A 57,671-nucleotide genomic window follows, 5' to 3' on the forward strand; every position below is an offset into this window, starting at 1 on the left:
GTTTTTGCTCACTACTGAACTCTTTAGTCAGTTTATCGCGAAACAGATCCGCTGCTTTACTGCTCAGCAACGCCTGCTGCACACTCAGAACCGCCACTTTTTCTGCCATGGCATTAAAACTGAGCAATACACCTAGGATAATTATCAGTGGTCGAAACATTTTCTTCTCCATTTAGAATGTTTTGCCAAGTGCAAATTCAAAGAACCGCTCTTCATCATCGTCATCAGCATTCAAAGCTTTCGCGAGTGCAACCGAAATGGGTCCAATCGGGGTTAACCAACTAAAGCCAAAACCTGCCGAATAACGCAGATCATCTAGCCTAATACCACTGTCACAGTTGGTACTACCTTCTAAACAATCGGTCTGGAAGACATTACCGGCATCAACGAACAGCAATGTACGCATTGAATTAGAATCTTTGACAAAGGGTACAGGGAAGATCAGTTCCGCGCTCATATCGATGGCAACATTACCACCCAAAGGATCTTCATCATCGCTAGAGTCTCGAGGACCTAAAGAATTAGAGTCATAACCCCTGACTGAACTCAAACCACCGCTGTAGTAGTTCTTAAAGAACGGATATTCGTTATCCGCTACTTTACCCGCAAAAGCCAAACGTCCACGCAACGAGCCGACCAACCCCTCTCCATCTTCGGTCAATGGGAAGTAGATACGCCCCTTATACTGCTCCTTATGATACGACAGATCGCTACCAGGAATTCCAATTTCAATAGACGCACTTTGTGAATACCCTTGTGTTGGAAAGATCTTCCGGTTCAGGTGATTATCACTCCAACCAAGACTCACGTTGAAGATATTGTATTGATCACCTTCATTTTCGATGAAAGTTATTACTTCAGGCGCTGTATCATCAACCGTGTTTATCTTCACGCCTTCATAGTTCAAACCAAAGTTAAGGCGCTGATAGTCATCCATAGGATAACCAAAATTTATCCCTGCACCCAAGGTATCGGTTGAATAATTACTGACATCTTCCTCGTCGTAATCGGTCTCACGAGAGTAAATATTATAACCACGGCTCACACCATCAACGGTGTAGTAAGGCTCTACATAGCTAAATTTATACTCAGTTACTGTGTCACTTTGAGTAATACCAAAGCCAACACTGTTACCCGACCCTAGAAAGTTTTCCTGCTCAACACTCAGGTTAAAAATTGCACCACTGGTTTGCGAGAAACCAACACTCGCAACAAAATTACCGGTATTGTCTTCGGTAACACTGTATTCCAGATCAACGAGGTCATCCGTTCCTGGCACTGGCACCGTTTCAACATTAACCTCTCTAAAGTAGCCTGTTTGGTCTATTTTTTGTTTAGAGCGTTCAATAGCCGCAGAAGAAGCCAACCCGCCTTCCACCTGAGTCATCGAGCGTCGAGCGACCTTATCCGCCGTTTTCGTATTTCCCTTAACCGAAACACGGCGCACATACGTTAGCTTACCCGGTGCAATAAAAAACTGCAGATTAACCGTATTATCATCTTGAACTTGCGGGACTGGGCTGACATTGGCAAACAGATAGCCCTTGTCGCCTAATTTACGAATCAACGCATCTTGAGACGCCGTCATTTCACGACGGGAGAACGTAGCGCCTTCAACGACGGTAATGGCGTCCATTAACTCTTGCTCATCAACCACCAAATCACCGGCTACCGACACCCCAGACACAGAGAATTTCTCTCCTTCGGTCACACTCACGGTAATAAACACGTGTTTTTTATCAGGTGATAGTGATACTTGTGACGAATCTATCGTGAAATTAATATAGCCTCGGTCTAAGTAATACGAGCGCAAGCGCTCAAGGTCACCGGACAGTTTCTCCCGAGCATATTTATCCGAATCACTGAAAAAATCCCAAAAACCAGGCAACTTCAGCGAGAAATCCTCTTTTAATTCCTCGTCAGTGAAAACTGTGTTGCCGACAATATTGATATGCTGAATGGTGGCAACCTTGCCCTCTTTAATATCAATATTCAGTGCCACGCGGTTTTCCGTTAGCGGCTCAATCTCTACTTGAATATCGGCACCGTAGCGCCCTTGCCCTGCATACAGTCGCAACAGATCCTGACGGATTTTATCCAAGGTAGCCCGTTTAAAGACATCCCCTTCGCGAAGACCATTCTGCTTCAGACCATCCAGCAGCACCTCATCCTCCAGCACCTTATTACCCTCTAGGCGGATAAGGCTGATGGCAGGACGTTCCTGTACGTTAACGATAAGAACATCGCCTTCACGGGCAATTTCAATATCATCAAAATAACCGGTACGAAACACTCGTCGAGTCGCTTCAGCAATGTCACCCTGATCGACACTCTGGCCTGAATCAATATCAAGGCTGCGAAGCACAAGGCCTGGCTCGACTCGCTCTAGCCCTTTCAGGCGTACGTCGTCTACCGTGAATGATTGTGCCGCAGCTACCGATGTATAAAGGGCCAGGGAAAAAAGAAGTCCGAATCTGATCTTCATGAACTGGTTCTTATATTGTAGTAAATAATTAAAGTCGCATTAGATCATTAAAAATAGCGACGCCCATAAGCGAAAACAAAATAGCCATTCCAAGCCTTAAGCCAACCATCTGTAACTTTTCAGATACCGGCCGCCCCCTTAGCAATTCAACCGCATAATACAGCAGATGACCACCATCCAACATGGGAATAGGCAAAAGGTTAAGAATACCAAGACTAATGCTCAAATAAGCCAAAAATCCAGCAAAGGCCTCAACACCTGATGCAGCAGAAGCCCCCGCCACTTTAGCAATGGTTATCGGTCCACTCAAGTTTTTTACCGACAACACACCTTTGAGCATTTTCCACATAGAATCAAGCGTTAGGCTAATCATCTGCCAACTTTTCGAAGCCGCTTGACCCATTGACTCAAATACACCGTAACGAACCTGCCGCAGCATCTCCGGCGGCCACTTAACCGCCGCCACGCCAGCGCCAACATAGCCAACCACACCACTCTCTTCAGTCTTACTATCAGGAGTCATATTTAATGACAACTGCTGACCGGCACGATCAATATCAACCGCGAGCGATTGCCCTGGATGTTGACGAATAATGGTGACCAATTGACTCCAATCTGACACCGCCTGACCGTCTACCGCTATCACTTTATCACCAGCCGACAAACCGGCCTTACTGGCAGCACCTTCCGGGATTACCTGACCAATCAATGCAGGATAAACGGGACGAAACGGGCGAACACCAATCGCCGACAAAGGACTTTGGGTTTCCGGATTAAAGTGCCAACCCTGCAAGTCCAGTCGATACTCTTGAGGTACACCATTCAAACCTTGACGGGCTTTGAAAGGCACAACAGCAGATTCACCAATATAGGTCGCCAGCGCCATATTAACATCATCCCATGACCGCGTATTTCGACCAGCGACCGACATAATTTCAACACCCGGCTGCAACCCCGCCCGCTCAGCAATACTATCGGCAATAATACTACCGACAACCGGCGCAACTTTCTCAACACCAGAAACAAACATCGCCCAGTAAACAACTACCGCAAAAATAAGATTAACGATAGGCCCGGCAGCCACAATCGCAATACGCTGTAACACCGGCTTACGATTAAAGGTTTGATCTAACAACTGAGGATCAACATCACCCTCACGCTCATCTAGCATTGATACATATCCGCCCAGGGGGATCATGGCGATAACATATTCCGTATCTAGCCGATCACGCCAACGCAGCAGCGGCTTACCAAAGCCAACAGAAAAACGTAATACTTTGACACCACAGCGCCGAGCCACCCAAAAATGGCCATACTCATGAATCGTTACCAATATGCCTAAGGTAACAATCAGCGCCAATACAGTATTAAGAATATCCATCTTTCCCCAAAATCAACTTATCGACAACAGATGCAAGCACAGCACAAATACCGGCGCAGCAGAGGTGATACTATCGATTCGATCTAGAATCCCACCATGCCCAGGCAACAACTGACTACTATCTTTAATGCCACGATGACGCTTCAACATACTTTCAAAGAGATCACCTAAAACCGATGCCAACCCTGCTAGCATCGCTATCAGCAACAGATAGACTCCAGTAAGCAGATCAAGTTCAAGATAGAATACAAAACAGAGCGAGATAAGTGCACATGAAGAAAGCCCGCCCCATAAACCGGCTCGGGTTTTTCCCGGACTAACGTTTGGCGCAAGCTTAGCTCGCCCCCAAGTTTTACCCGCAAAATAAGCACCGATATCCGCCCCCCAAACGAGCAGCAGCAACATCAGCAACAGGACATCACCTTTTGGCTGATGCTGTAACGTCACCAACGCCATCCAAGTGGAGGTTAGCACCAAGACGCCGATCAACGAGCGCTGCCAACCAGCCTGCCAAGCACTCGCAACGGGGTAACGCACCACCCAAAACGCCGCCATTAGCCAAAACAACACGGTAACCCAAAGAAAATCGGAAAACAGAGCCTCAGGAGAGTAGTAATTGAGTGCCGCAATCAAGGCCGCAATTAAGGAGGTATAAGCAAGACGGGCTGTCGCTGGGATCAAACCGGAGAGATTCGCCCATTCCCAAGCACCTAACAAAACGATACCGGCAACAAACAACTTAAAAACGTCGAAGCTGGAGAGAAAAAGCCCCGCTAAAACCACTGGAGCTAACAGGACTGCGGTCCAGATTCTCTCTTTAAGCATTCTCAGCCTCTATCTGTTCACTAGTTTTACCAAAGCGCCGCTCACGAGTAGCGTAACTCTGAATCGCTGCACCCAGCGCATATTTATCAAAATCAGGCCATAGCAGATCGCTAAAAAAGTACTCGCTGTAGGCCATTTGCCAAATCAAAAAGTTACTGATGCGCTGCTCACCTGCGGTACGAATACACAAATCAGGGGCGGGCTGATCACTCAGGCAAACCATCTCCCCCAATAATTCAACATCGAGCTGATCCGGCGTAAAACGCCCATCAACACAACCTTGGGCAAAACGCTGCGCCGCCTGAACAATATCCCACCGCCCGCCATAATTGGCAGCGATATTAATAATCAGCCCAGTATTCGACGCGGTTAGCTGCTCAGCTTTATCGATTTTCTTTTGTAACGAACGACTAAAACCGCTCTTATCACCGATAATCCGCAACTGAATATTATGCTTATGAAGCTTTTTAACTTCACGATCAAGGGCTAGCGCAAACAACTCCATCAACCCCTTAACCTCAAGAGGCGGCCGCTGCCAATTCTCACTACTAAAAGCAAACAGCGTCAACACTTCGACACCCAGCTCCGCGCACCCCTGCACAACACTGCGAACGCTATCCACGCCTGCCCGATGGCCAGCAAGACTTCCCTTGCCATGTTTTTTTGCCCATCGATTATTACCATCCATAATGATTGCAATATGGCGAGGAACAGATCGACCCGAAGGCAAACTGAGCTGTAATTTTTCAGACATATCAATTGTCGGCAACCGAAGCCACCGACTATTCCCTATCAAATTTCCATCAAGTCTGCTTCTTTATCCTGGAGCAATTTATCGACATCGGCGATAAATTTATCGGTCAGCTTTTGAATCTGATCCTCTCCACGACGGGCATCATCTTCGGTAATCTCTTTTTCTTTCAAAAGATCCTTAATATCACCGTTCGCATCGCGACGAATATTCCGAATAGATACACGACCATTTTCAGCTTCATGACGCGCCTGACGAATATAGCCCTTACGGGTTTCTTCTGTCAGTGCAGGCATAGGCACTCGAATCACAGCCCCAGCAGTAGATGGGTTTAAGCCCAGATCAGACTTCATGATCGCCTTCTCAATATCCGGTACTAGGTTAGATTCCCATGGAGAGATAGACAGTGTACGCCCATCTTCAACACTGATATTGGCCACCTGACTTAGAGGCACCGCAGAACCGTAATAACTGATATGCACCGTTTCCAGAATACTGGGATGGGCACGACCCGTACGGATCTTTCTCAGGTTTGTGGCTAAAGCTTCCAGGCTTTTACCCATACGATCTTGGGCATCCTGAGCGATCTCATTCAGCATATATATCTCCTACCGTCGCATTATTATCAATGACGGTTCCTTCGTCGCTGCCAACAATCAGATTGGCCAACGCACCTGGTTTATTCATATTGAAAACCCGAACCGGCATATCATGGTCCCGGGCCAAACAAATTGCAGTCAAATCCATAACACCCAACTGCTTATCCAGCGCTTCATCAAATGTCAGATGCATATAACGCTTGGCAGACGGGTCTTTCATTGGATCCGCGGTGTACACACCATCTACTTTGGTGGCTTTAATCACAACATCTGCATCGATTTCAATGCCTCGTAAACAGGCGGCAGAATCTGTTGTGAAAAACGGGTTACCGGTTCCCGCAGAAAAAATAACAACGTCACCCTGAGCCAGGTAACGGACCGCATTACGGCGATCATAATCATCAACCACGCCGCGCATCGGTATCGCAGACATCACGCGGGTTGCTATATTACAACGTTCGAGGGCATCGCGCATCGCTAAGGCATTCATCACGGTCGCCAGCATCCCCATGTGGTCACCGGTTACCCGGTCAAGACCCGCTGCACTCAAAGCAGCACCACGGAACAAGTTGCCGCCACCAATCACCATGCCTATCTGAACACCTATACCGACCAATTGGCCAATTTCCAGCGCCATGCGGTTCAGCACTTTGGGGTCAATCCCGAAATTGCCTTCGCCCATTAGGGCTTCGCCACTTAATTTAAGAAGTATACGTTTGTATTTGGAATGCTTATTTGAGGCAGGCATCGGTATCGTCTCCACCCAGACTGAGTTCGCACCAGTGTAACAAGAATAAAATAGATTGCGCACCCAGAACAGGCACGCAATCTTCACAGGGTCAGTATTTAACCCTTCAGTTGCTCAGCAACTTCAGCAGCAAAGTCTTTATGCTCAACTTCGATACCTTCACCCACAGCGATGCGGACGAAAGACGCGACAGAAGCACCAGCATCTTTAACTAGCTGACCGACTTTCACATCTGGGTTTTTAACGAATGGCTGTTCAACCAAGCTATTTTCAGCCAGGAATTTGTTGATACGACCAACAACCATTTTTTCAGCGATCTCAGCAGGCTTACTAGCCATATCAGGCTGAGCCAAAATGATCTCTTTTTCTTTAGCAACAACATCAGCAGGCATGTCGTCTTTGCTAACCACTTGAGGGTTAACCGCAGTAACGTGCATCGCAACGTCTTTTGCCAACTCAGCGTTACCGCCAGTCAAAGCAACAATCGCAGCCAGTGTACCGGTACCATGAACATAGGCAGCAACGGTTTCGCCTTCAACCAGCAGAACGCGACGAACGCTAATGTTCTCGCCGATTTTCTGAACCAGCGCATCACGCACGTCAGTCAGCTCACCCGCCATCAGCGCTGCTACATCAGTCTGTTTATCAGCAAACGCTTTTTCCAACACTGTGTTAGCGAAAGTCGTGAAGTTTTCATCACGGGCAGCGAAATCAGTTTCAGAGTTAATCTCGACGGCAATAGCATAGCTATTATCATCAGCAACTTTAGCAACAACGATACCTTCAGCAGCCGTACGACCTGATTTTTTAGCCGCTTTCATGCCAGACGCTTTACGCAGATCTTCAATCGCCTTGTCTACATCGCCATCAGCAGCTGCCAGCGCTTTTTTACACTCCATCATGCCGAGACCGGTACGATCGCGCAGCTCTTTTACCTGCTTAGCGGAGAACTTTGCCATTTGGTTTTACCCCATCAACAATCTATTAATTCAAATTCAAAAAAAGGGGAGCAACTCAGCTCCCCTCCCGCGTGTTTGAATAGTCTATCCAAACCGCTTGACAGCTTGGTTACTCAGCAGCAGCTTCGTCGTTGTTTTCAACTTCAACGAATTCGCTTTTGGCAACAGCATCAATGTCAGTACCGTCAGAACATGCATCAGCAACGGCCTTAACATAGATCTGAATAGCACGTAGTGCATCGTCGTTACCTGGAATAACGTAATCAACGCCATCTGGGTTGCTGTTGGTATCAACGATACCGATAACTGGGATACCCAGCTTGTTAGCTTCGTTGATAGCAATACGTTCATGATCAACGTCAACAACGAACAGTGCGTCCGGTAGGCCGCCCATATCCTTGATTCCGCCGATAGACAGTTCCAATTTCTCCATCTCACGCTGACGCATCAAAGCTTCTTTCTTAGTCAGCTGAGCGAAAGTACCATCCTGGCTCTGTGATTCTAGATCACGGAAACGACGGATAGACTGACGGATAGTCTTGTAGTTAGTCAGCATACCACCCAACCAACGGTGATTAACGTACGGCATATTTGCGCGAGACGCTTCTTCTTTGATGGTTTTGCTGGCAGCACGCTTAGTACCCACGAACAAGATCTTGTTCTTGTTTACAGCCATGCCTTTAACAACATCCAAAGCACCGTTCAGTGCTGGCAGAGTGTGTTCCAGGTTGATGATATGAATCTTGTTACGAGCACCGAAAATGTATTTACCCATTTTCGGATTCCAGTAACGGGTCTGGTGACCGAAGTGAACACCTGCTTTAAGCAGGTCACGCATTGTAACTTGTGCCATTATACTTTCCTAAATTTTCAGGGTTAGACCTCCATGCACCCCATCCCCCAACCGCAAGCGGCACCCAAGGTGATGTGTCGGTAACATGTGTGGATTTATGAAACCTGCGACTTCTGATACAGATTTCGAGCGCGACTTTATACCATAAATTACTTTTTTTTTGAAGCACAATTTACAATCTATTTATCGCAGCCTTTTGTTCTTAGCCGCTAAATTCGCTACAATTGCGCCACCGTCAACAGTCTCCATCACTATTTCTCACGCCCCAAAGGCTTACATATTTAAGGGTTTATATGAGTATCACTATCAAAACGCAGGAAGAGATCGAGAAAATGCGTGTCGCAGGCCGTCTGGCTGCAGAAGTTCTGGAAATGATCGAACCTTTCATTAAACCAGGCGTCACCACCGATGAGATCAATACGATTTGTCACGATTATATGGTCAATGAGCAGGACGTTATTCCCGCACCGCTTAACTACCATGGCTTTCCTAAATCAATCTGCACTTCGGTTAACTACGTTGTGTGTCACGGAATTCCTAACAATAAACCGTTGAAAAATGGCGATATTGTCAATCTCGATATCACCGTTATCAAAGACGGCTATCATGGCGATACCAGCAAAATGTTTTATGTTGGCAACGTAGCCCCGCACGCTCAACGACTGTGCGAAGTGACCCTTGAATGTCTTTACAAAGGTATGGCACTCGTCAAACCCGGCGCTCGTCTAGGCGATATCGGTCATGTTATCCAAAAACATGCCGAAGCCAATCATTACTCTGTGGTACGTGAATACTGCGGCCACGGCATCGGCATCGGCTTTCATGAAGACCCTCAGGTGGTTCACTACGGCACTCCCGGAACCGGCGTTGAACTACAGGAAGGTATGTGTTTTACCATTGAACCGATGATCAATGCGGGCAAACGCCACGTTAAAACATTGAAACGCGATGGCTGGACAGTCGAAACTCTCGACAAACGCCTTTCCGCTCAATGGGAACATACATTACTGGTAACCGCCGACGGCTTTGAAGCGCTAACCAAACGTAAAGACGAAACATTCTAAACTCATCGCTGACGGGGATATCCATGTCGCACACCGCTTTTGCCGCTGATGAAACACTCTTTTCAGCCAGTGACTTTTCAGCCGCTTTGGCGGAGTCAAACTCACCTATACCGGTTTTTAAAAACACCTTAAAAGCCGCACAAGAAACCATGGATACCCGTTTTCGGGCGGGTGAAGATATCCGTAAACTGATCTATGGTCGAGCCTGGCTCGTGGATCAACTGCTACTGCAAGCTTGGCAATTGTTTGACTGGCCTGAGCAGAAAAACTACTGCCTAATGGCCGTTGGCGGCTATGGTCGAGGCGAGCTTCACCCTAAGTCAGACGTTGATATTTTGATACTACTAGACGACATCACCGATGCCGAAGTACAGGACAGCATCAGTGGATTCCTCACCCTGCTTTGGGATATCAACCTTGATGTCGGTTCGAGTGTGCGCACCCTTGACGAATGCTACGATGAAGCGCAAAACGATATCACTATTGCCACTAATTTGATCGAATCCCGCCCCCTCGTGGGCAATGCCGATCTACACGTCCAGATGTATCTACGCGTAACATCCGAGGGCGCTTGGACCGATAAAGAGTTTTTCTTGGCGAAGGTGAACGAGCAAAACAGCCGGCACGACAAAACCAATGACACCGAATATAACCTAGAGCCCAATCTGAAAAACTCTCCCGGAGGGTTACGGGATATGCAGACCATTGGCTGGGTTGCAAAACGTCACTTTGGTGCCACCTATATTCGTGATTTAGTGGATCACGGATTTTTGACTGAACTCGAACTAGATACACTCAACAAGGGCGAACTCTACCTTTGGACGGTGCGCTATGCGCTGCATATGCTCTGTCATCGCCGAGAAGACCGCTTACTGTTTGACCACCAGCGCAGTCTGGCTGAACTGTTTGGCTACACCGATCAAAACGGTGCTTTAGCCGTTGAACAGTTCATGAATAAGTATTATTTGGTCGCCAAAGCAATGTCTGAATTCAACGGCATGTTGCTGCAGTATTTTGATGAAGTCATTCTGCGGCACGAAGAAGAACAGGTGATCGAACCACTCAACAACCGCTTTAACCTACACAACGGTTTTATCCGCGTTGCTTATGAAAGCGTCTTTGAGCATCACCCCTTTGCGATGTTAGAGATGTTTGTCCTGCTAGCCCAAAACCCCGAGATTAAAGGCGTTCGCGCCTCGACCATTCGGTTAATCAGAAACAATCGTCACCGAATTGATGACGAGTTCCGTAACGACATTCGCAATACATCGTTATTTATGGAACTGCTGAGACAAGATAAAGGCGTTTCTACCGAACTAAAACGCATGAATCGCTTTGGTATCCTCGGTCTCTATCTGCCGGAGTTTGGCAAAATTATTGGCCAGATGCAGCACGATCTATTCCACATCTACACCGTTGATGCGCACACCCTGAAAGTCATCCAGAAGATTCGTAAATTTCGCCATCAGGATCAGCGCGAGAAATTCCCCATCGCCTATCGAATTATCAATCAGCTGCCCAAGCTAGAACTGATCTATATCGCTGGCCTCTATCACGATATTGCCAAAGGGCGTGGCGGCGACCATTCCGAGTTAGGCGCTGAAGATGCTATCGCTTTTTGTCTGCGTCATCACTTAGGCAAATGGGACACACACCTAGTGCAATGGCTGGTACGCAACCACCTGTTGATGTCCATGACGGCTCAACGTAAAGATATATCGGACCCCGATGTTATTCTCCACTTCGCTAAGCAAGTTAGGGATATTGTCCATCTAGATTATCTTTACATTCTCACCGTCGCCGATATAAACGCCACCAACCATAGCCTCTGGAATAGCTGGCGAGCCACATTAATGCGCCAACTTTACACCGAGACCAAACGCGCCCTGCGGCGCGGTTTAGAAAATCCGGTGAACAAAGACGACCGTGTCGAACAGATTCAAAATGAATCACTGGCCATTTTGCAGCGCAAGGGTTACGAAGAAGATGACGTGCTGGAATTCTGGAAATTACTGGGGGATGACTACTTCCTACGGGAACAACCCCAACATATCGCTTGGCAAACTCAAGGGGTGCTCGAACACGGCGATTCTGACCAACCGCTGGTGATGATCCGTAAAACCTCCTATCGAGCATTCGAAGGGGCTACCGAGATCTTTATCTACATGCCGGATCTACCTAGTCTATTTGCGGCCGCAGCATCCGCGCTTGATCAACTCAAGCTAAACATCCAAGATGCGCGCATCATGGTGGCGGATAACAATCAGGCACTGAACACCTACACCGTGCTGACAGAAGACAATGAACCGCTGCCTGATGACGATGCCTTCTTAGAGCAGATTCGCCATCATCTCGTGGAAGAGCTCGATGACCCCGATGATTATCCAGATATCATTCAACGTCGTATTCCGCGTCAGATGAAGCTGTTCGCCTACCCAACACAGGTCAACATGAGCACCGACCCTGCCACGCAACTGACGACGCTAGAGATCATTTCACCCGACCGCCCGGGCCTACTGGCACGTTTAGGGGGGATTTTTGTTGATTTTGATATTTCAGTCCGTAAAGCAAAGATTGCCAGCATTGGCGAGCGGGTAGAGGATTTCTTCTTTATCTCCGACAATCATGGCCACCCTATCAGTGATCCGGATATCTGCATCAAACTGCAGCAAGCGATCTGCCAACAACTCGACGAATACAGCTAGCCTAACCAGCCATTCCAAACCCACTAGCGAATAGATAATAGGGAACACCCATGGATAAACAAACTCAGACTGAACTTGAAGCTGCCGCCTTCCGCCGCTTGGTTCAACATCTTGATGAACGTAAAGACGTGCAAAATATCGACCTCATGATCTTGGCCGGATTTTGCCGTAACTGTTTATCAAAGTGGTACAAAGCCGCTGCAGATGAGCAAGGTGTAGAGCTTAGCTACGAAGCCGCCTGTGAACAGGTCTACGGCATGCCTTATAGCGAGTGGAAAACTAACTACCAACAAAATGCCACCCCAGAGCAACTAGCAGCGTACCAAGCGACTCAGAAGCCCGCATAAAGGGTTTTACTGCCAACACCTACTTACCCATCCAAGCTTAAAATAGCCATAAAAAAACGCAGGCGTTTCATCCGCCTGCGTTACTGATAAAACACCATCATCGCTGTCGCGTTAATTACTGGCATCCCAGGCCTGCTGTAACTGATTCAGGTCAACCTCAAGAATCGTGGCATAAACATCGGCCTGTACCGGATAGCTTTTCACCACCCGTGCCCCACGAATAATGCCAGCGACCGCCCCCTGAAATGAATTATCCTGCAGTATCAAATCTCTTACCGACGTAGTACCCGCTATATATTGCCCATGCACCAATGCAGTCAACTCTCGATAGGCATCCAGCTTAGATGCTTTCATCGCCTGCAACACTTTATGCTGCTGACTCTGGCCCGACTGCAAACTAATGGGAGCGTACCCAGTCACCTGAACCCAATTAGGCTCGACCGCCGAGTCATCCACCCGAGGTGGTAGGTCAGGTAGCGCTGAAACAATATCTTTCGTTGATTCAACAAAGGTTTCGCAACCACTTAGCGAGACTGCCAACACCAACGCAAAACAGATCTGCGATAATCGCTTAATATAGCCAGTCAATATCATTGATCACTCTCCGAGATGCGCCGCCGAGTACCGTTCTCAATAATCATCCCTTCATCCATCGCTTTAATCGGGTTATATCCAGGCAGTGCACCTTCCAGTCTCGCGGTGGGGATATTCGTTTGCGAGGAGGCTAAAATCTGTCGCGTCGTGCTATCCAAGACTCGGGCATTAATAATAATGCCGTCCTGATGCTGGCTGTAGGTGCCGGTGAGCACAAAGTGGATGCGGAAACGGTTACGAATGCTCGACAAATTAGCCGTCGATAACGGATCTTTTACGGTAGTATTCAGGCTCACGGCACGAAAATCGACCAAATTATAACCATGCTGCTGCAGCTGAAAGATGAAGTTTTCACTAAGCCGCTCACCCGTAGGCGTACCCGAGGCTTTACTACCGAGCTCAACAAACGGCAAAATAGCGATCGGCAACCGTTTAACCCGGCTCTCCTGCAAGCCCACGTCCAACTGAACGGCCATTTTCGCAACCGCCTCACTTAACGGGTCGACGCCTGAAGGCTGATCATCGATCACGCTAACCTCATATTGAATCAACGCCTGCTGCGCCTCAAGATTTGCCGCATCTGCTTCACGCATCTGCACCAACGCTTCAGGGTCAACATGCTGTACAGTCACAGGAATCGGTTGATTCAGCGCACAGCCTGCCAACAGGATAGGACAAAGCAGTAAAGAATATCTCATCAACACCCGACACTCAGAATTAAATAGGATTTTAAACTAACATAAATCAGGCACTTAAACAGTCCCCGCTGTATTGCAACGGACCAATAATTTGCATACCTTAGTGTATTATCGGTCAGCCACAAAGTATGTTTAATCCTATGATACGTATCGCCGCCGTTTTATTGCTTAGCCTTCTTAGCCTATCCCTTCATGCTGTCACCATGGAAGCCGAAGGTAGCGCCCTAATATTCAATCAGGATATTGATTCAGCCCGCCAAACCGCCATCAAAAATGCCACCCAGCAAGCCTCGTTGCAGGCCAGCGCAATTGTCAGTAGCACTCAACGTATGAATCAAGGCGTACTGAGTATCGATAATATGCAGGTCAGCACCCTTGGCATGCTCAGTAATATCGAAGTACTGGACGAAAAAATACAGGGGCGGATGCTTTGGGTTAAAGTCCGCGCCGATGTCGATTTTGAAAAAGGCTGCCCTGCTGGGATTTCCGGACACGGCTATCAAAAATCGGTTGCGGTAACCGCTTTCCCCCTACTTTATCCACAGCAAGCGAACCTCGGTGATCTCAGCAATATTCAAACAGAGTTGAGTCACATTCTCAGCAATCAGATCAATCAAACCAGTAATCTCAAAGCGCTCAACGCTGGCATGCTCAATGTTCAAGAAAGCGCCGCAACGGCCCCGACTCGTCAACTTAGTGCCGGCGCATTAACCACCGTATTGGGCTACACACGGCAATTGGATGTGCAATATATCGTCTCCGGTGTTATCCGAGATATGACCATGTATGACTTATCCGTCACCGATCCAAAACGTAATTTCCTAGTAGACCTGTACAACAAAATGGATTATCGCAGCAAACGTCACCTGCGCAGCTTAGCCTTAGATCTGTATATTCATGACGGTTTTTCTGGGGCACTCCTCTTTAGTAAACAATACGCTATTGCCGGACGCTGGAACCTTGAACCCGAAGCCCGACCTCGGTTTGCCAGCGCTGAATTCTGGCAGCAGGACTACGGCCAGCAAACTCGAACCCTGATCAACCAGATAGCTAGTGACCTGAATGACGAACTACGCTGCATGCCTTTCTCTGCCCGTATCACTAAAAGCGAAGACAACTTACTCTGGTTTAATGCCGGCGCGCTAGCGGGTATAAAAGTGGGCGATAAACTCACGGTGTATCGCAAATCAAACTTTTTCACCGATAATATGCGCAGCCATGTACAGCTAACCAATACCCGAAAGACCATGACCGTCACTGAAGTACAGCCCATGTTTGCCATCGGCCGACTAGCCGAAGACGGTACTATCGACAATATCCAGCCAGACGATGTGGTTATCGCTTGGTAGCGAATAAAACGCCAAGCCGTCTCGCGGCTACTTAGTTACACAAAATGACACCTTTATTTTAAATCAGCCAAACCGGCTGAAAACAACACCGAGATACCGATACAAACCGGCTGAGACACTATTTAAACACTACAACGACGGTCATATGTGACTATCCAATCACCAAAAACGTTAGCCTTTTCAGTATGCTATTTTAGGTTGAGTTGCCCGTCAGACATTAAATTAACGAGCAAACAGATTTTACCCGCTTGTTAACCAACCAATTAAATAGGCATAATCATTTATTTACTGAGAGATCGTTATGATCAATCAATTACAGGAAAAGTATCAACTGTCGTTATTGTTGCTACTCGCGTCGGTTGCTTCACTGGGAATTTTTCCGTTTGTGGTGATGCGTTATCTTGCGGGCAACATCACTGCAGCCATCATGGATATGATGCTGATACTGGGGATCTCTGCGTTAGTCGTTCATGCGTACTACTTCAAAAAGATCCGCATTGTCAGTGCGATAATAGCCTTCTTTATTAATGCAGGCCTTCTAATTGTCGTTATCGCCAATGGCTTAGATAGTTTTTTGTGGGTTTACCCCGTTTTTGCAAGTACCTTTATTCTTGTGAAGCCCATCGAAGCCCTTGCCATCAACATTGTTGCCAGTATTCTTTTAATCGCCCTGTCTGATATTTTTAACTCCGTTTCTCTGACCTCCTACGTTGTCACAATCACTATGCTATCAATGAGCACCTTTGTTTATGCTAGCCACAGCGCTAAACAGTTTCACTTACTGGAAGCACTTAATACTATCGATCCACTCACTGGTGCACTGAACCGACGAGCGATGAGTTTAGACATAAAAGCGGCCTTAGCTAGTTCAGAGCGTAACGGTATAGAACAATTATTAGCCATCCTCGACTTGGATTATTTCAAAGCCGTCAATGATAAGTATGGTCATGCTGCTGGAGACCAGGTACTAAAAGATTTTGTTACCATTACCACTGCCCATATTCGAAAGTATGATCGTCTTTATCGATTCGGCGGAGAAGAGTTTGTACTCTTAATTCCCGTGACCAAAGAGCAACAACAGCCTTTCATTGCTAATCTTAGAGCAACGATTAAACAAGAATTAAAAACGCCGGATGGTGAAGAAATAACGGTCTCATTAGGCGTTGCGCCCTGGGTAGCAGGTACAACGGTAGAGACTTGGCTTCAACGCGCAGATGATGCACTATATCTAGCCAAGTCAAAAGGTCGCGACCGTGCTGTTTTCAATGACGAATAATGAATATTCATACCAAGCTATCGATACAATCACTTCTGCCCTATTCGATTAGTCACAAGTACGGGCCAATTCGCAAGTGATGCCGAGAACCTTCTCGACATGAGTATCTGATACTGATATTTCCTATCGATGAAGTTCTCCAGCCCTCTCAGGCTGATAAGTGATCTCTCTTATTTTGACTTTCAAAGAGCCACCACCGGGTTTTGGCCATTCAATTTCATCACCCTGAGACAAGCCTAACAAAGCACTACCCACTGGCGCTAAAATAGATATCGTTGTACCACTTGAGTCGACACTTTTGGGGTAAACCAGTGTGAGTTCAAACTCTTCTTGAGTCGACTCTATAATGAATTTCACCGTGGAATTCATCGTCACAATGGTCGGAGGCATTGATTCCGGCTCTACCACATTCGCTCGCGCCAGTTCTGCTTCCAACTCAGCAGCCCCGGCAAAACTACCTTTAGGCAAAGATTCAATGAGGTCATATAATCTATCTGCATCTAGTGACGAGATAGTAATTTCCGGTCTTGTATTCATGTCTTTTCTCAATACATTATCGATAACGTTATATTACAAACAATTAATCTTTCACCTCTCGCTAAACGGAAGTGTGCAAGATCATTTCAAGGTGAATCAGAATATGAGATTTAAGAAGGTGGCGCCTAAATTCCAGCCGTAACAACGGACTCATCAAGGAGTTGTCTCTTTGATAGATAATTATTATTTGAAAACAACCCGATGCTTCTTTTGCTCGAAACGCACGCCAATACTTCGCTTTACAAAAACGACATTAACCTTAAAAGTTAACGCTTTTTTATACTCTGATATTAGTCTCTTCTAAGCGTTATACAAGCCTCAAAAACCACCGATATAAACAGTTAATGATGAAACATAAAAAACCGCCCGAGTGGCGGTTTTTATCAAAATTTTTGACCCAGCTAACGACTCTAATAACTAACGATAGACAAACTTCTCTGTCACGTCTAACAAGCCGCGAATTCAACTCCCAAGTGCCGCTCTCTTATTGACTACCGCGAATACTCACTTCAACTCGACGGTTCATAGCACGTCCACCAACAGTATCATTGCTAGCGACTGGATAACGTTCACCGTAACCCCGGGATTGCAATCGTAACGCAGGCACACCCCCATTCGATAAATACTGAGCGACACTCGCTGCACGCCGTTCCGAGAGCGTCTGGTTAGTTTCAAATGAACCCGTGCTATCGGTAAAACCATCCACACTGACTACCGTTTTATCAAACTTGAGCAGCACCTTAATAACCGAGTTCAATGTGGGATAGAAGCCCTGATCAATATTGTAAGCCCCCGTTGGGAAGGTCACGTTACCAGGCATAATCAAACGAATCGAATCGCCTACTCGCTCCACTCGTACGCCGGTGCCTTCTAGTTCCTGACGCAGCAACATCTCTTGCTGGTCCATGTAGTAGCCAATTCCGCCACCGACAGCACCGCCCAACAAGGCGCCCGCAATGGTGCCCTCAGTCCTTTTGCCATCGCCAGCCACTGCATTACCCAATACAGCACCAGCAACAGCTCCCAAACCGGCACCCGTGGTGGCATTACTGGTTTTAGATTGCTGAGTGTAGGGATCCAACGTCTGACATCCCGCGAGTGCCATAACACCCGCTAACATTATAACTTTCTTCATTATTTCCCCTTTGGGTACCCGTAAAACAGATCAGCCGGTTTCAGATATGCCCGAGTGCTGATAAGATTCATCATCACAACCATTTAAACAGTCTTCTGATTCTAAACGTGTTCAGTCGGCTTTTTAGTCGATCTTAGTCGCCATCTTGCCAACTAAGTTCCGCTTTAGCCAATATCGTGACTTAATTATCGTTTTTTAACCTGAATATCACCTGAGTGATACATTTTTACCGATATAGATCTGGTTTCAGGTTACAACAACTTATAGAATCGGTGTTAACACATAAGCAAGACCCCTGTATTGCGGTCGTATCACCTAGTCCCGAGGATTATCACTTGTCTCAACTACCAGTCATTGTGGGGTTCGGCGGCATCAGCCCAGCCGGACGAAGTTCCTTTCACCATGGCTATCGCCGCCTGTTGCTCGACAAGCTAAATGATACAGACCGCAACGAAACGCTACTCGATCTAGCAACTTTAATGGGCTTAGCGAGCTATAAAGACAACAGTTATATCGATCAACAGGGCAATCCAACCTCGGTTAATGCCCTGTTAGACATTATTAGACCGCAGGTTTGTAACAGCACCCTTATTCGTCGTATCGAAAAAGAGTGTTTCGATGTTCACAAAGTGACCTTCAACAAACCCGCCACACTCAACACCGATGGCGCGATAAGCTTTACCCTACGCGCCCGTCAAATGCCGAAACATATTCCAGCTAACTGGCAGGTCAAAGCCCTCTCTGCGAGCCAAATGGAAGTAACCGTTCAGGGAGATCTCGATGTTATCTTCCCTGACTATAAAGAAGCGCTCGTCCAGTCAGCAGGACAGCTACCCAACGGCTTTCAACCGGGCAAACTGTATCAGTCACGGAACCATCCACGTAATATTCAAATGACGATTTTCGGTGCCTCCGATGCATTGCAATCGGTTGGGATTCCATGGGATAAGATTGCCGCCAGCGTACGCCCCGATCAAATCGGTGTTTATGCCAGCAACTCAATTGGCCAACTGGATGATTTAGGCTTTGGCGGCCTCACCAAATACCCATCAATAGGCAAACGAACCACCTCGAAGCAGATGCCTCTGGGTTATGCTCAGATGCCTGCGGACTTTATTAATGCCTATATTCTAGGCAGTGTCGGCGTCACCGGCGGTTCATTAGGTGCCTGCGCTACTTTCCTTTATAACTTGCGTAACGCCGTTAATGATATTCGCGCTGGCCGTCGTAAAGTGGTGTTAGTCGGCGGCAGTGATGCACCCGTGATCCAAGAAGTCATTGAAGGCTTTCGTTCAATGGGCGCCCTCGCGGAAGATAAAGATCTTCTAGCGCTGGATAACTTGAGCGAACTCGGCCCTGATGACTATCGTAAAGCCTGTCGCCCCTTTGGTAACAACTGCGGTTTCACCATTGCAGAATCATCTCAGTTTACCCTGTTGATGAGCGATGATCTGGCTCTTGAACTCGGTGCAGATATCTATGGCGCAGTACCTGAAGTCTTTGCCAACGCCGATGGCCATAAAAAATCGATCTCCGCCCCCGGTATTGGCAACTATATTACCCTAGGAAAATCAGCGGCACTGGTTGGCCGCATGCTCGGTGAAGAGTCATTGCAACAGCGTAGCTTTGTACAAGCCCACGGCACCAGCACACCACAAAACAGGGTAACCGAATCCCACGTTATTAATGAAACAGCAAAAGCCTTTGGCATCAATAACTGGACCGTCGCCGCACTGAAATGCTATATCGGTCACTCCCAAGGCACTGCGGGAGGTGATCAATTAAACCTATCACTCGGTAGCTGGAAATACGGCTATATCCCAGGCATCGTAACGACCCCCGAGTTTGCTACCGACATCCACGCCAGTAATCTGCACCTGAGCAACCAACATATCGAAGTTGGTCCACAAGGCATGGACTCAGTGATTCTTAACTCTAAAGGGTTTGGCGGTAATAACGCCAGTGCGGTGGTCTTAGCGCCTCACATTACCCAACAGATGCTGCTGAAACGTCATGGACAAGAGGCGATCAATCGCTATCAGGATAAACTCCAAGTGACCCGTGAAGCGGCGTCACAGTATGATCAAGACAGCATCAAAGGGCTAACCCGGCCGATCTATCTTTATGATAACAATGTACTGACTGGGCAGGATCTTGAGATCAACAATAATGAGATCAAACTGCCGGGTTATACCCAAGCGATCAGTCTGGATATCGACAATCCGTTTAAAGATATGAGCTAAACAGATCAGAAGACATATGTTCAGGGCTATCAGTGTACCCACTATAACCCTGACCTAAGTCGATCTTTAGAGACTAAACGGACCGATCTCTGCTTTACACTAGAAATCGACACGATTTGGCAAGTCTTTGAGTATACCAACGCCTTTATAACGACAAAATTTTCGTCGACTGAGCGGATGTTGCTTCGATAATCTTTTGCAGCGGTTGTTGCCTAATCTGGGCAACCGTTTCGGCGATTATCGCTACTCGCTCAGGATAATTCACCTGTCCCTGATACCCAGACAAAGGCATATCAGGACTATCAGTCTCCAGCACAAAGCTTTCCAATGGCAACGTCGCCACCAGACGTCGCAATTTTGTCGCACGCTCATAAGTCACAGCGCCACCAATACCCAGCTTAAAGCCCAATTTAAGATACTCTCCCGCCTGCTGTTCACTGCCGGAAAACGCATGCACCAAACCCGCTCGCGTTAGCTTTAACTGCCGCAACTGTTTTAATACCTGATCATGGGCTTTCCGTACATGAAGTAATACCGGCTTATCAAATTGCTTCGCGAGTATTAACTGAGGCCGCAAAACCGCTAATTGCGCATCAAGATCGGCATCTGGGATAAACAGATCTAAGCCAATTTCTCCTACCGCAACAATCTCACTATGCCGTTTTAACAAATCTTCGAGAGTCTTCAGGGCATCCCGATGATCACCCTGCAGAAAGCAGGGATGCAACCCGAGAGCAGGGTAAAGACCCGAATGCTCAGCACAGAGATTAAGCACCCCTGCCCAGTTATCGACAGCCACACCCGGCACGACAAAACGATCCACCCCCGCATGACGGGCGCGTAGCAGTACCGCCGAAATATCCGCAGATAGTTCAGGAAAATCGAGGTGACAATGGGAATCGATGAGAGTCATAACAGAAAGTATACGGCAGATGATGAGGATAACGTACCGTCAATGACACTCACCGCAAAAATAGCAACGCGCCCGGAAGGCGCGCTTTGTTCTAGTGTTCTCGGGTTGCCCGGAACTGAAGATCAGGCCAACGCTCCTCAGTCAAACTGAGGTTAACCCGAGTCGGTGCTAAGTAAGTCAACAAACCACCACCATCGAGCGCTAAGTTATCGCCACCTTTGCGACGGAACTCTTCTAGTTTACGTTCATCATCACATTCAACCCAGCGAGCCGTAGAGATGGTAACTGGTTCGTACATACACTCAACCTTGTACTCATCTTTCAAACGGTAAACCACCACTTCAAACTGCAACTGACCGACAGCACCCAAAATCAGATCATTTTTATTGATCGGCTGGAATAGCTGTACTGCGCCCTCTTCCGACAACTGCTGCAAACCCTTCTGCAATTGCTTCATTTTAAGTGGATCTTTCGGCCGTACCCGACGAAACATCTCTGGAGCAAAGTGAGGAATACCGGTGAATTTAAGGTCTTCCCCTTCAGTAAAGGTATCCCCTATTTGAATCGTACCGTGGTTATGCAGGCCGATAATATCACCCGACCACGCTTCCTCGACATTCGAGCGATCGCCCGCTAAAAAGGTCACCGCATCGGCGATTTTGACATCTTTCTTGATACGCACATGGCGCATCTTCATACCGCGAGTATAGCTACCCGAACACACCCGCATAAAGGCAATACGGTCACGGTGCTTGGGATCCATATTGGCTTGAATCTTAAACACAAAGCCGGAAAACGCCTCTTCATCCGGTGCCACGGGGCGGGTAAGCGTTTCCCGCGCAATGGGCGATGGGGCGAGTTCAACAAAGCCATCTAGCATTTCCCGCACACCAAAGTTTGAGAGGGCCGTACCAAAATAAACAGGCGTTTGACGACCCGCCAGATACTCGTCCTGATCATACTCATGGCTCGCACCACGCACCAGATCGACCTCGTCAACAAAATCTTCATACAACGCGCCCAACAAGGTTTTGGCTTCATTAGTTGCCAATCCCTTAACCTGGATATCGTCGGGAATAATGCTGCCTTGGCCAGGGGTAAAGACATGAATGGTATCGGTGTAAAGGTTATACACACCACGAAAATCTTTACCCATGCTGATCGGCCAAGTAATTGGCGCCGCCGCGATCTTCAATACCTCTTCAATCTCATCCAGCAGATCAATCGGATCGCGAATATCTCGGTCCATTTTGTTCACAAAGGACAGAATCGGCGTATCTCGCAGACGACACACTTCCATCAGTTTGATGGTGCGATCCTCGACACCTTTTGCGCCATCCACTACCATCAACGCGGAATCGACCGCCGTCAATGTACGATAAGTATCTTCCGAAAAGTCTTCGTGCCCCGGGGTATCCAGCAGGTTAACGATGCGACCATTATGGGGAAACTGCATAACCGATGAGGTCACCGAAATGCCCCGCTCCTGCTCCATACTCATCCAATCGGAGGTCGCGTGACGATCTGATTTCTTACCTTTAACGGTACCGGCTTTCTGAATCAGGTTCCCGAATAACAATAATTTTTCGGTAATCGTCGTTTTACCCGCATCCGGGTGAGAGATGATAGCAAAGGTCCTTCGGTTATTGATTTTATTGAAAATATCTTGGTTTGCCATGTATTAATTCTTTTAGTTTGTACACGGATTTGTACACACTTTTGGAAGTACTCTCTTTTCAGCGCTTCGCTTGTAGAATCCGTCGTGTTAATCGTAATTGGCCGCTATTTTCCCTGATCTTGACTTTATAAACAATCAATGGTTATTTAATTAGTTACCATTTACTCTTAGCCTGCGCCAATTATCAGTAGTGGCTGCTGACAATCGTTGCTTTTTCCGTTCATGAACAACTGTAGCTAAACCACAAACTCCTTCACTAACAAAAGTCGATAATAGCCTGTTTAACAACGCCTATAATTGAACAGTTGTCGTTGATCGGTATTGCTGGATATTGTGGATTGAGAGGTTTCAAATATTTTTGCTCTCCATCCAAGACTAATTGCTTAAAGGTTGCTTCTTTAGAGTCTTCAAGTCGCGCAACAACCAATGAACCAGATGAGTAAGGAGCATCAGGATCTACAACTATAACAGCACCTTCTGGTATTGATTTTTTACCACTTGGATTTTCCATACTGTCGCCTTTTACACGCAATGTGAAACAACCTTCATGTGCTTTCCCAGTGACTTCACGCCACTCCTCTGCATCTTCAAAAGCAAATCCCTCCGCTATTTCAGTCCAATTCCCAGCCTGAACCCAGTTAATAAGAGGTATACACCCTTTGATATCAGGCCCTAATTCAACATTACCGCCTCCTAATCCAATCTCACCATTACCTGTGGCGAGCCAATGGGCATTTACGCGAAGCGCCTCCGCAATTTGCATGGTGTAACGAGATCTAGTCGATTTACCAGAGCAAATCTGACTGATTGATTGCTGTCTTATACTAATGCGACGAGCCAGCTCAGATTGAGTAACCCCTGTAAGCTGCAATGCATGGTTTAGTCGTTCGGATAAAGTTTTCATAAGGCAGCATTCTACAAATATAACTGTCACTCATCAACAGTTTATACTGTTGACTAAATAACAGTTTTAACTGTAACATTTAATCTTGTAACAGCTAGCCTTGTAATAGGAGACAGTATGGAAGTGTTCAACACGACACAAAAGCATCTCCGCCGCGCCATTGATTTAGTTGGCGGACAATCAGCATTAGCGAGAGCCATCAACTCAAAACAGCAAAACGTATGGTTTTGGTTGAATAAATCAGGAAGGGTTCCCGCTGAATTCGTTCTACCCATTGAACAAGCTACGCAGGGACAGGTAACCCGCTCTGAGTTAAGGCCTGACATCTATCCCGAGCGACCTAGCGAGATTAATACCAGTAATCAGTAAGAATAAAGTCAAGTAATGGTCAGCCTTTTACTTCTACACAAAAGCGAGCTATTCCATGCGTGATTATGGCAAGGTCTATACCCGCTTTTGGCTAAAGCAAAATGTTTTGTCTTGGAGTGACTCAGCGAAGTTGCTAGGACTGTATTTGCTTACATGCCCACATTGTAATTTGCTTGGCTGCTTTCGACTGCCGATTGGTTACGTTGCTTCTGACTTGAACTGGGATGAGCAACAAGTTGCCAAGGCTTTAAGTGAGTTAGAACAAGATCAGTTCCTCATTCGTTGCGAGGACTCTGGCTGGACTTTGATTCGGAGCTTTCTGAAGCACAACCCAATCGAAAACCCAAACCAAGGTAAAGCAGCCTTTCGGTTGCTTAAAGATGTACCTGCCGACTTCGTTGGTATGGCACCGCTTTTGAAATCTCTTGCCGCTTTTCAAGCTCGGCTTCCAGAAGAATTTTCATCATTGTTTATGCCTGATGGCAGCCCGGTAAGGGGATCTCAACGGTCGGATGACTCTGAGAGAAGCAATAAGCCAACAGTTAAAACTGTTGGCCAGATACAGTTTGAAGACTTCTGGGATGTACAAATACGCAAAGAAAAAAAAGCGAAAGCCAAAGAAGAATGGCTGCGCATGGGCCTCAATGAAGATCATGAACTCGCCTTGGAAGTCCTAACACGCTGGAAAGAGCAACGAGACAACCGATTGCAGTATCAAGATCGGACTAAGACTCCTATGCCACATAACTGGCTTTTAAACCGGCAATGGGAAGACGAGTACGTTCGCATTGATGAAGTACAGCAAACACCGACGAGCCTAAAGAATAGCAATCACCAATTGAATATTGAAGAAAGCAATCGTCGCATTGCTGAAAGCTGGGCCGGACCAGGTATTCGGGAGGTTCGTTCAAGTGCAGGAGGTTGATAAACGCGAGTTTGCTGATGTTTGGGGAGCCGCTTGGGCCATGTATGGCAAAAGCGTATCACCGCAATTGCTATCCATCGCATTTGAAGCCCTTCGTGCTTACAGCATTGAAGAGGTACGAATCGGTCTGACTCGGCATATTCAATCCCCGGATACTGGGCAATTTTTTCCAAAGCCCGCTGACGTGATCAAGCATATCGACGGCAACTCTGGCTCAAGAGCCATGGTTGCTTGGAACAAAGTTGACAAGGCTGTTCGTCAGGTTGGCGCTTGGACATCCGTGATGTTTGACGATGCGCTTATTCACCGCGTTATTTCAGACATGGGGGGATGGGTTGAACTCTGCAAGGTTGACGACAGGGAATACCCCTTTAAACAAAAAGAATTTTTAACACGCTACTTGGCTTACTTACTGCGTGACGAAGCGGTTGAATACCCAAGGCTCTTACAGGGACTTGCAGACCATCAGAACCAGCAAAAAGGATTTGATATGCAAGCTCCTATTGCCGTGGGTGACTTGTCAAAAGCGGCACAAGTTTACACAAGAGGCATAACCGACTTCAGCCCAGTGCCTTTAAAAAGAATAAGCCCGAAAGCCATTCAAGCGCTTCTCGGAAATCAATTAGAGGAGAAAAATGAAAACGATTAAAGCAAAAACCATTGCCCTAGTAATAGCCATATCCGCAAGCACTTCAGTCTATGCGTTTCCGGGCTATCAGTGGGAAAAAACGGCACAAACAGTTGGTCTTGATCCAGTCATGCTCTACGCCGTTGCCTTGGCTGAATCGGCCTCACATCGAGGTCTCAACATGACCAGCCCATGGCCATACGCAATTCGCAATGGTTCAAATGCAACCTACGCCAAATCTCAGACAGAAGCGGAGCAACTGTTAAACCAGGCACTTCAAGAGAGTGAAAAATACCAGCTCGATATTGGCCTTATGCAAATCAATTTGCATTGGCACGGACATCGGGTGAGCTCAGCGGCGGAACTGCTAGACCCCATCACCAACCTTACCGTCGGCTCCAGTATTTTGGCCGAGGCAATCAAGTCTTCACCAAACGATTTAGAGCTTGGCATAGGCCGCTATCACAGTTGGAACGAGGAGCGTGCACGCTGGTATGGGCAAAGAGTGCTTTCTATTTATCGCAATATTTTACATGAACTGGAGGTCCGTCAATGACAACCAATCAACAAGACTTCTATCAATTAAATTTAGCGTACCTACACGCAGCACGGGAATTGGCGCGCATTGATCCGCAAGAGGCTGTCTTGCGCTTTGGACTTACACGCGATGTGGTTGATGCTCTGATTAATGCTGGTGTTGACGACCTGCAACGAGTGGCGACCTCATCATTCATGCTGTTTCAACCAAGGGGTAATCAAAGCCAACTGATTGAGATGGTTAAGAGCAAAGGCACAGGTATCCCAAGAATCGCTTACCTATTATCAGCCCTAAACAACAAGGGGGATGCATGATTGATAACCTGTCCAAAAGTGAGCTGTTTAGCCGAGCCTCGCTACTTATTAAATACGGATTTCGAACAACCATTATCGCGCTCGATACTGGTTTGCCAATCCACATTATCAGAAGGCTTCACAAAGAAGTGACTGACAAGTCACCTTGTCCTGGTCAATTACCTGAGTCTGATGCCATCGTTAAAAGCAGAAGAGCCTTAGTTGAAGGCTCCCTGCTGATGGCGCTTTATGTCAATATTGGTGGAGACAATGTCTACAAGCAATTAAATATTGATGCTTTGATGAAGGCTTACGATGCGTACTTGGTTGCAAGAGAAGAAGCAGATCTTCCAGCTGAGATCCCCTGGAAAAAACTGACCATCAATGAAGGTTGGGTTCTAGCTCGTGATTTAAGATCACAGCTTGCATCCTTACATCGGTGTCGATGCGGCAGTCTGTATTTGACGGTATCTCAACAGCGCATTCAGCTTAAATGTCCTGTGTGCGAGATTATGGCCGAGCAAACCACTAGAGCACTTTTTGAGAACTAACATGCTGATACATGATTTGATTGTGCGCCGCCCGTGCACTTTGAGAGTACTAAAAGATGACAAACTTACTTAAATCTTTACCAGCACGCTGCTGGGTTATATCACTGGTTTTTTTTCTGGCGACTTTGGCTGCGGCTCATTTTTTTTCTTCAGAAATATTAACAGCATCTGCCAAGTTAGCGGCTTTGCCATTTCTGATTTGCACCATCGTTTTTTTCAGCTACTTGGGATTCAAAGCGACCTGTAACCCCATCGGACTTATAGCCATCATCACTATGTTTTTAGCAATCGCATATTGGCAAGCGAGTTGGACAATTGTTGGTTTGGGACTCTTTTTCTTAGCTATTTGTACTGGAATTAGATTCTTGAGCAGCCAAGTTAAAGATTCGGGTAGAACTTTGAGCATTGAAGAAAAATGGTATTGGTATAAGCTCCATTCGTTTTTTGATGGCTTTTATCCAAGGTATCCCAAAAGGCAAAAAAAATAGCCAGCCCATCACAAGCTGGCTACCTTCTGTTTTTAGCTCCTTCCTGATGCTTGGTTATAGGCCCTAATATCGATCAAGTTGTTCTGAGCATAATCTCCCGCAAGGGATGCATTTGAGATCACTGCAATCTGCTTATCCACAAATGCTTTATCTTCTTCGGACACACTGTCGTGGATGTGAGCGCCACTCTCATCCTTTTGACGATACTCATTTAGCATTTGTTCCCTTAGGCCAAGCATTTCAAGCGACCAACTCGATGAGTCTTCAGAGTTGAATACGCGCCCCGCCAAACCTTCATTGAAAGCTTGAGCGAACACTTGACTTTGAATCGGGGTCAATCCCATTCTCTGCCCTTCGCTGTATGCTTCCTGTTTAAAATCATCGGCATACTGTTCTAAGAACTCACCATATCGATTGTTAACTGCTGCACCAAACGCCCCCGCCAACATGGCTTCAGACTTAGTGCCCCAGTTTACTTCGGAAGCATACTGCGAACTCGATCCACTGTATGCATCATTAAACCACGTCAATGGGTTTTCCAAAGAGGTTCCTGCATCAACGGCGGCCTTTAACCCATCCCATGTTGATTTGCTGGCCACCGTTGCATTGTGCAAGAAACCTCGTGAGCCTGGATCTTCAAGTGCTTGCTCCTTGTAACTCTCATAGTCTTCGCCAAAATGATTCAAGGTATGCAGTGCTGCATCAGTATGCTTACCACTGAAATCACCAATTGCACTGGCGCTGTTGAAAAACATTTCAGCACCAGATACTCCGCTATCATCAGCCATAATGCGAGATCGCCACTGAGAGCCAGCTTCACTGTTTAGTCCAGATTGATAGGTACTTGTGTCAGAAGCTACAGCCTGCTGGGCTTGTTGCTGATGCGCATTTAACTGTCCATCTACACCAGACAGATTGGCTTGGTAAGCTGATTGAGCAGAGTTGAACTGCGTTTGTACTGTTGCAGCATCCTCATAGCCGCCCAATACACCCGATTCAACTTGGCTTTGAATACCACCAAAAGTAGGTGCCGTTGATGACAAGCCTTCATTAGAGCGCGGTTGTATTGAGCGTAAATCGACTCCGGTAGCCATGGCCATAACAGTCATTGCTGCTTGATAATCATTGTCTCGTTCAGCGGGCGTAGACGAGTTGCTATAGGTTAAAGACTCCATAGCTGCGGCCACATACGCCTGATTATCATCAGGTAGCAAGCGCTGATACATTGGAAGGTTTTCACGTAATCGGTTACCTGCTTCAACATGCTGGTTCATATAGCGACCTAAATAATTCATGACTTCAGGATTATCCGCTGCTAATCGAGTTAACGTCGCACCATCCGTGTTCCTTTGTCCTGATAGACTGTAGCTGGCCTGATCAAGCTCACTAAAGCGGTTTGATGCCGTGATAACGTCTTGTGCTGAACTCTGAAGTGACTGATAGTCTTGATTAGACAACGACATCTCAACGCCAGAGCGTCTTGAATCTGAAAGGTCCTTAACCATCGCATCGCGAAACTCAGCACGTCGTGAATCACTCGATGCCAAGCTTTGCATCTCCCCAGTGAGCGTATTTGCGGTCGTAGACCGAGAACTGCCTTCTGACGACTCAACTTGGCCACTAAAGTTACCACCTAGATCCAACCCAGCTCGTACCCTTGATAGTTTTGGTACACGAGATGAATCTGGCTTATCAACTCCAGGCAAATTACCCTGTGGAGAATCATTGCCGCCCGTTCCAAGAAGCCTCCCAAGAAAACCCTTATCGGCAACTTCTTTCTCACCGGGATTAGTAATGGTTCCATCGCCACCAACCCTTAGGCCTCCCGATAACACGCCCGATACCAAGCCACGTACAGCATCTTTTTTATCGTCTCCGAAACCATACCGTGTTTGCAGATCATCAGTAACCTGATTAACAACGGCGCTAGATGCGGAATTAGAAGAACCAATCTGACGTCCAACTAAAGAAAGGTTGTCGTAACTTAGCTTTTCACCAAAGGTTCGACTCATGGTATTGCCAACCTGACGGCTAAAGGCTTGAGTTGCCTGAGTCATGGATTCTTTTGCAGAGCCGACCATTGAACCCACTGCGTTTCCGACAGAGAAACTGCTTAGTAGGTTTGACGCGCCGGTCATAGCAGAACCCGTAAGGGCAGAATTTTGGAACATTGACTGTGATTGCATTACCGGGGCATTTTTCGCGACATCTGGACTTGCCAGCTTTTCATCAATGGCATCGCCGTTTTGAAGACGTCCAGCCAAGTGGGTTGCGGTTATTGCTGAGCCATACACGAGCATGAGCGAAATCGCCGGAACACTCGACGCCAACATGCCGCCAGTAGCTATCCAGGTTTGCAGCACTGAATCCATCTGCATCATCCCGGCAAAAGATGGCACTTCTGTACCTGCAAAAGCATCAAGTGCCGACATTTTCCCTGCAACGGTTAAATGAATATACAGGTTAATGATGGCCATGACAGGCATCCAAAGTTGAATCCAAAGCAGGATTAACAAGTACTTCCCGGCCATTCGCATCCCAATTTGGCCAAGGGCAATCACAAAGGCCATCAATGGGGTGATGGCGTAAATGAAACCCTCAAAAAACGTCATCATCGGACGAACAATACTTTGGAACAGAGTCTGCTCCGCCGCCCATTGGGTATTGCGCTGCTCTATCGCCTGGTTAACCATGACGGCTGCAGTGAAAGCTTGATCATCCATATACTTGCCCGTCACGCTTTGCTCATAAATAGGCAAAAGCAACGACGCGGTCATGTACTCTTGGGTGTTAACCGAAGCCAAACCAAGGTTATTCAATGCATTTCGGATCACGTCATCAGTGTCAGTGGCTGACGAAGTCCCCAATGAGGCTGACAGAACCTGTTTAAGCCTTGGAATGAAGGTTGATTCTGTCATGAGTTTCAGTTGGCTATAGGCTTCGGTGCAGTCCAGATCGCTACTGCTACCACTGAGCATGATTCGAGTGCCATAAATGCGCGAATCAAACCTAATCGCTGTCATCGGGTTAGGATCACTCAGCACCTGATCGAGGTTCTTTTGGCCGATGTCGATACCAATCAAGGTGCACTCTTTGATGTAGTTAAACCACGATTGCTCGATATCCGAGCCGCCGACACGATTTGCATCACCCAACCCAGAGCGATCCATCACCTGTTTTCTCACTTTAATCAGTGACTGTAAACTGGATGCAAAGCCGTATTCCGTCATGGCGGGAGTTGAGAAGGCGGTTTCAAACAATCGCGTGATTTGAAAGCCAACAGTAGAAATCGTACTACCTGCGGCAGCAACACCGATGGGCACATTATCAACCACTCGAACTTGCCCCGTGTACGCATCCTCAATGCTCACTCGGGTACTGGGTCCAAACATGGTTGCAAAGACTAGCCATGAGACTAAAACGTGTTGAAAGTTAATCCCACGACCACCTTGCATCAAGGCCTGAACAGAGACTATCAATACCCCAATGAGCAAGCCAATACGAACCATTGAAGTAAAGTCGCCTGTACCAGTGATCATCGCGACAGCGTTCAAGACCTGCTCTAAAAAAGCCGAATCCCCGATGGAATAGATTTCCCACATTGTCTATTCCCCCAGCGCTGTAGATTTAACTGTGTAATAACGCTGTTTGCGAATGGTCTGAATCACTTGGTTAAAATGCGCCAGCAATTCTTGCTCTGAGCCGTATCTTCGCTGCAACGCAGCGTACTCCTCATTGATTTGGCGACGTGCACGTTCAAGGTCTTCAGTTAACAACTTCGCATAGGCATGATCTTCCACACCGGAGGTACTTCTAGCTGCATTGAGCATGTCTTCAACCAATGCTCGGGCCATCTCAACAGCAATAAATGGCGCAGCTCTTGAAGCAAACGACCTAGCGGCCCCTTCATTTAATGCAGAAAGTGTTCGAATCATGCCGCCAATGCTCGCAGGAGCCGAGGTCATAAAAGCCTTTTCGGTGGTGCTAGCTGCCCCAGTATTTCGAGCAAACTTAAAAATAATGCCGTTACTAGAACCTGTACCAAGAAGTAAATTTTCGACCTGAGTTGATAACCCGGTTAGGGTCACGTTAGTGATTGTCGGATTTAGACAGCCGTCTTGTGTCACTGTGTCACATCGGTACATAGCGACGTTACCGCCATGAATTAGATGCTCAATAGTCACTTTATTGCCATTCAGTCTGGTCAGTTTTGGGGCTTTACCTTGGCCATCAGCCGCATTCGCTAAATCACCAACGATGATCGAGCCAGTCACTGACATAACCGCTTCAAGAAAACGTTCATCCCCCGATGCAAACCAGCTTGATGCCGAATGACGTTTCAGTGCTCGCCAGACCAAATTGCCTTTAATCGTTTTGTTCACATCAGATGCCGCGACACTTGAAGCATTCTCGTAAGGGTTCTTACCGTTGGATTCACTCCAACTGGTAAAAACGTCTCCAGCCCCTTTAAGTGAGCTCAACATGCTGGCTTCTGTTTGCCCCTTTTTACCAAAAGCAGCCAGGGTATCGTTCACGACTCCCTGAGCCATTTGACAGGAATTGCCGAAATACTCGTTCAACTGCTGGATTTTCTTTTGTAGTGTCTCCATGTGCTGGGAGCATTTCTCACACATAGCACTGAGCGCCAATTGGAATGCATACCCCTTGGCGTTTGCAGCAACAGAGCGAAGTAATTGAACAAACTGATCCGCGTTAACAAATGACAAACTTCCAGCGAACATATCAATGCCGCCACAACCGGCTTGGAATGACGGTGGCACCATAGAGACGAGGTTCTCATTCATGATCCTGTTACGAACAACAACACTTCCTCCAGATATAACGCCACGTCGTTGACTCTCGAATACACCAGGCGCAGTGCTGTTGGTCATTGAACCAAACAACTGGTTCATCTCCTGTTGCAAACTTGCTTGGCTCATAGACGAAAAACCAATCGCACAGGCGATTAGCGATACTTGAAATACTTTTTTCATCGTTACAACCCTCCTTGTGCACGCAGATAGCGAACAAGGAACTCAGGGTCCTGTAATATCTTTTCGTTAAGCTCTTGGGCTGACATCGCGAGTGACACGCCCGGTTGAACAGGTCTGGTGGCATAGTAAGTTTGATCGTCAATCCAACCGGCTTGATGGGCTGCAAGAATGATTCGATTATTGAGCTCATCAAGGCTCATTGCGCCCTGGCCAATCGGAGTGATGACATTAGGCGGGTCTACTAAGAAGACCGCTGGAACAGTCGTAACGGACAACGATTGTGCTTGTCCTGAATCGACCTTGTAATTGGGAAACTCTCCACCGGGTAAAGGCAAGCCATCGACAGCAATAGCAAACACCTCGAAACCGTAGTTCAAGGCCATGGATTCGATGATAGGCGCTTGAGCATGGCAATAAGGGCAATCTGAACGATAGAAAAAGAACAAGCCAGCCCGTTTTGCTACCTCACCTAAAGCAACATCCCGTTGAGCGCCAGCTTCTCGATCCATCCGATTGGCAGCGTAGGTCGCCAAGGGCCTGCGACTGATTTCATCCAAAACAGGATCGCCCATGACCACCTGCTGACTAACATCTGCAAACCGTGACCCCTTATCCATCATGACGCGCTGAAGGTAAAGATAGGCTCTGACATTCTCATTCGTCGGCTCATCAATTGCCTTGTCCATGAACGACTGCATGTGCTCACGAAACCAAGCAGCACTGAAAGGCTTTAGCCCGCTCTGACTGGACTCAACGGAACCAGACTCCGGCTTTATAAGCTCTTCAGGCTGTTCAGGCTGTTCAGGCTCAGGAATGACCTGATACCAAAACCAGCCTTCCTGACCACGCTGATAGAATGGACCATCACTGGCAAGGGCGGGCAAGATGAATAGAAAGAAAATAATGATTGGGATGGCCACCCATAGGATGAACCAAGGTAACAAAGGGGTTCTCATTGTCAGCTCCAGAAAATCTCATAGAGCTAACATGCTAAAGATCCCGGTAAGTGTGATTGGCCAGATAGATGAAGGAATTGTGTGTGTTGCTAAGCACCTTTCCGGTTGACTCGACTTTTTGGGGAAATATGGGAAACTAGCCTGAAAATCACAGAGGGTCCATTTTCTGCACCTTCTAGCTAGCTGGGTATAATGGTCTACTCAATATTTTGGCATATCGATGCCGGTTAGGTGAAGAGGAGTTCATCTCATTACTTACGCTCTTTCAGCAGCAGTAGCTGCTTGGCTAAAGTACAAAAAAATCTTCATTTAATTTTTTCCCCCACAGCCTTTCAACAGTGACAATCGTCTTTGGCTGATTTGATGTCACAACAAAAACCAGATCACCTACCCAGTAGTAGTCGACATAATTATAGTTATTACTAATAATGCGCTTTACCGTATATTCGTCTTTAAACTTGATTTTTTTCGCCTTCGAGAAAGCTCGAATAACGGCAACTCTGCCACGGTCAAAATCATCGATGTCAGCTTTAGTTCGTTCAATATAGCGATTAACCGCATGTCGGCTTACTTCAACACCTAACATCATACCTTTGGTATAAGAACGCATCTTATTGGCAGATTGTAGGCAACGTGAACAGATAAAGCCCATCACTTCACCATCAGGTAGACCTCTCTGGGTCACAGGGTAGAAATCGAGCTTAAATCCCGGAATACCGGGCCAACGTTTGAAGTTACTGGTTACCGGTTTTTCGAAACCGCATATCTTGCAATGACAAGGCATTTGCAACATCCTTTAGTTCATCTATCCATTAGCGTTTCAAAAGGGCTTAAGAGTTACGACTTTCGGCACCATATTAAAGCCAATGGCCGAAAATCCGGTACTTTAAATGGGAAGTCAAAACTTTCAATATTAGGTTTAATGATCTCTGATGACTTGTTAACAAAGTCGGCAATTGTTGGCAGCTCTTTTTGTAGATCCACTGGCTCAGCTTTCTCTCTATTCTCTCTCGGAGCCAGCTGATTAAGTGTTTGGATTAACTCCCAGTCCCGTAAAAATCTCCAGTCTGATGTTTCTCTTTGTTGAAGCCCAACCACGGCTTGGCGCATATAACCGGAACGCTCAGTCACGCTATCAAAAACCTGAAAAACGATAATAGGGGCCTCTAATTCACTGATGCAGGCCAACGAAACGGGCTGCTCTAATGCAATTTTTAGGGACTTATCAAAGACTTTATGTCCGACGCCAATAATATTCTCTGCTGTTTTTCCGCCCGGAACATCTCGGTCAAACAACATGTTCTCATATTTTCGCCGAATACCCAGTTCATCCAACCACTCATCAGGGGTTTTAAATGTCAGGCCGGTATCCGTCGTTAATGGCCGCCGTCTATGAATAGTCAGCATGTTTTCAAAGTATTTTTTAAGCTCGGGCAGATCGACATTCGGAACATCTTTTAAGCCGGACAAATCGAAACGTGTCGCGTGGCCTACAAGCGCTTTAGCCGTGTCTATTACAGACCTTCCTCCAAGGGTTTCTGTCGTGTTATCAAACCAGCTATCAAGGCGTTCTGACTTAAGGCTACCGGATTGACTGAAAAGCTCGTTAAAAACAGAGGTGTCTGACATTCCGAGAACCAGCTGCAGAAGATCTTCTGGCTCGTCCATGGCTCCAGACAGTGCAGTGGTAATGCGTGCAAGTTTTTCATTCAACAAGTCCCATATTCGGGATTCGACCGTATCAGGGTTACGCAGAGAGATAACATCAACCGGATGCTGCTGGCCATACCGATTAAGACGCCCAACCCTCTGATGCAGGCGCATCGGGTTCCACGGCAGATCGACATGGATCAGCGAGTAACATTTATCCTGCAGATCAATGCCTTCGCCACCTGCTTCAGTCGAGATCAGGAAGCGAACCTTGCCTTCATTAAAGCGATCTGCCGCATCGCCACGGGGTATGGAAAACCTTGCAGTATCACCGTCTGCAAGTTCAACATGCTCAAGCCGTTCATCACCATTGATAAAGGTGACACAATCATGGCCATATTTAGTCATCAGCGCAGACATCAGCATCGCTTGGGTGGTTTTATATTCTGTAAAAAACAGCACTTGACGGTCTTTGAAGCGTCCATCCAGAATTTCGAGTATTTTTTCGATCTTGGTTTCAGAGGTTACCTGTTCGGCAGCGGCAACCAAGGCTTCTAAATTTGGAATCTCTGACTCCATCAGGGACAAAGACGCCTCAGCAAGTTTAAGGTCAATCTCTTCTTCAAGATCACTCAACAACGGAGATTCGTTGTTTGCCTGAGATAACACAGATTTCAGGTCTACCGATAGGTTAATCTTACTCTGGAGCTGAACCCTTTCCGCACACAGCCTGCCAAGGCGACCTTTTAATGCCCCCCTAATTGCAGCAACAGAGCTTGAAGCAAGCTTTTGCATGGCAATCAACACAAGCATCACCTGACGACCTTCCTGAGCCGCAAGTGAAGTAGCATAGGCTTTACCGGTCTCAATAAAATCAGTCAGCAGTTCATAAAATTCGGCTTCTGCATACCGGTAGCTATAAGTTTCCTGAAAGGTATTGACAGGTTTGAACAGCTTATTACCCTGCATATCGGTTACAAGGCTTTTGTTATTTCTGATCAGAACCTCACTCAAATATTGAATCTGCAAATCATCCTCTTTTTTAGGATCAAATAGATCAGGTCTGAGCAGTTTCAACAGCGACCAGAAACCAAAGGACTTACCCCTATGCGGCGTCCCACTAAAAAAGATACAGGATTCGACTTTATCCTGTTGAATCAGCCGCTCAACAAAGCGATACCCCAGCGTAGAGCCGCTGGTTTCATCGGCATTTAAGTGATGCGCCTCATCAACAATCACCATATCCCAAGGCTCGGCTTCCAACATACGCTCATGACGGCCATGCTTATCGGCTCGCAAAGTGGGCAAAGAGGCCACAACCTGGTTATGCGTATTCCAGAAATCTGATTTTTGCGTGTCTGCTTCGCTTGTATACCGCGCCAGCCTGATATCAAACATCTCTCTCAGCCGTACTTGCCACTGCTCGACTAAGGACGCTGGGCACAGTACCAGAAGTCGCCGCACCAAACCTTTCGAGAGAAGTGGCCAGAGAATAAGCCCCGCTTCAACGGTCTTACCAAGGCCAACATCATCCGCAACCAGGTAGCGAATAGGCCACTGCCGCGAGACCTTATGGCACACCCAAAGCTGATGGGGCAATAGTGATATCCGGGAGCGTGAGAACACCCCCCAAGCATCATTCACAGAATGAATAGCCGCAGCCTGGCACTTTGTAATTACTTTTAGAGGGTCATGCCACTCTCCCTTCGAGACAGCAGCATCCAAGCTTATACTGAGCGATAATGAATCGATACTGCACTCTTCCAAACCATGCTCGAAGCGAACAATGGCAGATTTTTCTTTGGCAAATTCAACAGTACCGGGACCATAGCGCTTATGAATGATGCCGTCACCAGAGTTCAGAGAACGCACTTCAGTAGGCGCAGTCATAGCAATACCTCGTCTTCAGGTAGCTTGCAGCCAATGAGTTCCTCTTGAAGCCATTGATCCTCCGCTACGATTCTTAACGGAATATCATAGTCACCATAAAACGTCGCCTTATCATTGCCGATCTTCTCTTCGATAAACTGAGCAATCATGGGTGAACGCTGGTGACGCAGCACGTCTTCTGATAGATCACAGCCCATCTCAGCCAGCAAAAGGCGTACTTTTTTATAAGGTACATACGCATGTTCACGCAGATAGGGCGTATCGATGACGTTATTACGGATCAGCTCCCTGACAACAAAATTGGCTCCTATACCGAGCGTATTACGAAGTGGAGAGGCTATAATTCCGCCACCCTGCTGATCGGTATCCGCTGAAGGCGTCAGCGCTTTTGCCAGATCAAATGGTTTCTGATAGCGCTCAAAACCCAAAAATAGTTCAGCGTAATCATCTAGCCTGCGCGATAGTTTGTAGATAATTGGGAAACGTGCCATCCAATACTCATAGCTTTGTTCATCGACTTGCTCTCCAATGAACTGATCCAAAACCTTCATCCAGTCTTTAAAGCGTTCCTCTGGATGTGTAGCAGTAAATACTTCCCACCATCCCCGGTGTTGGCAAGTCTCAATAAAGCCCCGGTGTTGAGAAGGCTTCATTCTTCCCATGGTATGAAAGCCACCTAGCAGAAGCAGCGTTAGCCATGAGGAACGATTATAATCACCCAGATCATCATCCAAGTAATTGGTTTTATGGGTATTTGGGAAAGTTTCTCTCTGGTAATCCTTCAAATACTGGTGTCTATGCTCGCCCCACCAGTGATAAATATTGTTGAGGGTTTCAGCGGCATCTATAGGCTTATGAGATTGAGGCTGAATATCATAAAACTCTGGCACTGTACGGAATTGCCATTTAATTTCCTCAGCCGTTTTCAATACCTTATAAATCAAGGTGCTGCGGCTTTCGTCATCCCAGTCTGATAGCAATTCTGAGTCATCACTTATCTCCGCCAGCCAAGTGCCATTAAGCCCTCGATGATGTAAAAGCTCAGTGACTTGACGTGCCAATTCACCCTTGATTAAGTAGTGCAAAGCGGCAACACGGCGGTTGTTACCTTCTGCCTGCAAAACCCAATCTTTAAGTTTTTCTGCCGGAGCATTCATTTTTTCCCGGCATAGCTGGAAAAATGCTCTGGCGTTTGCGCCATAATCATCTGACAGGCGGTAATCTGAGGGTGCAAAGCCCCAACGAAGCGCCTCATCGCCCTCTTGCTTGTGGAGCAGCAGGTTCTGAGCCTTGGTTTTTTGCCCCTTCTGATTGCGGAACATTAACTCGTGAGCTATTTCGGAAAACTTTTCAAAATCTTTTATCTGATCGGCAGGAGCATCAGCCTCTTGCCACGTCTTTAAGGTTGAAGCATTCAGTACGCTGCCCAGCTTTTCTGCGTCAGATGGCGAAATCTCTAAAGCGTCCGTTGAACTGACCAAAGAGGACAAGTTGACCGTCATCCACTGTGTGGAGGTTGACGCAAACTCAGGCACAACTAACTTGAGCCAAGTTGACCGTTCTTCTGTTATTGCCATGTTCGCATCAAGCATACCTTGAAAACAGGGTATATCTGCCACCACCGAAAATAGCGCATTTTGGTTTAGAGCACCTTTTAATACGTATCGGACATCTCCAGAGCGAATGCACCGCCCGTATTCTCCTGCCAGACCATTGGGAACAGCCCGCTGCTGAGTGGCCAGTTTGTGTAAGCCTCCTTTCAGAATCGTTTCCGCAATGATTCTGACACCGGACTCTTTAGACAGTCGTGGCAGCCTGGAAAATATGACTTTCCACAGTGAGTTCCAAAACTGATAGCGCGTAATATCTGAGTTCAGATTGAAAACCGATACCAGTTGCGGCCATTGCTCTTCCACAGCCTGATAAAGATGATCCAGTGATTCAGATAACTGCTGACCAATCAATTCAGCACGCTGTGTGTTTGCAGCAGCATCAGCAGATAATCGGGATCTGCCCGCATCAATCTCGAACATGGCGTTTATGGCAAATCCGAGATAATCCCTCTCTTTTAAAGGCGCTGTCACCCAAAGACTTGGTATTTTTTCCGGTAGTACCTGAAAGCCATCAGGCCCGAATGGGATAATAATATCGCTATCTTTTAACGTAATTTTCAAGGCTGATAGGTGACCTGACGGTAAGTCGATACGCCCGAAAGTTAAACGCTGACAATCCAGTACAGGTTTAGCGTCCCAGACCACTCTTTGCGTCTGTCCTGCGCTATCGCAGAGTTCAAGTGTATTAATCTTTCGGGCAAAAGCGACTAAAAGCCCAGCAACTGCTTTAAACGGTTTGATCAGCTCACAACCCTTGTGATCATCAACCAGTGGAAGATGAAGCCCTGTACCTGGCCATTGATTCTGGCGGTGCAGTTCAGCCATCCGGTACCTTAAGGTCTGGCTTGCCGGATTATTTGTTGGGGTGGGTAATAGCCCTCCGGTTATTTCAGCCTGCAAACGACCGCTGACAATTGTAGGGCGCTCCGATATCAACCAAACGCTCTTAAAGCCCAGGCCAAATTTGCCTGTGACACCCTCTTCTTTATCTGAGGCTGACAAAATCAGCATATTTTCCAGATCACGATCAAAGCCTTTATCTCTTCTGAGATCAGCATTGTTGCCAAACTGATTGATGGCACGCCCCCAGTGGATAAACACCAGTGAGTCCTGAGCAATATCAATCACCAGCTTGCGGATAGGGTCTGCGGAAACTTGTCCCTGACTGTGACGGTCTTCGATAATCAGCTCTAAATCTTGGAGGGCGTCGTCAGCATTCTGGAAAAGCTCGAAGGGAATATTTTCCGGTTGATATTGAAAATCGCCCACTTTTCTGCGAACTGATTCAAGAATAGCCTGCTGAGCTGTTTCGTCAGACTCGATAATCTGCTTTATGTGCTGTAGAACCTGTTCATGCTTGGCTTTATAGATATCAGCTTCAGGCTTATCGGAAAACTCCTGCTCTTTTGTTTCAAAGTCTCGATACTGGGTAAGGTGATCGCTCAGGCTTGGGTGCTTGTGCGTGCCAAGCTGTTTAAGGTAGAAGGGAATATTTTTCAGAATTAACGCTTGAGCGAGCTTAATATCCACTTGGTCGGATTTACTGAGTTCTACCCAAAGCGAGTCTAGCTGCATCTTTTTCTGGTTATAGACTTCACGCAGCAAATATTCACTGGATTTCCGCAGAAGCTCGGATAGCTGTTCGTCTGATAACGTCTCTGATGAAACCTTTCGCAATTCCAGATCTACCTGATAGTCATCAGATTCATTTATTTTGTAGTACTTGGGCTTATCGATAAAGAGATTGGAGGGTTTGTCGTTGAGGGGAACTGTAATGGTCTCCCCCAGAATGGACAGAACTGCCTTCGATTCACCCGAATGCACTGTTACCGACATGCGGAATTTGTCGATAGCCTCTTCAAGCGAGTCACCATATAGCCAGCAATACGCACCATGTTCTATATCCTCCGGTATCGTCCATGGAATCTGCTTGATCAGCCATTCTCTGGAGTGTTGCCCCAAGTGTTCATCGCATAGCTGTTGAACACCATCATCACGCCCCAGTAACAACGTAAACAGTGCAGTAAGTGCAGAGGGTACTCTGCCGGTCCAGGGCTGAAAGTAATTACGCACAATATTGGCAGCAGCAGCCGGATCTCCTCGATTTGAGCTATACGCATTCGTTTTTGAGGCTGTGTGAGTGTCATCAGACTTAATAACTTTGGATAAAATTTGACCCTGTTTATAGTCCAACATACAGCCTGCACTGATGCCTTCAACACCGCTGACCAGATCCTCGCTGTCGCGCCATTGTTTATCCTGGGCAAAAAGCTTCAGGTTCTGCAAGAAATCACTGGCATGTGGTCGTTGGCTAAACGCCTTAAGATAAGCATTAAAGATCTGTAATGTGGTTTTATCGCTGCGCTCAAGGCTGGCCAGCCAGTTCATTATTTCAACCAGCACCTCAATCTCAGTACCTTTGTTTAGCGCGTTAAACAAAGGCATCAGATCGGGCTTTTCGTAGCACTCATTTGCTGACAGTGTGAACAATAGCTGCCAGCCGGGATGGTTATAGGCTGAAAGAGTTTGTGCAGACTGTTGCAGTTCATCGTTATCAGCAATACTGATTCCACCCAGCCAATAGGGCTTAAGCACACCCATAACGCTGGCGAGCTTTGCAACGCCTTCGGAGCCCGTTGCAAAAAACGCATCTCTGGCCCTGCTGTAATATGCATGGGTTTTGAAATTATCGGAAAGCGCTGTTTCAAGTGAAAAGCTTCCGGGTATCTTAGCCTGCACCGATTCCAGTTCAGCAGTTGCTGCCGGTAAATACACAATATCCTTCGGCGCGACCAGATCTCCTTCAGTCGTGGTAATCCATGCCGTCGCCTTGATTTTTTGTTCAACCTCCCATGCTGGCTGTTGCTCAAGTTGATGCAAGCTTTCTAAGATATCCATCACCTTGCGCCAAACACTAATGGTTTGTGTATTGCTGAGTAGGATCTGGATATGGGCATTTTCATCCAGTGGCGGCAATAGATTTTTCTGGCGCTGGGCTAAGGCCGGATCAGCACTAGGAAAGATAAGGTCGATATTTTGCAGTAGCTTCTGATCAACAGATTGAGAGTCATCGGTGAAATAAACGTTCTGAGCATCACCCGGTACCGGCTTATTGTGGTGGCTCCAGTGAAAAGGAGCTTTGATCCAGAGTTGATCATCTTTGATTGCACTAAGTATTTGCTCACATTCTTCACGATCAAACAGATCAGCATCAATCGATGAAAAGCCTTGCTGACAGAGATCTTCGATAACATCCGCTGCCCGAATCTCTTTAATACCAACCTTGCGGGCTTTATCACGGGCAAGGCTATCAGCAACACCACTATCAATAAGGTTCCACGGGTTTTCCTCATCATCAACCAACTGAGACCAAAGCTTTAACCAAACAGGGTGTTGCTCATCGCCTAAGATCCACAGTGAATCGTTAACGGATTCAAAATGCGCCTGACTGGTATGTAGCAGGAAGCGTAGCCCCTGAATCTCAATATCACCTTCGGGCATTCCAAGCTTACTAGCCAAAGATGCACGCACTTTGCTATCACCTAACGTTCTGGACTTGGTGCCAAGAGAGCCCAATACGGCGTTGCTGTTACAGGGCTGCAGCTTTTCCTCAAAGATTAGCTTGGCCTTATCTGCATTAATGATAAGAACGCGATCATCGGGCAATACCTGCTGCAAATCTGTAGCCAAACCTAAACGTTCATTTGGTGTTACACCTGGGCTATAACCAAACAGCAGCGCATTATTTTTGGCTTCAGCCAGTTTGCTAGGTGAAATGGCTAACGAGGCTTTTGCTTTGCAGTCATAGGCTTCCAATATATTCAGGCGGGCGCAACGTTGGATTAAAGCGGGACGATCTTCTGCTTTCACGCCTTTGATGATTTGCTCTGACAGATCCAGAGTGGATTTGTAGCTGTAACCTTTTTCTGAGCTGAAGTGATTCAGTGCATCATCTACTTTGCATAGAAGCTCATAGGCGTCGCCCACCGATAGCTCGCCGCCCTTCCACTCTGAAGGGTAGAAGCGTTTTGGAATCAAGACGGTATCAATGCCTGACTGCATCAACTGCTTAATCAGTAGATCAGGCAAATTGTCATTGATACAAAAACAGTGGTTTTCAACGAAGTGAGAAACGATGTCACAAACAAGCTTCTGGTTCCTGCCAAGACCTGCTTCCCCATAGCGCATCAGACCTTCTTTAAAGATATTTCTAAGCAGGCTATTCACTGACCCCACGTTCAAAAACGGCCCCGCTGATTGCGCCAGGAATTGGGTAAAATAATCCAGAAGTTTCCCATCTGAAAATAGTTCGGGGTTGACGCGCTTAAATAAACGCAGAAGGTCTGCCTCACTCCACTGAGCCTCTTGCTTGTGGTGTATCACATTCGGCGAATCTAATAGGGTAAGATGATAATCTTCAGCAATATCATCGAGGGTTGTAAACAGCCGCCAAGGTCTTTCGCTGTCTTTTTCTGGTGGTGACGGAAGTGATAGGACAGGCTTGTTGCTGGGTCTTAAAACCCACCCAGCACTATTTTTTCGGAGCTCTCTAATCCAGCAGTTTTTCAGCGTGATCTGTTCACGGAAACGTTTAACCCAGGATATCAGCCCTAAACCACGAGAGAGTTCTGTACAAGCTTTATCAGTCAGTCGCTGATCACGGCAGAAAGCATCCAAGGCAGGTAATAGCAGCGGTAGGACGGCATGATTAAGCAGCTCCTGATTCCAGGCCCGACGCAGAGCTTCCTCATTGTCAAGTTCAATTGGAGCATACTGATTCAAACTATCTCGTCCATGGATGCCTTGCCGACCAGCATCAATAAAGAAGTAACCATGCAGCGTCAGTCGAAAATGATAGTCGCCATTAATAGTCACTGTTTCAGCTGCATGTTTTTCATCAAGTGGCAGAAATACAGACCAGTTGGCCGTCAGTCTTCCCCTTCCGGCTATTCGGGAAAAGAATACGGTGCCGTGAGGCTTCGCTTTATCCTTGGCCTCCTGCTCGCGCCCTAAGGTTCCCCGAACATAGCTACTGGGCCAAAATTCATTATTGTGCAGTTCGGTCAGCCTTTGAGACCACCCAAAATGCTCAAACCCCTGAAAAGCCATTGTCTGTTTGTTTTTACCATTGAGAACCTCGACACGTCCCTTGATATTCTGGTGGCGAATAGCCCCGACACTGTCTTCCGAATGAATCATACTTATTAGGGGCGGGCGTGCAGTGTTTTCCCCCAGTGCTACCTCAAATTTGATCTTACAATCCCCGGAATTATCAAACTGCCAAAATGAAATCCTTTCGAGAGTGCGTAGCATTGGAAGTAAAGCTGCAATCTTGACAGGAAGCATTTCGTCATCAAGAAAGTTGAGCAGTGATTTATCGTCGCCGGGGAACTCTGAAACAATCGCTCCAGAATGCTCGCCATTTGGTAATTCAAGGTGTGATTTCTGGCGCAGGGGCAACCATAGTATGAAACAGTGTTCCACCGATTTAGCTATTTTGTCAGTTATACAAGATAGGCTCTGTCGCATGAGTTGAGCGTCATTGTCTGAAAAAATATCCCACTCTCTATGCAGGCTATCCATGTCCTCGGGGCCACTCCAAGGATTCAAGACTTCTGCATAAGACCTGTCACCATCATGGGCTAAAAAGAAAAAGGCTTCACAAAAGTGGAACACGCTTTTCATTCCGAGACCGAACTTACCAATACTCGATTGGTCTGCGGCTTTCGCATTTTGGCCAAAGGACCGAATCCCTCGGGCATCCGTCGCTTTGAACTCACCGTTGTTAATCAGAAATAAACCAGGACCTTGTAACAAAGGATGGGCGGCATTTTTTAAGCCAGGAGACAAGCCGTAGTGCAACTCTGTGGCAGGAGCATCATCCGTGTTCTGAATAAGCTCTTTCAGGACTGGAAATCCTGTTTGGTAACGATCACGTAAGTTGTCAGCAATCAGATTAATAAACTGAATGGGGTCTTGTATGAATCCTGACATGTTATATTCCTTGTATGGTTAATTCCGTTCCATTTCAGGGTAAATTGGAGGCCCACCCTCAACGGCCATTGAGGGTCTTTATGCAGTAGCTCGATTGTGCGCCGGCTCCTCTTGCGAGAGACCGATAACAAGTGGGTAGCGCTGCATAACTCCGAAGCAATAACTCGAACAGTCATTGGGGCCTCGAGCCCGCATAGCAAGGCAGAGTCAGCTTATTATGATGAATACGGAAAGTCACATTGAAATCAACGTCGGTGTTGATGTCGGTAAGTCGAAACTTGATATAGTCCTTCATCCATTAGATCTCCATTTCTCAATACCCAACGATGATGAACATATTCAAAAGATCGTTCAGGTTCTTAAAACTCATCAGGTTAAACGTATCGTAACCGAAGCTACCGGGCGTTACGAGCACGCTTTTGTCTTTGCCTTGTTAGTATGGCCGCTTCAGAGCCAGACGTTATTTTTTGGTATTTGGTTGGGTTCCGAAAAATAACCTTGGCTCGTCAGTAAAAACCAGCAGCGTCATAATCGCAATTACCCGAAATATTAAGAGTAACCAACGTTTTAATTGAGTCACCTGGAACCATAACAAAGTACATTTTGCTCCCCACATGCTGCCAGAACTCGGCCTCTCGTACATATTTTTTGGCTTTTTGGATAGCGACGCTTTCAGGTAATTGGGCTTTAGTTAGTGCAGAACACAGCAGTTTTGAGCACAAAGCCTTCCAAGGATGCTTAGGTACGCCGTCGAAAGCCGTTCCTCGAATCTTTCTAGCGCATGACGCGTCACCACGACAGGTCCAATGTTCGGAACGTTGATGACCTCATCGATTTCTCTCACGGTAGCATTATCGACGCTGTATTCTTCGAAGGAATGTGAGAGCCAATCTTCCCGTTTTTCTACCGAGATCTGTGCTTCCTGGTATCGAGTGAGCAAAAACCTAGTCAGGCTGTAAAGTGAATGCTGAGTTGAGCGTTGCTTCTGTAACTTTTTGATGGCTCCTTTACTGACCCGGATTTGAAGGCCATTGCCGCTTCGGTTACTCCCCATCACCTCTTTCACTGACAGTAGGTGATGAATAGCATAGAGCTCAGCTGCAATTGGCTTTTGCTGCTCAGGTAGCTTGTCGTATTGCTCACCTAAATCGACCTTGAGCTCACCACCTCTTCGAAGGCCGGTCTTCCAGTAAACCGTAAACTCACCATCAGACTGCTTTGTTAACAGGGTTAATACCATCATGTTTGTTTCTCCTATTGGTTATCTTTTTTTCATTCTCCATGTTTTTTCAAATATGCAAGGCGCAAAAAAAGGGGCCGAAGCCCCTTGGATCAGATATGAACTTTAGGAAAGCCCATGGCACCGTAAACATTCAGCACATCATTCCAATCCCAACTTTTCACGCCGAGTGACGTTGGTATCGGAGGGATCAACACTTGTGTCAGAATGCCTTTCTGCCAGGCTTTTTTCTTGAGTTCATTCGCTGCATTCAGGCCGGTCTCAGAGAGATCGTGATCTGCCCAGATGTACAGCATTTTCACATTACTTGGTGGTTCAAACCTAGCCAGTAGGGTTGCATTCACAACCGACCAACATGTTTGCCCCGTAGCTCTGGTAACCGCTAAAGCTGTTTCGATGCCTTCAGACACACCTAGTACCTCACCAGGCTCACCTATAGGAATGGCACCACCTGTGATTGTTCTGTCACTTGGTATCGGCATCATCTTTTTAGGCTTTTCAACCGGCGCTTTGAATCCATCTTCACTTAGGTAGATCCGATGAAACGTGGCCGAACGCCCTTGCTGAGTAACGATTTTACCTAGCAGCGCTGGGTAGCTATCGATAAACAGACCATCTTCATCATGGTAAGGCAAGTTTGGATGAAACCTCAGCACCGAATCCCATTCAGGACGAAGCCGCGTAACAATGCCACGACGATGCAAGTAGTTCCAAACCGGTTGCGCACGAGTATCTGCAAGGGATAACGTTTCTCCCCAGGTTTGATTCAAGCGATGGATAATCGCTTTGTCCTCTTCCCGCTTTTTAGTCTTCCAGTCAACAGCGTTACTCGGTATTGCCCGAGTTGGTACTTGTCCGGGTTGAATACCTAGAACTTGGCCGATTGCTTCAATAGACTGAGCAAAGTTCCATCCATTAATCCAAGACAACAGTTCAAAGCCATCATGAAAGATACCGCAGGTATTACAAACGCCACCACCGGTATATTCAGCATCTTTGAACAGCCTAAAGCCATCACGACCGCCATGAACAGGGCAAGCCACATGACGGCCTTTTCGAGCAATAGCGGCATCAAGTTCTGGCACCAATGCCGCCAAGACTTGAAGCCATTGGCCATTGAGATATGGCCTTACTGTGTCAATTTGTAAAGGTAACGCCATATAACCTCCTTAAGTAAAATGCCGACTCCTACCACAGGAGGTAAAAGTCGGCTTGGGTCCTGCATTAGCCGTTCGGTTAATGCAGGAGCGTTAGTCAAGCTGGATACCATGTCGTCTTAATAGCCACATGATGGAATCACGAAGCACATCAGGATCGACAACCGCAGCCATCGCGCAAACACGAAAGCAAAATGGCGCTATTTCGTCATTTTGAATCCACGACAACACATCCTTGCGCAATCGAGTACTGACACGACCGTCCAGCAATACACGGATTGCATCCAATAGAATGCCTTCGCGTAACTGCCAGATTTCCGTGTCAGACCAAGTGACTGGGGCATCATCAAACTCAAATAGAAATTCGAGCTGTGATGATGTGTGTTGATGGGACTGCTTTTGTGATTTAGGAGAATGGGCAATGCGCCCATTCATTAAAGATAACCGCGTTCAGCAAGCGAAACGCAGCCCTCGGATGCGACCACGACATGGTCAAGCGTTCGAATATCAACAAGTGACAAGGCGTCACGGAGTCGATGAGTGATGCGTTTATCAGCTTCACTAGGCTCAGGATCACCCGATGGATGGTTATGAACCAGTATCACTGCTGCCGCATTAAGCTCTAGCGCACGCTTTGTTACTTCCCTTGGATACACGCTCGCCGCATCTAAAGTGCCTTTGAACAGCTCCTCAAATCGAATAACGCGATGCTTTGTATCAAGAAACAGCACGCCAAAGACTTCGTGCTCATACTCGTGCATCAGTGTTTGCAGGTATGAGAACGCCGACGATGGCTGTTCAATTTTGCGACCTTTACTCAATCGACCACGAGCAAGCTTGAGCGCCATATCTAATATATCCGCTTCGGTCACCTGCTCAGGAACGATGTAAGTACCGGCTTCTTCGCCAGCTAAGAACTTTCTGTTTTTCATAGGAGTCTCCAAAAAAAACGGAGACGAACCCATGCCCTGACGGGGGACGGAATCGTCCCCGCAGGGTGGTAAAGTTGATGTGGTTACTGAACTAACAGTTGTTGTGTTACTTCGAATAACTCACGCTTCAGATCTTTGACGTCGTTAATCACGATGCTTTGAGGAAAGAATTTCTCAACACTGCGTGTTTGAATCCCGATCCCCAGCAGCTCAAAGCCACTTCGTCTGCAACGGTCAACAATGTCATGCGTAGCAGCCCAGTTATCTGGGTCACCATCGGTTAGCACTATCATTAGCTTTCGCTTCTGTTTTTGTGCCAACAAACTGCTTGCCGCAAACCACATAGCTTGTGCCATAGGCGTACAACCTCGTGGTTTTTGGTCAAAACAGGCGGCCCGATGTCGAACCGATTGTTTGGGCAATAACGCGATAGAAACTTCCTGATGAATACCAGGAAAATAACTGACCGCAGGTACAACACCCGGTATACCTTCCAATGCCATGGCCAAAGCCAAAGCGGCTTCATTGGCAACATGAAAGTACTTGCGATTACCTTCGCCAATGGGTTTACCCATTGAACCCGATATATCAACAAGCAAGTGCACAGCAGCATTGGGCGCAATGCGAGGTTGCCTTTGAATAAACAATCTCGACTCACCTGCTTGTGAAGCGGCAAGACGATGGGTTGCAACTCGAAGACCGTGCCTTTTGGCATGATTCCGATTGTCCTGACTGGACTGAACCATGCCCCTAAGTCGGGCTCGAATTTGAGCGGACTCCGACGCTGATAAGGTCAAAATGGCCTCATCACCCAACATAGCTTGCTCTGCTTGGGGCAAACTGAGTGGAGTGACGCCCTGATGTCCTTCAGCTTGTTCCGACAACACTTCTGCCACTTGGGCAAAGGTATCGGGTTCAAACTGAGCGGCTCTGGCCTCTAAGGCTTGTCGTAAATTGTCAGCTTGATCAGAGTTATCTGAATCACCCGTTTCAGCAAAATCCCCCGTTGCAGACGAGTCTGTTTCTGAGGTTTGACTATCACTACTGTTATTGCTGTCATTACTCGCATCTTGTCCAATGTCATTACCGCTATCAGCATCAGACTCATCCTGTGGTGGACGAGATTCTTCTTCCAACATGGCAACGATGGCATCGACAAGTTTTAGCACTTCACCCGTAGACGCCAGGCTAGGCACTGCTGTCAGCATGGCGCTTAACCGGCTCATCGCTGCGGCAGGAAAGAGTTGTCTCACTCTTTCATCGACTGCTTGATACAAAGGCGTCAGCGCTTTCTGGCCCAGAAAATGGCATCTCAAGCGGAACAACAACCATGCTTGCAAGTTAGATGCAGGCTCAGGCTGTTCAGGTACACACATTTGATGTGTGTCCACCATGTACTCAATCACTTGCGAAATACTGCGCCTGGTTCCGGGGTAATCCTTTGCCAATTCGTTTTCAATGCGAACATCCTCAATAATATTGAGAAGTGCCTTACGGATCGGTTTGGACGACGCCTTCTGCACCATGTCAAAATTGGTATGCCGAATATGCGCCGCTTCATGAGCCAGGTAACCCCAAGCTATCTGTTGATAGTGTGGGTCGTCTGGGTTTGCTGTTGGGATCACAATCCGCTCACCATCGGTAAACGCATCTTGTCCTTGAATAAGCACCTTCACACCAAACTTTTCGCCATAAGCGGCGGCAACGATTGGCAGTGCGTTTTTTAATGGATGATTCATGGGAGTCTCCTAATCATTAGGGGGAATACTCCCTCAGCAGGAGCGTTTCCCCGCTGGGAATGTAAGTGTTTAAACCTGTGCTTTTAGCTTATCAAGGTCGTATTTTTGACCTAACCAAGCCACCAATTGAGCTGGACTTTCATGCTGCTCAAATGACGTTTTAAGCTGGTCTAAACTCAGGATGTCATCCAATGTCAGACCGTACTGGTCTTGTAACTGAGTAGACACCTCGTGTTGATATTGCAGCCAAGCTCGCTCATGAGCGGTTTGCTGCAATGCCATGTTTGGAACAAATACCATGGCCGTTACCCAAGCTCCTTGTGCGTCCGCATCTACGATCAGCACTGGGTTCTCGGGGATCACGACACTATGTGTTGAGTAAGACCGTTGTACTAACGTTCGACAACACGCCACTTCTGGTATCGATTCACTTTCAACAGCATCAGTCACACCACGAAAATGCGGTTCAAACTGGTTCAGTTGGCTGGGGTTATGGATGGTTGATTGCATAATTTCCTCTTACTTAGTTCAGAGGACATGCGCCCTTCAGGGCAACATGCCCTCAAGGACGTTAAAAATAAAATGAGTTTGGTACAGTCGAGCCAAGGTTTGGTCTGACGGTTGCTTGGGGTATTGCACGCAAGTTATCTGCCTGAGCAGATACTGGCTGTGCGGGTTTAGGTTCAGGTTTGGGCATCAGTTGCCTGATATCCAATTGACCTTCACCGTGCATTCTCATCTTGTCTGGATCAGACAAAATTAAAATGGTCGCCATCAGTTCGTGATAAAGATTGTCTGTCACAGGGCCGGTCTTCGGCAGACGAACAAATAAATTGTCCATCGCTTCAACCATCGGCTGAACTCGATGATCCAGGAATGACAAACTATCCAACTTGTCTCTTAACCGTTTGAGAGGATTAAGGGCTCGCTGGCTGATTTGATTCTTACCTGCAACGGAACGCTCAAACAGTTCGTTGGCATCACGGGCCACCTCCCTAAAGAGGGTGTGTCCCATGCCATTGACCTTGTCATCTAAGCCACCAGCTTGGTCAGCCGGTTGCATTCGATAGATGGCATAATCGAACTGAAGCCGTTGTTCCACGTCTTCGATGGGTGACAGTGCACGCCGGATTGCATCTGCAAATTCCGGGTGTTTTGCAACCCAGTCAAAAGTCACCTGATCATAGTTGTCCAAGAACAACTGCTTGCACTGCGCAAACTCCTGACCGATCCGGTCAAGCTCTGGAACAATCTGATCAATTCGGTCTTCAGGGACGGCATAGCCACCTAAAAACCGCACACCGACTTGCTCACACAAGCGCTGTGCTTCTTTCTTAAGCCGTTCAAAGTTCGCCAATGCCTCTGGGTCGCAAATTTTTTTACTCCCTAAGCTGGCAACATCCTTCGGTGGAAGTTGGCTTCCATTGGCTAATCTGAAATCTTCAGGCCTTAGTTTTTTTCTACCGCTCCAGATGGAACAGTCGATGTGACAAATCAAAAGTTTGTCGAGGGTTTGAATACTCATAGTGCATCCTCATGCGAGATGGGGACACACCACTCCCAACAGGAGCAATGGCCCCCGCTTGGGTGGTAGTAGTTGACGCGCTAATGGCAATACCGCTATCAGAAATAGTAATTTTGCGAATCAGGCGACGATTGGTTGATATCGATTTTCACAGGCATTAAGTCCAGTGCTTCAGCTATCGGGCGAACCCGCTCTAAATCACTGCCTAGCAACCGCAATACATCTTTTTCCAACTTCAGTTGGTCAGATACTTCTATCCCTTCAGGACTCGCTACTGTGAGCGAACACAGTGGTGGTAATTGACGCTTAAAGGCCAGTAACAGCAACAATGGCCATGGGCCATCATCAGTGTTAACAATGCCAGCGCCTTCACCTGACACCATGCTGATTTGATTGGTACTAGGTAATCCGCTTTTGCAAAACCCTAATGACCATTCTCCAATCCTGACCTGGTTATCATCAATAACAGCCAAGCCATAGGCTTCAAGCAGCTTTGCCATATCGAACAACGCTTTTTGCGCCAGCGAGATTTGGCCATTGACGTCCTTGCGAGTACGAAACTCCCAACTGACGTTATTGGCACACGCGACGCTATCTAGCGCATTTGAGAGTTCAAATGGCCGCCCTTGATGATCAATGCCGACTTGTCCAACCAATCGATAACCCTTGTTGATTTTCTCATTGATTCGTCGGTCTGCCTCAGTGTTAGGATCAGTCGAATCAATCAATCGCTGCTGCGACAATTGACCTGCTTTTCCAAACCGAACTTCAATCTCCTGGTTATCTGATCCAACGTAAATGGCCCATTCTTTGGCTGTCCCATCAGAATGACTGTAACGGTAAAGAGCAAAGCACTTTTCCATCATCAATCCTCCCAATGGTCACCGAAGACATCAGCGGCAATACGGTGAATGGCTTCTCGTTGCTCCAACTCAGCACGAGCCGTCAAAGACCGAACCAGTGCATACTCCACTGCGTTTGGAGCACCTTTAAAAGCAAGTGTTAACTTTGCCCAGCGCACCAAGGTCCTTGTGGACATGGTGATACTAAGCTCTGCACCGCCATCAGCGCCCCCAATAAAAAGACGACGGATGTCACCAGCCACTTTCACCATTTTTTGGCGAAAGACTTCTGGCAAGCCCGGCGCAACGTTCTCCAGAATGGCCTCCTCTACAGATGGCTCTGCATAGGTCGCTTCAATAATTCTAAAGCGATCAAGGAAAGCCAAATTCTGTTGAAGCACACCTTGATACAAGCTCGTCTGGTCACCGCTGCCCGCACTGTTGCCGGTTGCGATAAAACGAAACTTGTTATGTGGCATGATGATCTCACCGCCATTTTGTGCGATGACCAACGGGGCACCTTCCAAAATGTCATTGAGTCCAGCCAGTTCAGCAGGCTCAGCAAGATCCATTTCATTAATGATCAGCAAATGGCCATGCTTTACAGCCAGCGCCAGCGGTCCATATACAAAGGTCATGTTGCCATTAACCAGTGTGTGGTGACCGATAAGATCGGACAACTCCAATCGACCATGCGCAGTAATTTGCTGAACAGGCCAATTCAATCGAGAAGCCACTTGGCAAATTAGCGATGTCTTACCGCATCCAGTAGGGCCTGTAATATACAAACCGTCACCGTCTGGGTTAGACAAGAACGCCAATACGTCACGTAAGTCTTCTTTTCTAAAAAAATACTCGTCCTTGCGAACGGGAATGTTTGGATGGGTAGTGTCGGCACCAAATCCTTCCAGAACGAAAGCATCAGGAGCCGGGACATTAAACGCTTGATTCACTTGAACCAAAAATGGGGATTGTTCAGTCATGGTAAACCTCATCTATTGTAACGAGGCCCCATGCCCCAACAGGGACTGAAGTCCCCGTCGGGTGGTGTGTTGATTGTGGTATGGCTGTGTATGTAAGAGTTCAGCTCGCTCTATCATTCGTACCCAGCATTGGCTACGAGTGAAACTGCTTTCTGATACACTCGATGTAAGCGCATGAGAAAGGAGCCGAAATCGGCTCCAAGTGAACGTTAAAAATAAAATGAGCTCGGCGAGTCACCTGGCAGAACCAAGTTCTCTTGCTCAAGGCTGATTTTGATTGGTGTTTCAACGGGCTGCTCTGGCTTATTGGTGCTGATGCGCAACCGCTCTTGTGGCGCTTTTCGGTAAGCGGCTAAAACCTGTTCGTCCAGCTCGCCTAATTTATCGGTGGCCAATTGCTTGTAGTCCACCGTGCCCGCCATCATGTAGCGGCTGAGTTTGACCCCAGCATAGTCGGCATGAGCGTAGTTACCCATCATAGCGACCAATTTTGACTGAGCGTCTCGCATTTCCTCTTTCAAAGATTTAATGTGATTCTCCAGTCGAACAACTTCGGCATGTGCTGAACAATATTGCCGAGACAGCGATGTCCAGCGGTATTGGGCTTCACCCTTGGGAACAAAACAATCTTGCTCAGGGCATTTTGACGGTTCTTTTTTAGTCTGAACTAACTCCCAAAACTGAAGCGCCGTTTCTTGCAATTCAGTTAAGAACGCCGCGTCTCGTTGTATTTCAAACTCAATCAGTTGATCCTCAAAATAGAATACCAACCAACCACGCGTGCTATTGGCGACCAGTATTTGATGCTGTACTTGCACCCAATACAACTGGTACGCCTCGCTTTGTTCTCGGTGAGCTTGCACATCCTCAAAAACTGACTGGCAAGGACATTTCAGTTCAACGGGTTCGCCCGCATCGTTGATGCCATCAAAGCTGGCTCGAAAAATTGCGTTATGATCGGCTTCTGCACATAACGGCAGAAGAAAGTCATTATGCGCATTCTCAAATGCTCGCCTTGCTTGAGGCTCCAACCGTATACCGCGAAGCACATTAGGATTATTCGACAGGTCTTCTGGTAATACGAATCCGGTTTTTTCTGCCCATAATCGCCAAGGCGTTTTGTAGGGTGAACGCCCCATAATAATCGGGGCTTCAGATGCCGTAACACCTGCAATGCGCCACTGGTGCCATGCAGGAGTACGTTGTGATAGGTCGATAACCTTCATATTGCCTCCTTTGAGGGGAGACTCCCCCTGAAGGAGAGAACTCCCCTTCAGGGTTAGTAAAATGAATGCGTGGTGTTAAGAAGCTAAAGGCTGTGTTAGCGCTTTGGCTGCTTGTTGCTGTGCATTCAATATTTCTTGTTTCGCAAACGTCAGTTCAACACCTTGAAAATGTTCATTGGCGTATTCCAATGCGCTATTCCAAGCGTTTGAAGCTTCTGCCCGTTCGATAAGCTTGTAAACAAGCCCTCGGGTTCGATCATCAACTTGCTCGGGTGGAATCACCGATGGCTCGGCAACATGAGTGGCTTGGCCTTCGATAATTCGCTCCGCTTCGTCTTGATCGAAAATTCCCACAAAGCCAAAAGCAATGCGGGAACACTGGATCATGGATTTATGCCTTAGCATTCGCTTCGTGTGCGTCTGCCATGGACCATCTACACGGTAAGGGCCATTTTTACCATTACCTTCAAAAGGCGGTCGATAGACTTCATCCAGGTACTCAGTGATTTTGACTGGGTGCGAACGGTCGCGCCGGTAGATGATGCATTCCATCCATTCCGGGCATTCTTTCGCGCCATCCAGGGAGACTTTGTTTTCTGAAGTCTTAAACTCCATGCCATCAAACTGGTCATGTTGATTGATGATGCGAGACCATCCATCGACACCTACCACTGGGATAATCCCAGCTTGTTTATCAGGGAACGCAAAAATCTCTTTGGTGAAAGGGTTCAAGCCGTACTGATCTGCAACCACCAAAAGCGCCATCATCTGCTCATTGGTCGGCACACTACCGTCACGTTGCTTGAATGCTGTTGCTTTTAGGGTATCGAACAACTTGTTTGGATCGACACTAAAGCGCTCAGCAAAGCGTTGGATTAGCTTTGGTTTTTCCATTTTGGACTCCGACAATCAAAGTGGGAGTCTGCCCCTGACGGGAAAGTACTCCCCGCTGGGTTAAAGCGTTTTCGCTCGGTTAAAAATCTGGTTCAGGATAAGTTTGTGCCCAATTAGCTTGGGAGCCCGCATCATCCGCCGCTGATGGCTCAGATGCTTTGTTCACACTATCAAGAAGCAGAAACTCGTCCGCGTCCACTTCGGTCAATCGATGCTTAATACCATCTTTCTCCCATGAGCGCGTGCGCTGAGGCCCTTGTACAAAAAGCTTCGCTCCTTTTTGGATTAAATCTTTTGCCCTTAGCCCTAACTTAAATCCACCACGATCTCGAAAAACGACCCGATGCCATTCTGTATGCTCTTTGAGCTCATTGGATTGACGGTCGCGCCATTTTTCAGAAGTGGCCAGTGAAATACTGGTCACTAAATCACCTGATGGATAGGCTCGCATCTCTGGCTCAGAGCCAACGTAGCCTATGAGTGTTACTTGGTTTTTCATGATGTTCTCCTCGTCTTAGTTGAACTCTGTGCACACAGTCGTTTCTGCCCGGCTGGGCAAAGAAGACTGACGGCGCAGATAGGTTGGTATTTCGAGTAAAGCCATGTCGTACTGATTTGGCTCTTTATAAAACGCAGATGTCAAACGGGGCATACCAGGAGCTTTAGGCACTGCCATTGGACGACGTTTTGGTGTTGGTGTGAGCAATCGCTTGATTTGAGTAAGTACAAATCGAAACGGGCGCACGCTTTGACGAGCAACCAATCGCAAAAGCGACCAGCTCAGTTTTGCAAGCAACATAATGCCTGCGATTTGGATAATAAATCCGAAGATATATTCCATTGGTGACTCCTTATGTTGGTTTTGAAGGAGTCACCCCCAACTGGGGAAAACTCCCCTAGTTGGGTGGTGAAAAGGCGAACCGTAAGGAACGCATGGTTGAGCATGTAAGAACATGCAGGCTATTTGTTTAAGGAGGCTAGCTACCTCTTAGTACCACTGAGAATACTCAGCGGCGGGCTTCCTTTGAGCTCATGCTCTCAGGCGCAGATATCACTGAAACAGATCAGCAATATTTGATAGTCAGTGTAACCGTCTTATCCAGACAGGATAGTTAGAAAGATGCTCAATTCTTCCACCTAGCTGAAAGGCCATTACCTCACAGATGATTAGGCTAGGGGCTGATTATTGTCATATCAGGAGCAAACTTATGGCCCAAGCAAAACCCAATTACTCAAAACCCATCTTTGAACAATCATTCACAATTAACAGCTTACAGGCGCAACGTGTCGTTGACCGTGTTTTTAAACGGACGGTCAGTGCGCTTTACGGTATCGATGTCATCCTGCGCATTATTGGCGATGAGGACGAAATTGATGAAGTGGAACAGATCATTAGCCAGTTGATCGAGGATTGCTCCAAAGCGATAAACAGCGAAAAAGCTCGTTTGGACAAACTGATGGAATCCAATGGCATCGATGAGGTCCCCCACTACACCGGCCCAATTACTTTCAATGCCAGAATAAGCTCGCCTCAGGTTGGCCAGTTTGTCGGCTTAGTTCGCAAACTCGATGCGTTGATGATCTCAATGGACACACTCTGGTTATCTAGCGTGCTTAGCAACAAGCAACGTGTTGATGGCAACTACGCATGGCAACAGCGCATTATCAAACTTGCACGACGCATTATTGATATCGAAATTCGAGCACGAAAATCAGCCCAAGCTAAGGGTAAAGAAGCAGAAGTTGAGCAAGCGGTGCCTTCAACCGATGACGATATCACTGAAGAGGAAACAGATACCCCCGCCAACTAGCCAACTGGGCTCCCATCAACCAGCCCCTCTCGAAGGGGCTCTTCATCTTGCTGTATTTTCTATCAAAATCATTAAAATGAATTTAACTGTCATTTTTGGTCAATCTACATGAATAGAACTAATTTTCTCGTTACCTTCTTAATAGCGTTGTTCGCTATTCCTGCATTTGCAGAACATCCAGCATCGTTCAGCCAGGCAAAACGATTTGCCCGAGAAATCTACCAAGACAACCAGAGTACGTTTTACTGTGGATGTAGCTATAACAATGATGGTGCGATTGATGCTGCATCTTGCGGCTATGAACCAAGGAAGCAACCGAAACGAGGAGAACGCTTAGAGTGGGAGCACGTTGTCTCAGTTTGGGAAATTGGCCATCAACGCCAATGCTG

The 57,671-nt window shown here is 47.1% G+C and carries 51 protein-coding genes (2 of these 51 only partly in view); 16 read left to right on the plus strand and 35 right to left on the minus strand.

From position 1 onward, the window contains the following. The 9 genes from KO512_RS05480 to rpsB all read right to left on the minus strand — a co-directional run. Positions 1–160, minus strand: the beginning of a protein-coding gene (locus KO512_RS05480; RefSeq protein WP_215951323.1) for an OmpH family outer membrane protein. 332 nt of this gene lie to the left of the window's left edge; only the first 160 of its 492 coding nucleotides appear in the window; it begins with the start codon at positions 158–160; the stop codon falls past the left edge of the window. A gap of 12 nt (positions 161–172) precedes the next feature. Further along, positions 173–2,485: an outer membrane protein assembly factor BamA gene (gene bamA / locus KO512_RS05485; protein ID WP_215951324.1), complete on the minus strand. Its 2,313-nt coding sequence runs from the start codon at positions 2,483–2,485 to the stop codon at positions 173–175. Positions 2,486–2,513: 28 nt separating this feature from the next. Continuing rightward, entirely contained in the window at positions 2,514–3,866 is a 1,353-nt protein-coding gene (rseP, locus tag KO512_RS05490; protein ID WP_215951325.1) for a sigma E protease regulator RseP, read from the minus strand. 12 nt (positions 3,867–3,878) lie between these two features. Then, a complete protein-coding gene (locus KO512_RS05495) occupies positions 3,879–4,691 on the minus strand; it encodes a phosphatidate cytidylyltransferase (protein ID WP_215951326.1) in 813 nt (270 codons plus the stop codon). Continuing rightward, the gene (gene uppS, locus KO512_RS05500) at positions 4,684–5,445 is read right to left on the minus strand and encodes a polyprenyl diphosphate synthase (RefSeq protein ID WP_215951327.1); all 762 of its coding nucleotides are present in this window, start codon (positions 5,443–5,445) and stop codon (positions 4,684–4,686) included. Before uppS ends, KO512_RS05495 begins: the two co-directional genes overlap by 8 nt. A gap of 38 nt (positions 5,446–5,483) precedes the next feature. After that, entirely contained in the window at positions 5,484–6,041 is a 558-nt protein-coding gene (gene frr, locus KO512_RS05505; protein WP_215951328.1) for a ribosome recycling factor, read from the minus strand. Further along, on the minus strand, positions 6,031–6,789 hold the full coding sequence (gene pyrH, locus KO512_RS05510) for a UMP kinase (RefSeq protein ID WP_215951329.1): 759 nt from the start codon (positions 6,787–6,789) through the stop codon (positions 6,031–6,033). Before pyrH ends, frr begins: the two co-directional genes overlap by 11 nt. 98 nt (positions 6,790–6,887) lie before the next feature. Next, positions 6,888–7,748, minus strand: coding sequence for a translation elongation factor Ts (gene tsf / locus KO512_RS05515; protein WP_215951330.1), 861 nt, complete (start codon positions 7,746–7,748; stop codon positions 6,888–6,890). A 109-nt stretch (positions 7,749–7,857) separates the two neighbouring features. Beyond that, positions 7,858–8,601, minus strand: a complete 744-nt coding sequence (rpsB, locus tag KO512_RS05520) for a 30S ribosomal protein S2 (RefSeq protein WP_215951331.1) — start codon at positions 8,599–8,601, stop codon at positions 7,858–7,860. Between the two features lie 224 nt (positions 8,602–8,825). On the opposite strand from rpsB, the gene map reads away from it, so the two are divergent. The 3 genes from map to KO512_RS05535 are packed head-to-tail and all read left to right on the plus strand — an operon-like array spanning position 8,826 to position 12,717. Then, a complete protein-coding gene (gene map / locus KO512_RS05525; RefSeq protein WP_289847213.1) occupies positions 8,826–9,665 on the plus strand; it encodes a type I methionyl aminopeptidase in 840 nt (279 codons plus the stop codon). Between the two features lie 23 nt (positions 9,666–9,688). Then, complete coding sequence (locus KO512_RS05530) at positions 9,689–12,370, plus strand: [protein-PII] uridylyltransferase (RefSeq protein WP_215951333.1); 2,682 nt, start codon at positions 9,689–9,691, stop codon at positions 12,368–12,370. A 50-nt stretch (positions 12,371–12,420) separates the two neighbouring features. Next, complete coding sequence (locus tag KO512_RS05535; RefSeq protein WP_215951334.1) at positions 12,421–12,717, plus strand: DUF1244 domain-containing protein; 297 nt, start codon at positions 12,421–12,423, stop codon at positions 12,715–12,717. 111 nt (positions 12,718–12,828) lie between these two features. Here the strand turns inward: KO512_RS05535 and KO512_RS05540 are convergent, their stop codons facing one another. Together KO512_RS05540 and KO512_RS05545 are read right to left on the minus strand one after the other, a co-directional pair. Further along, a complete protein-coding gene (locus KO512_RS05540) occupies positions 12,829–13,311 on the minus strand; it encodes an LPP20 family lipoprotein (RefSeq protein ID WP_215951335.1) in 483 nt (160 codons plus the stop codon). Then, positions 13,308–14,009 (minus strand): FlgO family outer membrane protein, encoded by a 702-nt coding sequence (locus tag KO512_RS05545; RefSeq protein ID WP_215951336.1) that lies wholly within the window; start codon positions 14,007–14,009, stop codon positions 13,308–13,310. Before KO512_RS05545 ends, KO512_RS05540 begins: the two co-directional genes overlap by 4 nt. 128 nt (positions 14,010–14,137) lie before the next feature. On the opposite strand from KO512_RS05545, the gene KO512_RS05550 reads away from it, so the two are divergent. Both KO512_RS05550 and KO512_RS05555 read left to right on the plus strand, forming a co-directional pair. Then, on the plus strand, positions 14,138–15,358 hold the full coding sequence (locus KO512_RS05550; RefSeq protein ID WP_215951337.1) for a flagella assembly protein FlgT: 1,221 nt from the start codon (positions 14,138–14,140) through the stop codon (positions 15,356–15,358). A gap of 301 nt (positions 15,359–15,659) precedes the next feature. Further along, positions 15,660–16,634 (plus strand): GGDEF domain-containing protein, encoded by a 975-nt coding sequence (locus KO512_RS05555; protein ID WP_215951338.1) that lies wholly within the window; start codon positions 15,660–15,662, stop codon positions 16,632–16,634. Between the two features lie 123 nt (positions 16,635–16,757). On the opposite strand, the gene rnk is transcribed toward KO512_RS05555, so the two are convergent. Both rnk and KO512_RS05565 read right to left on the minus strand, forming a co-directional pair. Next, entirely contained in the window at positions 16,758–17,171 is a 414-nt protein-coding gene (gene rnk, locus KO512_RS05560; protein WP_215951339.1) for a nucleoside diphosphate kinase regulator, read from the minus strand. Positions 17,172–17,655: 484 nt separating this feature from the next. Further along, positions 17,656–18,306, minus strand: a complete 651-nt coding sequence (locus tag KO512_RS05565; protein ID WP_215951340.1) for an OmpA family protein — start codon at positions 18,304–18,306, stop codon at positions 17,656–17,658. A 335-nt stretch (positions 18,307–18,641) separates the two neighbouring features. Between KO512_RS05565 and KO512_RS05570 the strand changes: the two genes are divergently transcribed. Then, complete coding sequence (locus tag KO512_RS05570) at positions 18,642–20,549, plus strand: beta-ketoacyl synthase (protein ID WP_215951341.1); 1,908 nt, start codon at positions 18,642–18,644, stop codon at positions 20,547–20,549. Between the two features lie 145 nt (positions 20,550–20,694). Here KO512_RS05570 and KO512_RS05575 read toward each other — a convergent pair whose 3' ends face one another. From KO512_RS05575 to KO512_RS05585, 3 genes are all read right to left on the minus strand, one after another. Beyond that, positions 20,695–21,462: a TatD family hydrolase gene (locus tag KO512_RS05575; RefSeq protein ID WP_215951342.1), complete on the minus strand. Its 768-nt coding sequence runs from the start codon at positions 21,460–21,462 to the stop codon at positions 20,695–20,697. A gap of 91 nt (positions 21,463–21,553) precedes the next feature. After that, positions 21,554–23,140 carry a peptide chain release factor 3 gene (locus KO512_RS05580; RefSeq protein WP_215951343.1) on the minus strand — a complete coding sequence of 529 codons (1,587 nt, stop codon included), beginning with the start codon at positions 23,138–23,140 and terminating at the stop codon, positions 21,554–21,556. A 256-nt stretch (positions 23,141–23,396) separates the two neighbouring features. After that, positions 23,397–24,044 (minus strand): LexA family protein, encoded by a 648-nt coding sequence (locus KO512_RS05585; protein ID WP_215951344.1) that lies wholly within the window; start codon positions 24,042–24,044, stop codon positions 23,397–23,399. Between the two features lie 117 nt (positions 24,045–24,161). On the opposite strand from KO512_RS05585, the gene KO512_RS05590 reads away from it, so the two are divergent. The 7 genes from KO512_RS05590 to eexS are packed head-to-tail and all read left to right on the plus strand — an operon-like array spanning position 24,162 to position 27,836. After that, positions 24,162–24,413 (plus strand): helix-turn-helix domain-containing protein, encoded by a 252-nt coding sequence (locus KO512_RS05590; RefSeq protein ID WP_215951345.1) that lies wholly within the window; start codon positions 24,162–24,164, stop codon positions 24,411–24,413. Between the two features lie 55 nt (positions 24,414–24,468). Then, positions 24,469–25,338: a hypothetical protein gene (locus tag KO512_RS05595; protein ID WP_215951346.1), complete on the plus strand. Its 870-nt coding sequence runs from the start codon at positions 24,469–24,471 to the stop codon at positions 25,336–25,338. Beyond that, positions 25,325–25,987: a DUF6475 domain-containing protein gene (locus KO512_RS05600; protein ID WP_303493215.1), complete on the plus strand. Its 663-nt coding sequence runs from the start codon at positions 25,325–25,327 to the stop codon at positions 25,985–25,987. Before KO512_RS05595 ends, KO512_RS05600 begins: the two co-directional genes overlap by 14 nt. Continuing rightward, positions 25,974–26,522: a lytic transglycosylase domain-containing protein gene (locus KO512_RS05605; protein WP_215951347.1), complete on the plus strand. Its 549-nt coding sequence runs from the start codon at positions 25,974–25,976 to the stop codon at positions 26,520–26,522. The genes KO512_RS05600 and KO512_RS05605 overlap by 14 nt, the downstream gene beginning before the upstream one ends. Then, positions 26,519–26,818 (plus strand): flagellar transcriptional regulator FlhD, encoded by a 300-nt coding sequence (locus tag KO512_RS05610; protein WP_215951348.1) that lies wholly within the window; start codon positions 26,519–26,521, stop codon positions 26,816–26,818. Before KO512_RS05605 ends, KO512_RS05610 begins: the two co-directional genes overlap by 4 nt. Further along, positions 26,815–27,348: a FlhC family transcriptional regulator gene (locus KO512_RS05615; protein ID WP_215951349.1), complete on the plus strand. Its 534-nt coding sequence runs from the start codon at positions 26,815–26,817 to the stop codon at positions 27,346–27,348. The genes KO512_RS05610 and KO512_RS05615 overlap by 4 nt, the downstream gene beginning before the upstream one ends. A 56-nt stretch (positions 27,349–27,404) precedes the next feature. Then, positions 27,405–27,836: an entry exclusion protein EexS gene (eexS, locus tag KO512_RS05620; RefSeq protein WP_215951350.1), complete on the plus strand. Its 432-nt coding sequence runs from the start codon at positions 27,405–27,407 to the stop codon at positions 27,834–27,836. 32 nt (positions 27,837–27,868) lie between these two features. Here the strand turns inward: eexS and KO512_RS05625 are convergent, their stop codons facing one another. From KO512_RS05625 to KO512_RS05650, 6 genes are all read right to left on the minus strand, one after another. Further along, complete coding sequence (locus tag KO512_RS05625; RefSeq protein WP_215951351.1) at positions 27,869–31,438, minus strand: conjugal transfer protein TraG N-terminal domain-containing protein; 3,570 nt, start codon at positions 31,436–31,438, stop codon at positions 27,869–27,871. A 3-nt stretch (positions 31,439–31,441) separates the two neighbouring features. Further along, positions 31,442–32,830 (minus strand): conjugal transfer protein TraH, encoded by a 1,389-nt coding sequence (locus KO512_RS05630; RefSeq protein ID WP_215951352.1) that lies wholly within the window; start codon positions 32,828–32,830, stop codon positions 31,442–31,444. 2 nt (positions 32,831–32,832) lie between these two features. Then, positions 32,833–33,786, minus strand: a complete 954-nt coding sequence (locus KO512_RS05635) for a thioredoxin family protein (protein WP_215951353.1) — start codon at positions 33,784–33,786, stop codon at positions 32,833–32,835. A gap of 286 nt (positions 33,787–34,072) precedes the next feature. Next, positions 34,073–34,570, minus strand: coding sequence for a hypothetical protein (locus tag KO512_RS05640; protein ID WP_215951354.1), 498 nt, complete (start codon positions 34,568–34,570; stop codon positions 34,073–34,075). Positions 34,571–34,623: 53 nt separating this feature from the next. Then, complete coding sequence (locus tag KO512_RS05645) at positions 34,624–37,326, minus strand: DEAD/DEAH box helicase (protein ID WP_215951355.1); 2,703 nt, start codon at positions 37,324–37,326, stop codon at positions 34,624–34,626. After that, the gene (locus KO512_RS05650; protein ID WP_215951356.1) at positions 37,323–44,933 is read right to left on the minus strand and encodes a sacsin N-terminal ATP-binding-like domain-containing protein; all 7,611 of its coding nucleotides are present in this window, start codon (positions 44,931–44,933) and stop codon (positions 37,323–37,325) included. Before KO512_RS05650 ends, KO512_RS05645 begins: the two co-directional genes overlap by 4 nt. Positions 44,934–45,150: 217 nt before the next feature. Here KO512_RS05650 and KO512_RS05655 point away from each other — a divergent pair, with 217 nt between their 5' ends. After that, complete coding sequence (locus KO512_RS05655) at positions 45,151–45,429, plus strand: IS110 family transposase (protein ID WP_215951357.1); 279 nt, start codon at positions 45,151–45,153, stop codon at positions 45,427–45,429. 195 nt (positions 45,430–45,624) lie between these two features. Here KO512_RS05655 and KO512_RS05660 read toward each other — a convergent pair whose 3' ends face one another. The 13 genes from KO512_RS05660 to KO512_RS05720 all read right to left on the minus strand — a co-directional run bounded on the left by KO512_RS05660 (position 45,625) and on the right by KO512_RS05720 (position 56,312). Then, positions 45,625–46,176, minus strand: coding sequence for a hypothetical protein (locus KO512_RS05660; RefSeq protein WP_436792269.1), 552 nt, complete (start codon positions 46,174–46,176; stop codon positions 45,625–45,627). Positions 46,177–46,265: 89 nt separating this feature from the next. Further along, the gene (locus tag KO512_RS05665; RefSeq protein WP_215951358.1) at positions 46,266–47,333 is read right to left on the minus strand and encodes a DUF7146 domain-containing protein; all 1,068 of its coding nucleotides are present in this window, start codon (positions 47,331–47,333) and stop codon (positions 46,266–46,268) included. 90 nt (positions 47,334–47,423) lie between these two features. Further along, positions 47,424–47,765 (minus strand): plasmid-related protein, encoded by a 342-nt coding sequence (locus KO512_RS05670; RefSeq protein WP_215951359.1) that lies wholly within the window; start codon positions 47,763–47,765, stop codon positions 47,424–47,426. Further along, complete coding sequence (gene radC, locus KO512_RS05675; protein WP_000797298.1) at positions 47,765–48,262, minus strand: RadC family protein; 498 nt, start codon at positions 48,260–48,262, stop codon at positions 47,765–47,767. Before radC ends, KO512_RS05670 begins: the two co-directional genes overlap by 1 nt. An 83-nt stretch (positions 48,263–48,345) precedes the next feature. Next, a complete protein-coding gene (locus KO512_RS05680) occupies positions 48,346–50,001 on the minus strand; it encodes a VWA domain-containing protein (RefSeq protein ID WP_215951360.1) in 1,656 nt (551 codons plus the stop codon). Positions 50,002–50,070: 69 nt separating this feature from the next. Further along, on the minus strand, positions 50,071–50,511 hold the full coding sequence (locus KO512_RS05685) for a hypothetical protein (protein WP_215951361.1): 441 nt from the start codon (positions 50,509–50,511) through the stop codon (positions 50,071–50,073). Positions 50,512–50,572: 61 nt separating this feature from the next. Continuing rightward, a complete protein-coding gene (locus KO512_RS05690; RefSeq protein WP_215951362.1) occupies positions 50,573–51,526 on the minus strand; it encodes a DUF3150 domain-containing protein in 954 nt (317 codons plus the stop codon). A 98-nt stretch (positions 51,527–51,624) separates the two neighbouring features. Beyond that, entirely contained in the window at positions 51,625–52,392 is a 768-nt protein-coding gene (locus tag KO512_RS05695) for a hypothetical protein (protein WP_215951363.1), read from the minus strand. Next, a complete protein-coding gene (locus KO512_RS05700; RefSeq protein WP_215951364.1) occupies positions 52,392–53,351 on the minus strand; it encodes an AAA family ATPase in 960 nt (319 codons plus the stop codon). The genes KO512_RS05695 and KO512_RS05700 overlap by 1 nt, the downstream gene beginning before the upstream one ends. A gap of 209 nt (positions 53,352–53,560) precedes the next feature. Continuing rightward, positions 53,561–54,577: a YqaJ viral recombinase family protein gene (locus KO512_RS05705; RefSeq protein ID WP_000862954.1), complete on the minus strand. Its 1,017-nt coding sequence runs from the start codon at positions 54,575–54,577 to the stop codon at positions 53,561–53,563. A gap of 75 nt (positions 54,578–54,652) precedes the next feature. Then, positions 54,653–55,471 carry a phage recombination protein Bet gene (gene bet / locus KO512_RS05710; RefSeq protein ID WP_215951365.1) on the minus strand — a complete coding sequence of 273 codons (819 nt, stop codon included), beginning with the start codon at positions 55,469–55,471 and terminating at the stop codon, positions 54,653–54,655. 79 nt (positions 55,472–55,550) lie between these two features. Continuing rightward, positions 55,551–55,970 (minus strand): single-stranded DNA-binding protein, encoded by a 420-nt coding sequence (locus KO512_RS05715; RefSeq protein WP_215951366.1) that lies wholly within the window; start codon positions 55,968–55,970, stop codon positions 55,551–55,553. A gap of 15 nt (positions 55,971–55,985) precedes the next feature. Next, on the minus strand, positions 55,986–56,312 hold the full coding sequence (locus KO512_RS05720) for a plasmid-related protein (RefSeq protein ID WP_215951367.1): 327 nt from the start codon (positions 56,310–56,312) through the stop codon (positions 55,986–55,988). 367 nt (positions 56,313–56,679) lie between these two features. Here KO512_RS05720 and KO512_RS05725 point away from each other — a divergent pair, with 367 nt between their 5' ends. Continuing rightward, on the plus strand, positions 56,680–57,282 hold the full coding sequence (locus KO512_RS05725) for a hypothetical protein (protein ID WP_215951368.1): 603 nt from the start codon (positions 56,680–56,682) through the stop codon (positions 57,280–57,282). A 108-nt stretch (positions 57,283–57,390) separates the two neighbouring features. Continuing rightward, positions 57,391–57,671, plus strand: the 5' portion of a protein-coding gene (locus tag KO512_RS05730) for an endonuclease (RefSeq protein WP_252734842.1). The gene runs 139 nt beyond the window's last position; the window shows 281 of its 420 coding nt (coding positions 1–281); its start codon is at positions 57,391–57,393; the stop codon falls past the right edge of the window.

Origin of the sequence: Amphritea atlantica, from assembly GCF_018860855.1 — a bacterium.
GTDB lineage: Bacteria > Pseudomonadota > Gammaproteobacteria > Pseudomonadales > Balneatricaceae > Amphritea > Amphritea atlantica_A.

What these genes read in the sequence shown, in the direction of transcription:
- bamA (WP_215951324.1), bottom strand. Translation starts at nt 2,485, where the DNA reads ATGAAGATCAGATTCGGACTTCTTTTTTCCCTGGCCCTTTATACATCG.
- rseP (WP_215951325.1), bottom strand. Translation starts at nt 3,866, where the DNA reads ATGGATATTCTTAATACTGTATTGGCGCTGATTGTTACCTTAGGCATA.
- KO512_RS05495 (WP_215951326.1), bottom strand. Translation starts at nt 4,691, where the DNA reads ATGCTTAAAGAGAGAATCTGGACCGCAGTCCTGTTAGCTCCAGTGGTT.
- uppS (WP_215951327.1), bottom strand. Translation starts at nt 5,445, where the DNA reads ATGTCTGAAAAATTACAGCTCAGTTTGCCTTCGGGTCGATCTGTTCCT.
- frr (WP_215951328.1), bottom strand. Translation starts at nt 6,041, where the DNA reads ATGCTGAATGAGATCGCTCAGGATGCCCAAGATCGTATGGGTAAAAGC.
- pyrH (WP_215951329.1), bottom strand. Translation starts at nt 6,789, where the DNA reads ATGCCTGCCTCAAATAAGCATTCCAAATACAAACGTATACTTCTTAAA.
- tsf (WP_215951330.1), bottom strand. Translation starts at nt 7,748, where the DNA reads ATGGCAAAGTTCTCCGCTAAGCAGGTAAAAGAGCTGCGCGATCGTACC.
- rpsB (WP_215951331.1), bottom strand. Translation starts at nt 8,601, where the DNA reads ATGGCACAAGTTACAATGCGTGACCTGCTTAAAGCAGGTGTTCACTTC.
- KO512_RS05530 (WP_215951333.1), top strand. Translation starts at nt 9,689, where the DNA reads ATGTCGCACACCGCTTTTGCCGCTGATGAAACACTCTTTTCAGCCAGT.
- KO512_RS05535 (WP_215951334.1), top strand. Translation starts at nt 12,421, where the DNA reads ATGGATAAACAAACTCAGACTGAACTTGAAGCTGCCGCCTTCCGCCGC.
- KO512_RS05540 (WP_215951335.1), bottom strand. Translation starts at nt 13,311, where the DNA reads ATGATATTGACTGGCTATATTAAGCGATTATCGCAGATCTGTTTTGCG.
- KO512_RS05545 (WP_215951336.1), bottom strand. Translation starts at nt 14,009, where the DNA reads ATGAGATATTCTTTACTGCTTTGTCCTATCCTGTTGGCAGGCTGTGCG.
- KO512_RS05550 (WP_215951337.1), top strand. Translation starts at nt 14,138, where the DNA reads ATGTTTAATCCTATGATACGTATCGCCGCCGTTTTATTGCTTAGCCTT.
- KO512_RS05555 (WP_215951338.1), top strand. Translation starts at nt 15,660, where the DNA reads ATGATCAATCAATTACAGGAAAAGTATCAACTGTCGTTATTGTTGCTA.
- rnk (WP_215951339.1), bottom strand. Translation starts at nt 17,171, where the DNA reads ATGAATACAAGACCGGAAATTACTATCTCGTCACTAGATGCAGATAGA.
- KO512_RS05565 (WP_215951340.1), bottom strand. Translation starts at nt 18,306, where the DNA reads ATGAAGAAAGTTATAATGTTAGCGGGTGTTATGGCACTCGCGGGATGT.
- KO512_RS05575 (WP_215951342.1), bottom strand. Translation starts at nt 21,462, where the DNA reads ATGACTCTCATCGATTCCCATTGTCACCTCGATTTTCCTGAACTATCT.
- KO512_RS05580 (WP_215951343.1), bottom strand. Translation starts at nt 23,140, where the DNA reads ATGGCAAACCAAGATATTTTCAATAAAATCAATAACCGAAGGACCTTT.
- KO512_RS05585 (WP_215951344.1), bottom strand. Translation starts at nt 24,044, where the DNA reads ATGAAAACTTTATCCGAACGACTAAACCATGCATTGCAGCTTACAGGG.
- KO512_RS05590 (WP_215951345.1), top strand. Translation starts at nt 24,162, where the DNA reads ATGGAAGTGTTCAACACGACACAAAAGCATCTCCGCCGCGCCATTGAT.
- KO512_RS05595 (WP_215951346.1), top strand. Translation starts at nt 24,469, where the DNA reads ATGCGTGATTATGGCAAGGTCTATACCCGCTTTTGGCTAAAGCAAAAT.
- KO512_RS05605 (WP_215951347.1), top strand. Translation starts at nt 25,974, where the DNA reads ATGAAAACGATTAAAGCAAAAACCATTGCCCTAGTAATAGCCATATCC.
- KO512_RS05610 (WP_215951348.1), top strand. Translation starts at nt 26,519, where the DNA reads ATGACAACCAATCAACAAGACTTCTATCAATTAAATTTAGCGTACCTA.
- KO512_RS05615 (WP_215951349.1), top strand. Translation starts at nt 26,815, where the DNA reads ATGATTGATAACCTGTCCAAAAGTGAGCTGTTTAGCCGAGCCTCGCTA.
- eexS (WP_215951350.1), top strand. Translation starts at nt 27,405, where the DNA reads ATGACAAACTTACTTAAATCTTTACCAGCACGCTGCTGGGTTATATCA.
- KO512_RS05625 (WP_215951351.1), bottom strand. Translation starts at nt 31,438, where the DNA reads ATGTGGGAAATCTATTCCATCGGGGATTCGGCTTTTTTAGAGCAGGTC.
- KO512_RS05630 (WP_215951352.1), bottom strand. Translation starts at nt 32,830, where the DNA reads ATGAAAAAAGTATTTCAAGTATCGCTAATCGCCTGTGCGATTGGTTTT.
- KO512_RS05635 (WP_215951353.1), bottom strand. Translation starts at nt 33,786, where the DNA reads ATGAGAACCCCTTTGTTACCTTGGTTCATCCTATGGGTGGCCATCCCA.
- KO512_RS05640 (WP_215951354.1), bottom strand. Translation starts at nt 34,570, where the DNA reads ATGCCTTGTCATTGCAAGATATGCGGTTTCGAAAAACCGGTAACCAGT.
- KO512_RS05645 (WP_215951355.1), bottom strand. Translation starts at nt 37,326, where the DNA reads ATGACTGCGCCTACTGAAGTGCGTTCTCTGAACTCTGGTGACGGCATC.
- KO512_RS05650 (WP_215951356.1), bottom strand. Translation starts at nt 44,933, where the DNA reads ATGTCAGGATTCATACAAGACCCCATTCAGTTTATTAATCTGATTGCT.
- KO512_RS05655 (WP_215951357.1), top strand. Translation starts at nt 45,151, where the DNA reads ATGATGAATACGGAAAGTCACATTGAAATCAACGTCGGTGTTGATGTC.
- KO512_RS05660 (WP_436792269.1), bottom strand. Translation starts at nt 46,176, where the DNA reads ATGATGGTATTAACCCTGTTAACAAAGCAGTCTGATGGTGAGTTTACG.
- KO512_RS05665 (WP_215951358.1), bottom strand. Translation starts at nt 47,333, where the DNA reads ATGGCGTTACCTTTACAAATTGACACAGTAAGGCCATATCTCAATGGC.
- KO512_RS05670 (WP_215951359.1), bottom strand. Translation starts at nt 47,765, where the DNA reads ATGAATGGGCGCATTGCCCATTCTCCTAAATCACAAAAGCAGTCCCAT.
- radC (WP_000797298.1), bottom strand. Translation starts at nt 48,262, where the DNA reads ATGAAAAACAGAAAGTTCTTAGCTGGCGAAGAAGCCGGTACTTACATC.
- KO512_RS05680 (WP_215951360.1), bottom strand. Translation starts at nt 50,001, where the DNA reads ATGAATCATCCATTAAAAAACGCACTGCCAATCGTTGCCGCCGCTTAT.
- KO512_RS05685 (WP_215951361.1), bottom strand. Translation starts at nt 50,511, where the DNA reads ATGCAATCAACCATCCATAACCCCAGCCAACTGAACCAGTTTGAACCG.
- KO512_RS05690 (WP_215951362.1), bottom strand. Translation starts at nt 51,526, where the DNA reads ATGAGTATTCAAACCCTCGACAAACTTTTGATTTGTCACATCGACTGT.
- KO512_RS05695 (WP_215951363.1), bottom strand. Translation starts at nt 52,392, where the DNA reads ATGATGGAAAAGTGCTTTGCTCTTTACCGTTACAGTCATTCTGATGGG.
- KO512_RS05700 (WP_215951364.1), bottom strand. Translation starts at nt 53,351, where the DNA reads ATGACTGAACAATCCCCATTTTTGGTTCAAGTGAATCAAGCGTTTAAT.
- KO512_RS05705 (WP_000862954.1), bottom strand. Translation starts at nt 54,577, where the DNA reads ATGAAGGTTATCGACCTATCACAACGTACTCCTGCATGGCACCAGTGG.
- bet (WP_215951365.1), bottom strand. Translation starts at nt 55,471, where the DNA reads ATGGAAAAACCAAAGCTAATCCAACGCTTTGCTGAGCGCTTTAGTGTC.
- KO512_RS05715 (WP_215951366.1), bottom strand. Translation starts at nt 55,970, where the DNA reads ATGAAAAACCAAGTAACACTCATAGGCTACGTTGGCTCTGAGCCAGAG.
- KO512_RS05720 (WP_215951367.1), bottom strand. Translation starts at nt 56,312, where the DNA reads ATGGAATATATCTTCGGATTTATTATCCAAATCGCAGGCATTATGTTG.
- KO512_RS05725 (WP_215951368.1), top strand. Translation starts at nt 56,680, where the DNA reads ATGGCCCAAGCAAAACCCAATTACTCAAAACCCATCTTTGAACAATCA.